The 57,258-nt window shown below is 41.2% G+C and carries 59 protein-coding genes and 1 riboswitch (2 of these 60 running past the window's edge); of the genes, 33 read left to right on the forward strand and 26 right to left on the reverse strand.

Going from position 1 to position 57,258, the window contains the following annotated elements; genetic code table 11:
* The 8 genes from DTW91_RS05255 to DTW91_RS05290 form a co-directional block, all read right to left on the reverse strand.
* Positions 1-207, reverse strand: partial view of a S8 family serine peptidase gene (locus DTW91_RS05255; protein ID WP_125202343.1) — the start only. The gene continues 1,473 nt to the left of window position 1, outside the view; the window shows 207 of its 1,680 coding nt (coding positions 1-207); its start codon is at positions 205-207; the stop codon falls past the left edge of the window.
* Positions 208-218: 11 nt separating this feature from the next.
* Positions 219-842 carry a WbqC family protein gene (locus DTW91_RS05260; protein ID WP_125202344.1) on the reverse strand — a complete coding sequence of 208 codons (624 nt, stop codon included), beginning with the start codon at positions 840-842 and terminating at the stop codon, positions 219-221.
* Between the two features lie 192 nt (positions 843-1,034).
* A complete protein-coding gene (lepB, locus tag DTW91_RS05265) occupies positions 1,035-2,669 on the reverse strand; it encodes a signal peptidase I (RefSeq protein ID WP_125202345.1) in 1,635 nt (544 codons plus the stop codon).
* Positions 2,670-2,753: 84 nt separating this feature from the next.
* The gene (gene dapB / locus DTW91_RS05270) at positions 2,754-3,452 is read right to left on the reverse strand and encodes a 4-hydroxy-tetrahydrodipicolinate reductase (protein WP_125202346.1); all 699 of its coding nucleotides are present in this window, start codon (positions 3,450-3,452) and stop codon (positions 2,754-2,756) included.
* An 18-nt stretch (positions 3,453-3,470) separates the two neighbouring features.
* Positions 3,471-4,100, reverse strand: a complete 630-nt coding sequence (locus DTW91_RS05275; protein ID WP_125202347.1) for a DUF5683 domain-containing protein — start codon at positions 4,098-4,100, stop codon at positions 3,471-3,473.
* Complete coding sequence (locus DTW91_RS05280) at positions 4,101-4,991, reverse strand: ParB/RepB/Spo0J family partition protein (protein ID WP_125202348.1); 891 nt, start codon at positions 4,989-4,991, stop codon at positions 4,101-4,103. It lies immediately after the preceding gene.
* A gap of 20 nt (positions 4,992-5,011) precedes the next feature.
* Positions 5,012-5,803, reverse strand: coding sequence for a ParA family protein (locus tag DTW91_RS05285; RefSeq protein ID WP_125202349.1), 792 nt, complete (start codon positions 5,801-5,803; stop codon positions 5,012-5,014).
* A 187-nt stretch (positions 5,804-5,990) separates the two neighbouring features.
* Positions 5,991-6,806 carry an energy transducer TonB gene (locus DTW91_RS05290; RefSeq protein ID WP_185144746.1) on the reverse strand — a complete coding sequence of 272 codons (816 nt, stop codon included), beginning with the start codon at positions 6,804-6,806 and terminating at the stop codon, positions 5,991-5,993.
* Positions 6,807-6,981: 175 nt separating this feature from the next.
* On the opposite strand from DTW91_RS05290, the gene DTW91_RS05295 reads away from it, so the two are divergent.
* The gene (locus DTW91_RS05295; RefSeq protein ID WP_125202351.1) at positions 6,982-8,319 is read left to right on the forward strand and encodes a PDZ domain-containing protein; all 1,338 of its coding nucleotides are present in this window, start codon (positions 6,982-6,984) and stop codon (positions 8,317-8,319) included.
* Between the two features lie 44 nt (positions 8,320-8,363).
* Positions 8,364-8,879 (forward strand): hypothetical protein, encoded by a 516-nt coding sequence (locus tag DTW91_RS05300; RefSeq protein WP_185144747.1) that lies wholly within the window; start codon positions 8,364-8,366, stop codon positions 8,877-8,879.
* On the opposite strand, the gene DTW91_RS05305 is transcribed toward DTW91_RS05300, so the two are convergent.
* From DTW91_RS05305 to DTW91_RS05315, 3 genes are read right to left on the reverse strand one after another with little or no spacing between them, the layout of a single operon-like run.
* Positions 8,876-9,709, reverse strand: a complete 834-nt coding sequence (locus DTW91_RS05305; RefSeq protein ID WP_125202353.1) for a glycosyltransferase family 2 protein — start codon at positions 9,707-9,709, stop codon at positions 8,876-8,878. The genes DTW91_RS05300 and DTW91_RS05305 overlap by 4 nt on opposite strands.
* Complete coding sequence (gene recR / locus DTW91_RS05310; RefSeq protein WP_125202354.1) at positions 9,709-10,320, reverse strand: recombination mediator RecR; 612 nt, start codon at positions 10,318-10,320, stop codon at positions 9,709-9,711. The genes DTW91_RS05305 and recR overlap by 1 nt, the downstream gene beginning before the upstream one ends.
* A 40-nt stretch (positions 10,321-10,360) precedes the next feature.
* Positions 10,361-10,855, reverse strand: a complete 495-nt coding sequence (locus DTW91_RS05315) for a dihydrofolate reductase (protein WP_125202355.1) — start codon at positions 10,853-10,855, stop codon at positions 10,361-10,363.
* A gap of 166 nt (positions 10,856-11,021) precedes the next feature.
* Here DTW91_RS05315 and DTW91_RS05320 point away from each other — a divergent pair, with 166 nt between their 5' ends.
* A complete protein-coding gene (locus DTW91_RS05320; protein ID WP_125202356.1) occupies positions 11,022-12,044 on the forward strand; it encodes a glutaminyl-peptide cyclotransferase in 1,023 nt (340 codons plus the stop codon).
* Between the two features lie 86 nt (positions 12,045-12,130).
* Here the strand turns inward: DTW91_RS05320 and trmB are convergent, their stop codons facing one another.
* The 4 genes from trmB to tsf all read right to left on the reverse strand — a co-directional run bounded on the left by trmB (position 12,131) and on the right by tsf (position 17,480).
* Complete coding sequence (gene trmB / locus DTW91_RS05325) at positions 12,131-12,811, reverse strand: tRNA (guanosine(46)-N7)-methyltransferase TrmB (protein WP_125202357.1); 681 nt, start codon at positions 12,809-12,811, stop codon at positions 12,131-12,133.
* A gap of 43 nt (positions 12,812-12,854) precedes the next feature.
* Positions 12,855-13,649, reverse strand: a complete 795-nt coding sequence (locus DTW91_RS05330) for a hypothetical protein (protein ID WP_125202358.1) — start codon at positions 13,647-13,649, stop codon at positions 12,855-12,857.
* Positions 13,650-13,795: 146 nt separating this feature from the next.
* Positions 13,796-16,477, reverse strand: coding sequence for a gliding motility-associated C-terminal domain-containing protein (locus tag DTW91_RS05335; protein ID WP_125202359.1), 2,682 nt, complete (start codon positions 16,475-16,477; stop codon positions 13,796-13,798).
* 178 nt (positions 16,478-16,655) lie between these two features.
* Positions 16,656-17,480 (reverse strand): translation elongation factor Ts, encoded by an 825-nt coding sequence (gene tsf, locus DTW91_RS05340; RefSeq protein WP_125202360.1) that lies wholly within the window; start codon positions 17,478-17,480, stop codon positions 16,656-16,658.
* A 243-nt stretch (positions 17,481-17,723) separates the two neighbouring features.
* On the opposite strand from tsf, the gene DTW91_RS05345 reads away from it, so the two are divergent.
* The 9 genes from DTW91_RS05345 to DTW91_RS05385 all read left to right on the forward strand — a co-directional run bounded on the left by DTW91_RS05345 (position 17,724) and on the right by DTW91_RS05385 (position 25,055).
* The gene (locus DTW91_RS05345; RefSeq protein ID WP_125202361.1) at positions 17,724-18,293 is read left to right on the forward strand and encodes a DUF6759 domain-containing protein; all 570 of its coding nucleotides are present in this window, start codon (positions 17,724-17,726) and stop codon (positions 18,291-18,293) included.
* A 127-nt stretch (positions 18,294-18,420) separates the two neighbouring features.
* The gene (locus tag DTW91_RS05350; protein ID WP_228412657.1) at positions 18,421-19,089 is read left to right on the forward strand and encodes a hypothetical protein; all 669 of its coding nucleotides are present in this window, start codon (positions 18,421-18,423) and stop codon (positions 19,087-19,089) included.
* A gap of 77 nt (positions 19,090-19,166) precedes the next feature.
* Positions 19,167-19,781: a deoxynucleoside kinase gene (locus DTW91_RS05355; RefSeq protein WP_125202363.1), complete on the forward strand. Its 615-nt coding sequence runs from the start codon at positions 19,167-19,169 to the stop codon at positions 19,779-19,781.
* A gap of 71 nt (positions 19,782-19,852) precedes the next feature.
* A complete protein-coding gene (locus tag DTW91_RS05360; RefSeq protein WP_125202364.1) occupies positions 19,853-20,203 on the forward strand; it encodes an ArsC/Spx/MgsR family protein in 351 nt (116 codons plus the stop codon).
* A 158-nt stretch (positions 20,204-20,361) separates the two neighbouring features.
* Positions 20,362-20,610 carry a 50S ribosomal protein L28 gene (gene rpmB, locus DTW91_RS05365; RefSeq protein WP_125202365.1) on the forward strand — a complete coding sequence of 83 codons (249 nt, stop codon included), beginning with the start codon at positions 20,362-20,364 and terminating at the stop codon, positions 20,608-20,610.
* A complete protein-coding gene (rpmG, locus tag DTW91_RS05370) occupies positions 20,610-20,792 on the forward strand; it encodes a 50S ribosomal protein L33 (protein WP_125202366.1) in 183 nt (60 codons plus the stop codon). The genes rpmB and rpmG overlap by 1 nt, the downstream gene beginning before the upstream one ends.
* Positions 20,793-20,811: 19 nt before the next feature.
* Positions 20,812-20,967 carry a DUF4295 family protein gene (locus tag DTW91_RS05375; protein WP_125202367.1) on the forward strand — a complete coding sequence of 52 codons (156 nt, stop codon included), beginning with the start codon at positions 20,812-20,814 and terminating at the stop codon, positions 20,965-20,967.
* Positions 20,968-21,081: 114 nt separating this feature from the next.
* Positions 21,082-22,035 (forward strand): signal recognition particle-docking protein FtsY, encoded by a 954-nt coding sequence (gene ftsY, locus DTW91_RS05380; RefSeq protein ID WP_125202368.1) that lies wholly within the window; start codon positions 21,082-21,084, stop codon positions 22,033-22,035.
* Positions 22,036-22,151: 116 nt separating this feature from the next.
* Positions 22,152-25,055, forward strand: coding sequence for a reprolysin-like metallopeptidase (locus tag DTW91_RS05385; protein WP_125202369.1), 2,904 nt, complete (start codon positions 22,152-22,154; stop codon positions 25,053-25,055).
* 84 nt (positions 25,056-25,139) lie between these two features.
* Here DTW91_RS05385 and coaE read toward each other — a convergent pair whose 3' ends face one another.
* From coaE to DTW91_RS05405, 4 genes are all read right to left on the reverse strand, one after another.
* Complete coding sequence (coaE, locus tag DTW91_RS05390) at positions 25,140-25,766, reverse strand: dephospho-CoA kinase (RefSeq protein ID WP_228412658.1); 627 nt, start codon at positions 25,764-25,766, stop codon at positions 25,140-25,142.
* The gene (locus DTW91_RS05395; protein WP_125202370.1) at positions 25,767-26,633 is read right to left on the reverse strand and encodes an MBL fold metallo-hydrolase; all 867 of its coding nucleotides are present in this window, start codon (positions 26,631-26,633) and stop codon (positions 25,767-25,769) included. It abuts the gene before it with no gap.
* Positions 26,634-26,845: 212 nt separating this feature from the next.
* Positions 26,846-27,859, reverse strand: coding sequence for an aldo/keto reductase (locus tag DTW91_RS05400; protein WP_125202371.1), 1,014 nt, complete (start codon positions 27,857-27,859; stop codon positions 26,846-26,848).
* Between the two features lie 98 nt (positions 27,860-27,957).
* Complete coding sequence (locus DTW91_RS05405; protein ID WP_125202372.1) at positions 27,958-29,298, reverse strand: dihydroorotase; 1,341 nt, start codon at positions 29,296-29,298, stop codon at positions 27,958-27,960.
* A gap of 168 nt (positions 29,299-29,466) precedes the next feature.
* Between DTW91_RS05405 and DTW91_RS05410 the strand changes: the two genes are divergently transcribed.
* The 8 genes from DTW91_RS05410 (at position 29,467) to ribA (ending at position 36,431) form a co-directional block, all read left to right on the forward strand.
* Positions 29,467-30,924 (forward strand): lipopolysaccharide biosynthesis protein, encoded by a 1,458-nt coding sequence (locus DTW91_RS05410; protein WP_228412659.1) that lies wholly within the window; start codon positions 29,467-29,469, stop codon positions 30,922-30,924.
* Positions 30,925-30,970: 46 nt separating this feature from the next.
* Complete coding sequence (locus tag DTW91_RS05415) at positions 30,971-31,990, forward strand: sugar phosphate nucleotidyltransferase (RefSeq protein WP_125202374.1); 1,020 nt, start codon at positions 30,971-30,973, stop codon at positions 31,988-31,990.
* Between the two features lie 153 nt (positions 31,991-32,143).
* A complete protein-coding gene (locus DTW91_RS05420) occupies positions 32,144-32,941 on the forward strand; it encodes a DUF4292 domain-containing protein (protein WP_125202375.1) in 798 nt (265 codons plus the stop codon).
* Positions 32,938-34,473: a murein hydrolase activator EnvC family protein gene (locus DTW91_RS05425; protein WP_125202376.1), complete on the forward strand. Its 1,536-nt coding sequence runs from the start codon at positions 32,938-32,940 to the stop codon at positions 34,471-34,473. Before DTW91_RS05420 ends, DTW91_RS05425 begins: the two co-directional genes overlap by 4 nt.
* A gap of 30 nt (positions 34,474-34,503) precedes the next feature.
* Positions 34,504-34,716 (forward strand): twin-arginine translocase TatA/TatE family subunit, encoded by a 213-nt coding sequence (locus DTW91_RS05430; protein ID WP_125202377.1) that lies wholly within the window; start codon positions 34,504-34,506, stop codon positions 34,714-34,716.
* Between the two features lie 9 nt (positions 34,717-34,725).
* Positions 34,726-35,340, forward strand: coding sequence for a DUF4254 domain-containing protein (locus DTW91_RS05435; protein WP_125202378.1), 615 nt, complete (start codon positions 34,726-34,728; stop codon positions 35,338-35,340).
* A complete protein-coding gene (locus tag DTW91_RS05440) occupies positions 35,337-35,795 on the forward strand; it encodes a hypothetical protein (RefSeq protein ID WP_125202379.1) in 459 nt (152 codons plus the stop codon). The genes DTW91_RS05435 and DTW91_RS05440 overlap by 4 nt, the downstream gene beginning before the upstream one ends.
* A 27-nt stretch (positions 35,796-35,822) precedes the next feature.
* Positions 35,823-36,431 (forward strand): GTP cyclohydrolase II, encoded by a 609-nt coding sequence (gene ribA / locus DTW91_RS05445; protein ID WP_125202380.1) that lies wholly within the window; start codon positions 35,823-35,825, stop codon positions 36,429-36,431.
* A gap of 46 nt (positions 36,432-36,477) precedes the next feature.
* On the opposite strand, the gene DTW91_RS05450 is transcribed toward ribA, so the two are convergent.
* The gene (locus DTW91_RS05450; protein WP_125202381.1) at positions 36,478-36,768 is read right to left on the reverse strand and encodes an HU family DNA-binding protein; all 291 of its coding nucleotides are present in this window, start codon (positions 36,766-36,768) and stop codon (positions 36,478-36,480) included.
* A gap of 363 nt (positions 36,769-37,131) precedes the next feature.
* Here DTW91_RS05450 and panD point away from each other — a divergent pair, with 363 nt between their 5' ends.
* Positions 37,132-37,482, forward strand: a complete 351-nt coding sequence (gene panD, locus DTW91_RS05455) for an aspartate 1-decarboxylase (protein WP_125202382.1) — start codon at positions 37,132-37,134, stop codon at positions 37,480-37,482.
* Between the two features lie 9 nt (positions 37,483-37,491).
* The gene (locus DTW91_RS05460) at positions 37,492-38,496 is read left to right on the forward strand and encodes a lysylphosphatidylglycerol synthase transmembrane domain-containing protein (protein ID WP_125202383.1); all 1,005 of its coding nucleotides are present in this window, start codon (positions 37,492-37,494) and stop codon (positions 38,494-38,496) included.
* Between the two features lie 43 nt (positions 38,497-38,539).
* Here the strand turns inward: DTW91_RS05460 and DTW91_RS05465 are convergent, their stop codons facing one another.
* Positions 38,540-39,826 carry a DUF2130 domain-containing protein gene (locus tag DTW91_RS05465; protein ID WP_125202384.1) on the reverse strand — a complete coding sequence of 429 codons (1,287 nt, stop codon included), beginning with the start codon at positions 39,824-39,826 and terminating at the stop codon, positions 38,540-38,542.
* Between the two features lie 140 nt (positions 39,827-39,966).
* Here DTW91_RS05465 and uvrC point away from each other — a divergent pair, with 140 nt between their 5' ends.
* Positions 39,967-41,757 (forward strand): excinuclease ABC subunit UvrC, encoded by a 1,791-nt coding sequence (gene uvrC / locus DTW91_RS05470; protein WP_125202385.1) that lies wholly within the window; start codon positions 39,967-39,969, stop codon positions 41,755-41,757.
* Positions 41,758-41,856: 99 nt separating this feature from the next.
* On the forward strand, positions 41,857-42,420 hold the full coding sequence (locus DTW91_RS05475; RefSeq protein ID WP_125202386.1) for a DUF2892 domain-containing protein: 564 nt from the start codon (positions 41,857-41,859) through the stop codon (positions 42,418-42,420).
* A 204-nt stretch (positions 42,421-42,624) separates the two neighbouring features.
* On the opposite strand, the gene DTW91_RS05480 is transcribed toward DTW91_RS05475, so the two are convergent.
* The 5 genes from DTW91_RS05480 to DTW91_RS05500 form a co-directional block, all read right to left on the reverse strand.
* A complete protein-coding gene (locus DTW91_RS05480) occupies positions 42,625-43,257 on the reverse strand; it encodes a trimeric intracellular cation channel family protein (RefSeq protein WP_125202387.1) in 633 nt (210 codons plus the stop codon).
* An 88-nt stretch (positions 43,258-43,345) separates the two neighbouring features.
* The gene (locus DTW91_RS05485; RefSeq protein WP_125202388.1) at positions 43,346-44,110 is read right to left on the reverse strand and encodes an exodeoxyribonuclease III; all 765 of its coding nucleotides are present in this window, start codon (positions 44,108-44,110) and stop codon (positions 43,346-43,348) included.
* A 403-nt stretch (positions 44,111-44,513) separates the two neighbouring features.
* Positions 44,514-46,058: a bifunctional response regulator/alkaline phosphatase family protein gene (locus DTW91_RS05490; protein ID WP_125202389.1), complete on the reverse strand. Its 1,545-nt coding sequence runs from the start codon at positions 46,056-46,058 to the stop codon at positions 44,514-44,516.
* Between the two features lie 138 nt (positions 46,059-46,196).
* On the reverse strand, positions 46,197-47,753 hold the full coding sequence (locus DTW91_RS05495; protein ID WP_125202390.1) for an Rne/Rng family ribonuclease: 1,557 nt from the start codon (positions 47,751-47,753) through the stop codon (positions 46,197-46,199).
* Between the two features lie 226 nt (positions 47,754-47,979).
* Positions 47,980-48,273 (reverse strand): HU family DNA-binding protein, encoded by a 294-nt coding sequence (locus DTW91_RS05500; protein ID WP_125202391.1) that lies wholly within the window; start codon positions 48,271-48,273, stop codon positions 47,980-47,982.
* 46 nt (positions 48,274-48,319) lie between these two features.
* Here DTW91_RS05500 and mutY point away from each other — a divergent pair, with 46 nt between their 5' ends.
* The 9 genes from mutY to asnS all read left to right on the forward strand — a co-directional run.
* Positions 48,320-49,378: an A/G-specific adenine glycosylase gene (gene mutY, locus DTW91_RS05505; protein WP_125202392.1), complete on the forward strand. Its 1,059-nt coding sequence runs from the start codon at positions 48,320-48,322 to the stop codon at positions 49,376-49,378.
* Between the two features lie 30 nt (positions 49,379-49,408).
* A riboswitch (cobalamin riboswitch) is annotated at positions 49,409-49,597 on the forward strand.
* 101 nt (positions 49,598-49,698) lie between these two features.
* The gene (locus tag DTW91_RS05510) at positions 49,699-51,615 is read left to right on the forward strand and encodes a TonB-dependent receptor plug domain-containing protein (protein ID WP_125202393.1); all 1,917 of its coding nucleotides are present in this window, start codon (positions 49,699-49,701) and stop codon (positions 51,613-51,615) included.
* Between the two features lie 144 nt (positions 51,616-51,759).
* Positions 51,760-53,019 carry an NAD(P)/FAD-dependent oxidoreductase gene (locus DTW91_RS05515; protein WP_125202394.1) on the forward strand — a complete coding sequence of 420 codons (1,260 nt, stop codon included), beginning with the start codon at positions 51,760-51,762 and terminating at the stop codon, positions 53,017-53,019.
* 73 nt (positions 53,020-53,092) lie between these two features.
* Positions 53,093-53,767, forward strand: coding sequence for a tRNA (guanosine(37)-N1)-methyltransferase TrmD (gene trmD, locus DTW91_RS05520; RefSeq protein WP_125202395.1), 675 nt, complete (start codon positions 53,093-53,095; stop codon positions 53,765-53,767).
* Positions 53,768-53,863: 96 nt separating this feature from the next.
* Positions 53,864-54,313: a hypothetical protein gene (locus DTW91_RS05525; protein ID WP_125202396.1), complete on the forward strand. Its 450-nt coding sequence runs from the start codon at positions 53,864-53,866 to the stop codon at positions 54,311-54,313.
* Positions 54,314-54,442: 129 nt separating this feature from the next.
* Positions 54,443-54,955: a nitroreductase family protein gene (locus DTW91_RS05530; protein ID WP_125202397.1), complete on the forward strand. Its 513-nt coding sequence runs from the start codon at positions 54,443-54,445 to the stop codon at positions 54,953-54,955.
* Positions 54,956-55,240: 285 nt separating this feature from the next.
* Complete coding sequence (locus DTW91_RS05535; protein ID WP_125202398.1) at positions 55,241-55,954, forward strand: 30S ribosomal protein S16; 714 nt, start codon at positions 55,241-55,243, stop codon at positions 55,952-55,954.
* Positions 55,955-56,047: 93 nt separating this feature from the next.
* Positions 56,048-56,590: a ribosome maturation factor RimM gene (rimM, locus tag DTW91_RS05540; RefSeq protein ID WP_125202399.1), complete on the forward strand. Its 543-nt coding sequence runs from the start codon at positions 56,048-56,050 to the stop codon at positions 56,588-56,590.
* 240 nt (positions 56,591-56,830) lie between these two features.
* On the forward strand, positions 56,831-57,258 hold the beginning of the coding sequence (gene asnS, locus DTW91_RS05545; RefSeq protein WP_125202400.1) for an asparagine--tRNA ligase. It continues 1,021 nt past the right edge of the window; only the first 428 of its 1,449 coding nucleotides appear in the window; its start codon is at positions 56,831-56,833; its stop codon lies off the right edge, out of view.

Below are 57,258 nucleotides of genomic sequence, written 5' to 3' on the forward strand. Positions count from 1 at the left end.
AACGCCTACGACAACTGTTTTTGGTTTAAGGCCTTTGGATTCCAGAAATTTGTAGGCATTTTCCGTATTGACGCCATAGACTTTGGTGGTTGCGTAATCCTTGTGATACCAGGTTTTGAGGTCTTTGTCATTTTCCGGAGCAACCGTTTGGGCAACTGCCATTGCGAAGCCGCTGTAGAAAGCAACGGCTATCAATAATTTTTTCATAGTATTGAATATTAATTGTAATTGATTTTGATATTTTTGATATAGGTCAGACTTTCGGGTCCGATGTTACAAATGAGGTCTAAAATGGAGAGATCTTGCAGAAATCCGTTTTTGCCGGAGAAACTTTGGTAATATTCTGGAAATTGGATTTTAGATTCCATTTTTGCCGAGAATTTATCTCTGAAATCCAAAGCTTCCGGGCTTTTGAAATATTCTTCTGTGAAAGTAAAATCTTTTTTGGTTTTAAGAATGTTTAGAATTACTTGCAATGCTTTGAGATTAAAGTCTGTTAATAATTGGGGCTTCTCTTCGAAAATCATTTTCAGTTTGTCTTCATAATATTCGAAGTAAGGCGTGCTTTGGTACGCGGTTTTGATGGACTTCCAATGGAGCTTTTGCCAGTCTTCTGCAAAGGAGATCTCGATGTCTTTCATTTCGCGTTTTCCGGTATGTTTGATTGGAATGATGAGTGGCAATTTTCCGTTCGCGCCGTAAATTACAGCCCGGTTTCTGTAGGTTTGTTTGGGAAAATTCTCAAATTGCTCGAATATAATCTCATTTTCCGAATCCAAAAAAACGGAGAACCAAGAAATTGGTGGCAAGTAAAATATCGGCAGCAGAACCTTGTTATTCATATTTGTTTAAACTAAAAAACTTTGTTGGGGCTATCAAACCTCAACAAAGTGCCTATTTCTAATGGATGTCCAATCCCATAGCCCCGATAGCAGCGGCATCCTTTTTTTGCTTTTTCTGAAAATTTCTGCCGATGACGAATCGTTCTGAAAGCAAAAAAAGATATAGCGGATAGCGGGATTAGCTCCTAATTATCAGTCTTCTTCTTTTTTCTTTTTGAACAGACCGGCGAAGAAATCCCAGCCGAAAAACAGCACCAAAATGGCTACCGCCACCCACCAATAGGAGGCTTTGTGGGTCTCGCCGGTGTTGGTAGATTTGAACATTCTGTCCCAACGGATTTTCTTTCCGGAGGCCTGATAGGTGGAATTGGCATCGGAAAACAACCCTTCCACACTCAGCCAAGTGAACATCGGGCGACCGACGATATTTTCTTCCGGTACCACGCCGAAATATCTTGCATCCAGCGACGCATCGCGGTTGTCGCCAATCATCATATAATAATTTTGTTTGATGGTATATTGCTTGGTTTCCTGACCGTTGATGTATATTTTTCCGTTTTTATTTTCAAGTTTGTTGTGCTCGTATTCCGAAATGATCCATTGGTACTGCGGAAGAGTTTCCTGATTCAATTTCACAACATCGCCTTTTTTCGGGACAGTCAGCGGGCCGTACCAATCCGGGTTCCAAGGTTTGTTGATCGGGTAAATTGAATTAACTGTATCTATATTTTTTGTGTACGCCGTTTTGTCTGCATTCAGTTTGTATCGCACGGCGGCCACGCCTTTTTCTTCGATGATTTCCTGCATATCGGTTACCTGCGGAAGGGCTTTGATTTCTTTTGCAGTCTCATCTGTTAAACCTTGAAAAGCGTAAACAAATCCTTCGTCAGTTTGATTTTCCTGAACCGGCAAGAAGCCAAAGGCCTTGTAAAGCTGAGGAATATCGAGCTGGGAACTGGTTTTTACCAAATAACCGTGCTGCTGCTGCTCATCGCCAAGGATTTTTTCCGGAGCGTTGTTTACAAATAATCTTCCGGCACGAAACTCAATCACATCGCCGGGAATCCCGACGCATCGTTTGACATAAGGATCTTTTCTATCGGTTGCAACGTGAACCGAATCTTGTGGATAATTGAAAACCACGATGTCGTATCTTTTGATCTCGTCGTAACCGGGAATTCTTAAATAAGGTAATTTGACAGCTTCGATGTAAGATTTTGGATCGTCTTTTGGGTTACCTTTTTGTCCGCTATCAAAGATCGTTCCTTGCAAAAATGGCAATGCCACTGGTCTCATCGGCATTCTAAAGCCATAAGCCCATTTGTTCACAAAAAGAAAATCTCCTACGAGAAGTGTTCTTTCCATAGACCCTGTTGGGATGCCGAAAGGCTGCGTCATAAATACGTGAATAATGGTCGCAAAAACCACCGCAAAAGTCACTGAACCCAAGAAGGTTTCCTTTTTTTTGGTCTCTTCGTCCTCTTGTTCGGTTTCGATCTGAGGATCTTTGCCGTAATTGACGGTTGCCATAAAAATAAACGGCAAAACAACCGTCAGCAAACCATTCAAAAAGCCTTTCTTTCCAAATTTCTTCATCAGTAAAATGTGGAAGACCGACATCATTATCGGACCCACGATGGGCAAATAGGATAAAATGGCCCACCATCTGGAATGTTGGGTCTCTTTCAGAATAATCCAATAATTGTAGAAAGGAATAAAGGCGTAGAGTGGACTGTAACCCATTTTCTTAAACAGTTTCCACGTGGTAAGTCCCATCAACAAGCTGATAATGAGAACATAAATGGTATAAGTAATAAGGTAATTCATCGTTCAAATTTTTAGCAATTTGCGCTTAGCTTTTTGCTTATTTTTTGTTAATTGGTTATGAAAATATCGTTTTTGTTACAGAATTTATAAACCCAAAACATCCTGCATAGAAAAAATGCCTTTTTTACCGGCGATCCATTCTGCGGCAATCACGGCACCCAAGGCAAATCCGTTTCTGCTGAAGGCGGTGTGCTTTATCTCGATTTCATCGACTTCCGATCTGTAGAAAACGCTGTGCGTTCCCGGCACATCATCTTCGCGAATGGCAAAAATCCCCAGTTCTTTGCCTTGTGTTTCATCCAGTTTCCAAGCTTCGTAATTTGAATTTTGAATAATAGTTTGTGCCAGAGAAATCGCCGTTCCGCTGGGCGCATCCAGTTTTTGGACGTGATGAATCTCTTCCAATTGGCAATTGTACTCCGGAAACTGGTTCATCATCTTGGCAAGAAACTCGTTGAGCGCAAAAAACAGATTGACGCCTAAGCTGAAATTGGAACCGTACAAAAATGCAGTGTCATTTTCCAGCGCAATTTTTTCAATTTCCTGTTTCTTCCCCAGCCAGCCGGTGGTTCCGCAAACGACTGGAATTTTGTTTTTCAGACAGCTTTTTACATTCTCGAAGGCGACTTCCGGATTCGAAAATTCTATGACCACATCGGGATTATTGAGGTTGTCTGGCGTAGGCGTTTCTCGGAGTCTTGCCACCACTTCGTGACCCCGATTTTGGGAAATTTCGTCGATGATTTTTCCCATTTTTCCGTAGCCCACTATCGCTATTTTCATTTTTTATTGGAGTTAAATTTAAAATCTAAAATTGAGGCTCAGTCCCGCTCTGGCATACGAGCTGGTGAATTGATCGTTAATAATGGTTGGTGTCACGGCGAGATCGGGATCGTGCCGGCCTTCGTAGAGATGCGCATCCACCACTGCATCTACAATGTTGAGAATGTAAATCAAGGCAGAGATCCCGATGGCATAGTCGCGCTGTCGTTTGGAACTGTCCTGAGCATTTCCGAGAACCGTTTTGTCGATCCCGTTGATTCCAGAAAACTCGTGCGGGAGACCATTGAGCTCTGCAATGAAGGCCTCTCTGTATCGCCTGTATTGTTTGTCATTCCAAAGCGCAATGCCAATTCCTGTACCGACGGCGCCCCAGACGATGGGGATTTTCCAATATTTTTTGTTGTAAAACTGGCCCAGTCCCGGCAAAACTGCCGAATACAATCCTGCTTTAGCGGGACTTAATTTGGTAACTTTGGCAGGGGCTTTCTTTTGATCGATCTCGCCCAAAATCTGCGCTTCGGATCTTGGTTTTGCAGCCGGGATGCTGTCTTTGGGAAGATTTTCCACACGGATGGTATCATTGGGATTGACCTGCGAAAAAGCAAAACAGAAAGAAAGAAACAAAAAAAAGGTGATTAATTTCTTCATTTACTTGATATGATCCAGAATGCTTTGCAGTTCTTCTTCATTTTTAAAATCGAGGACGATCTTTCCTTTTTTTCCGTTAGCTGCCGATTTGATTTCCACTTTCACATTCAAAATGTCGGACAGATTTTTCTGAGCTTTTTTGAAATGATTGGGGATTACGACCGGCTTTACGATCTTCTCGCTGCCATTATCGTTTTTCATCAAGCCTGCCAAACGTTCTGCTTGGCGCACGTTGAGCTGTTCTTTGATAATCCTGTCGAAAAGCATTTGGCGCTTCTCCTCAGAATCCAGCCCCATCATTGCGCGACCGTGACCGGCCGAGATTTGCCCACTGCGGATTCCTTTTTGAATGTCGGGAGATAATTTTAGAAGTCTGATGCTGTTTGTAATGGTACTTCGCTCTTTACCAACACGTTGGCTAAGGTTTTCCTGAGTCATTCCCACTTCATCCAGCAAGCGTTGATAAGTCAGCGCCACCTCGATTGGGTCCAGATCTTCTCTCTGGATATTCTCTACCAAAGCCATCTCCAGCAATTCCTGATCATTCACCAAGCGGATGTACGCCGGGATGGTTTCTTTGCCGGCAATTTTGGATGCGCGATAGCGTCTTTCTCCGGAAATAATCTCGAACTTTTGCCCATCTTTTCTGACCGTAATCGGCTGGATGATACCCAAACTCTTGATTGATGCGGCCAAGTCGTTCAGGGCTTTTTCGTCAAAAAAAGTTCGTGGCTGGTTGCCATTGGGATAGATGTCCTCAATGGCAATTTCTACGACATTGCCTACCAAAAATCTTGCGCCTTCGTCGGAAGCGGAGTTGATATTGGTTTTGCTTTCGGCATTTAGAATGGCGCCCAAGCCCCGCCCCATTGCTCTGGTTTTGTCTTTCATATTATGCTGATTGCTACTTGCTAACGCAAATCGCCTTTTAATTTTTTGATCAATTTTTCGTTTCGCAACAGTACTTCTTCTGCCAGCTGGATGTACTGGACGGCGCCTCTGCTTTCTGCATCGTAACTCAGGATGCTTTCGCCGAAACTTGGCGCTTCGCTCAATCGCACATTCCTGCTGATAATGGTTTCGAACACCATCTCCGGAAAATGCGAATTGACCTCCTCCACCACTTGATTGGACAATCGCAAACGGCTGTCGAACATCGTCAGCAACAATCCTTCTATGTCTAAGTCCGGATTGTGAATCTTCTGTACATTTTTGATGGTGTTGAGCAACTTCCCCAGACCTTCCAGCGCGAAATATTCGCATTGAATTGGGATGATCACAGAGTCTGCCGCCGTCAGCGCATTGATGGTGATCAAGCCCAAACTGGGTGCGCAATCGATGATGATGTAATCGTACTGATCTCTAATTGGTTTCAAGGCTTCGCGCATCATATACTCTCGGTTTTCGCGATCTACCAATTCTATTTCTGCAGCCACCAAATCGATATGGGAAGGAATGATATCCACGTTGGGTGACGTGGTAGGCAGGATGCACTTGGCAGCTGTTGCGCTATGCTCCAATAAATGATAGGTAGAAAAATTGATCTCCTCTACTCCCAAACCAGAGCTTGCATTGGCCTGCGGATCTGCGTCTATCAAAAGAATTCTTTTTTCCAGCACACCCAGAGCCGATGCCAAATTAACGGCAGTCGTGGTTTTGCCAACCCCGCCCTTCTGATTTGCAACCCCAATAATTTTTCCCATACCCATGAATTTAATCGTCAAAAATACGATTTTTTAATACTTCTAAATTCTATAAAGTGAAGCTGAGCGGTTAAAGTTCTGTTAATTAGTCATTTGTCAACAAAAAAAATTATCCACATTTCATTAAATAATGTGGATAATTATAAAAAACGGGATATTAATTATTTATATATGGTTGATTATCAAATCATTCTATTTTCATAGAAATTGGCATTCTGAAAGATGATCTCACAGCTTTTCCTTTCCACAGTGCGGGCTTCCATTTGGTTTTAATGGATTTTACCGTACGTTCTGCCTCTGCATTAAAGTCTGGATCTAAACCACTCACTTTCAGGTTAGAAATACTTCCGTCTTTTTCTACCACAAAAGTAATGATGCCGGACACGGTACCCGTTTTATCCACAGCTTCTGTATCGAAGTTCTGAGCCACCTTTTCACGAAATGCGTCGATGCCACCCTTGAAATCTGCTGCAACATCCACTTCCGATGTGCCTCGGATTTTATCCGGATCTTCCGCCAGTGTTGCCGGTGCGTAAACCTTTGCGGGTGGATCTGCAGTCACAATTGGTGGTACATAAGCGATGTCGGTCGGCTCGCCAGATTTCGTTTTCTGTCCTATGGCTGCCCCTTCGAAATCTTGCTTCGTTGGGAGCGGAATGTCTTTTTTGATATCGCGAACGGGATTATATTCAGGATTGATTACCGTTTTGATATTGGGCGGAATGTTAGCCGCCTTGCTTACTTTGGTGATTTCCGGCGCTATCTGCACAGGATCTAAAACAAAGGGGTCAGAATCCGGTACTTTTTCTATGACAATATCTGAACTAAATGCGGAAACAATTAGTGGAATAACCGCTACAAAAGCAAAAAAGGCAACGCCGATAAGCACGGCTCTTGTAAGATCTTTGGCATAGCCGTTTCTGAGCGCATAGGCGCCGTAGGCTTTGTTTCTGTTGGCAAAAACAATTTCGTCTAAATTATCTTTTGCGAAGAGATTTTTCATAATCATAAATTTTAAAATTAGATAATTGGTAATAATTCAGGATGATTAATAAAAACACATCAAACAACATTCCATTTTATAGCTCGATTATTAAGATTTCTGGGATAAGACTGTCTATATTTCAAATTTGAACTGTGAAAATTGTATCTGTCAAAAATTTATGTAATTTAATGTAATGAAAATCTGGATAATCATTGGTTTGATCTTCGGAGTTCTGATGAAGGCTCAGGACGGTTTTGTCTTGGAAAATGCGGAAAAAACGGTAATCAAATTTAAACTGATTAACAATATGATCTTCGTTCCGGTAACTGTAAATGAGGTGGAACTGACTTTCCTTTTGGACTCCGGGATCGCAGAAACTTTGCTTTTCAGTTTGGAAAATAAGACGGTTGATTTTAAAAATACCGAAAAAATTACTTTTAAGGGTTTGGGAGAAACCGTGAGTATCGAAGCTTTGAAATCGATTAAAAACAACGTTGTGATCGGCAAAAATTTCGTAGACAAATCGCATACCATTTTTCTGGTGTTGGATGAGGATTTTAACATTTCTCAGGATATTGGGATTCCTGTAAATGGCATAATTGGCTACTATTTCTTCAAAAATCATCCGGTGGAGATCAATTACATCAAAAAAACAATAACGGTTTACAAGGATCAGAGCCAATTTCCAAAGAAAATCAAGCGATTTTCCGGTTTTCCAATGAGCGTGGAATACAGCAAACCCTATATGATGGCCGATGTGGAACTGAAACACGAGAAGGAAAGCTCGAAACTGCTGTTGGATCTTGGCAACACCGATTCGGTTTGGCTTTTTCCAGCACTGATAAAAAACTTCATCTACAACCGTCCCAACATTGACGATTTTTTGGGGCGCGGTTTCAGTGGTGATATCTTTGGGAAACGCAGCCGCATCAATTCTTTGTCCATCGGAAATTTCAGATTTAATAAACCGGTTGCTTCGATGCCCGATGAATATTCGATCCAGCATCTCAAATTGGTGAACGACAGAAAAGGATCTATCGGTTCCGAAATTCTCCGTAGATTCACCGTGATTTTTGATTATCCCGATCGGAAAATCTATTTCAATGCCAACAAAGATGTAAACGATCCATTCTTGATCGACGGTAGCGGACTGGAGATCAAGCAGGATGGACTGCTGTGGGAAAAAGAAGAGGTGCGCGTAAAAACGGCGAAACTAAACCCTTCTTCCAACGCCATCAATGTGCTCGATAACGGAGCTGAAAGTTTCCAATACAAATTCACTTTGAAACCTTTGTTTTTGGTTTCCGGAACGCGGAAAGATTCGCCGGCGCAGAAAGCGGGAATTCTGAAAAATGATAAACTGATCGCCATCGACGGCAAGCAGACCAAAGAAATGAGCTTAAACAAAATCCAGCAAATCCTCAAAACCAATGTGAATAGAAATATAAATATCGAGATCAATCGAAATGGCATTCTTCTGAAATTTCAGCTAACCCTTTCAGATCCAATTCCTTATATAGAAGAGGATTGATAAAAGATTTTTAATTTATATTTTGTAAACCTAAAAATACGCTGATGAACGAAACACTCAACAACATCCGAAACCGGCCGAGATTCAAACTTTATACAGATCTTTCTCCCGAAGAGTATGAAGCCAATCTGCGGGATTATCTCGGCAAGCACCACACTCAATTTTTTGGAAATATCAATAGGGAAATGGCCACCATTTTTGTGAATAACGGCAAAGACAGCTATTGGAAACCCAACCTGTCATTAAGAATCGAAAAAGAAGATGAAAAAACCGTCGTCCGAGGGATTTTTGGACCCAGCTCGGCCGTCTGGACGTTTTTTATGTTTCTGTATTTTGTATTTACAGTTGCCTGGATGGTTTTTTTTACTTTATTCTACGTCGAGAAGACGCTGAAGACAAACAATTTTCCTTGGGCCTTGCCGGCTTCATTTGTAGTTTTGGGATTGATTGCGCTCACTTATGCTGCCGCCAGGTTCGGACAGTATAAAGCCAAAGATGAGATGCGCGAACTGAGAAGATTTGCAGAAGAATCGACCTACCACACCGAGAAAAAGAATTAATTCTTGATTTTACGAGCTTCTATCAAATGCTTTACTTTGAGGCCAATTTTCATTAATGCAAACTGAAAAGGCTTCTGTTTTCTGTAATATTTGTTGATAAAAATATCCATCGCACCGAAAAAGCGGTTGAGATAAACCCTATCTTTTACGGTGCTTTCGCCTTTGTAATGCAGGATCGCATATTTCCCATAATAGATATTTTTGTAGCCGTGTCGGAGCAAAGTGTAACAAAGATCAATGTCTTCGCCGTACATAAAATAGCGTTCGTCGAAACCCCCAATTTTTTCATAAACTGATTTTTTGACCAGCAAATTGGCGCCCGTCATCACTTCTACTTCGGCAATTTCGGATTCCCCAATGTCGTTCCGGTAATAGGTTTTGGAATCGTTCTTCAGCGTTGTGAACAATTTTTCGAAAGAATTCAAAAGGGCAGGAACAGATCGTTTGCTTTCCGGCAAAAAACGACCATCGGCATTGTGCATCCGCAGTCCCAAAGCGCCAAGATTCTCTTGCTGATCTGCAAAATCCAGAATTTCTCTGAAATAGTTGCCTTCGATTTCTGTGTCCGGATTCAGAATGTAGATATACTCGCCTTTGGCTTCCTTTACGCCCAGATTATTGGCTTTGGCAAAACCGAGATTGGCGTCCAGCGCCGCAAATTTCACAGTCGGAAATTCCGGAATAAGAGCTTTCCAAGCTTGATCGGGTGAATGATTATCCACAACGATGATCTCATACTCGAAGCCGTGAAAATACTTTTGGATCGATAGAATACAGTTTTTCAGCAGATCTTTTACCTGATAATGGACAATGACAACACTTACTTTCATCAGCCGGCTTCGTTGTAAACAGTTCTGTTGACGATGGAGCGCCCGAGCGATATTTCGTCGGCATATTCCAGTTCATCGCCCACGGAAATTCCTCTGGCAATGCTGGAAAACACGATCGGAAACGTTTTGAATTTTTTATAAATATAATAAGCTGTGGTGTCGCCTTCCATAGTAGCACTCAACGCAAAAATCAGTTCTTTTATTGTGCCGGACAGTAGTTTTTTCTCTAAGCTTCCGATTCGGAGTTGGCTGGGACCGATGCCTTCCATCGGAGAAATCTTGCCGCCGAGCACAAGATATTTGCCTCGGAATTTGCCCGTATTTTCGATGGCCATTACATCCCGAACATCTTCTACCACGCAAAGCAAATCATCTGTCCGCTTGTGGTCTCTACAAATATCGCATACATCCGAATCCGAAAAATTATGGCATTCTTTGCAATATTTGATTTCCGTAACCAAGGCTTGGATAGATGATCCCAAAGAAATCCCTTGAGAAACAGGCTGCCGGAGCAGATGCAAGGCCAACCGAAGCGCGGATTTTTTCCCGATGCCCGGCAGACCGGCAATTTCTTCTACAGCTTTTGATAAAACTTTGCTTGGATAGTCCATAATTTAAGATAAAAGAATTGAGGAAAGATGCGGAATTTTTTTAATCTTTGTTAATTCTTTCGTAGGTTTGGAAATAGAAATTATACTTGTTTTTCTCGTCTTTTTCGTGGAATTCTTCGTTGGTTTTCTGCCAGATTTTCAGATCGATGTTTGGGAAAAAAGTATCGGCCTCGAAATCTTCGTCCACAAAGGTGATTTCTAAACGATCGGCCAGCTCCATCGTTTGTTTATAGATTTCGCCGCCGCCAATGATGAAGACATCCTCATCTATTTTCTTTGCAAATTTCAGCGCTTCTTTCAGTTTGGAAACGATCAGAATATCCTCCTGGAACCAGTTTTCTCGCCGGCTCACCACGATATTGGTTCGGTTGGGCAAAGGCTTTCCGATGCTCTCGTAGGTCTTTCTGCCCATCACCACGGGATGGTTTTCTGTAAGCGATTTGAAATGCTTCAGATCCTCGGGCAGGCGCCAAAGCAATCGATTGTCTTTCCCCAAAGCATTGTTTCTGCCGATGGCAGCGATTATCGTAATCATAATAACTACAAAACTACATTTTTATGTTTAATTAAGAAAAAATTATGAGCGGTTAGTTTTCATATTTTGTATTTTTGGCGAAGTTTCGAGCGTATGTATTTGCGTTTTGAGCAAATCAATTAATTTAAATCAAATCCGGAAACATCCGGCGAATAAAATATTCTAAATGAAAAAGATTTTTTTAGCATCTGCCTTCGCACTTCTGATTTTGGTTGCTTGTAATAAGGATAAAGAGATTTTGAATTCTTTAAATGATTACAACCTCAGCCGGCAAGACAAGGGCTATCATTTTGGCGACAAAATCCAAATCCCCCAAGATGTTTTGGAATATGCAGATGCCATCACGATAAGCCTGGCCGACCAAGAAAGCAGCAGCCTCATCATCGATCCAAAATTCTTCACTTTGGGCGAAAATGATATCACATTTAACATCAAAATAAAAAACGGCGAAGTTTTGCAACAGGATGCAACCATCAATGTTTTTGCTAAAACCAAGGCCAGAGCGATGAGTTACGAGATAGTCAACCAATATCCGCACGATCCCAAGAACTTCGTTCAGGGTTTCCAGTTAGACGGCAATATTGTTTATGAATCTGATGGCCAAACCGGGCAATCGCGAATTCTGAAATATAATCTTGGAACTACAACGCCACTGGCAAGTACTTCGCAGCCGCAAGATGTTTTTTCCGAAGGGAGCGCCATCGTGGGAGATAAAATCTATCAATTGACTTGGCAGAACAAAAAAGGTTTTATCTATGACAAAAACTCTTTGAAACTGATAAAAGAATTCCCGTATGACGGGATGATTGGCGAAGGCTGGGGGCTGACTTATGATGGTAAAGAACTTATACTTTCCGACGGAACGAAAAATCTGTATTTCCTGAATCCGGAAAATCCATCGAAAGTCGTGCGATATATTTCGGTGGCCAGCGACAAGGAAGCTTACGATCAATTAAATGAATTGGAATACCACAATGGCTCTATCTACGCCAACGTTTGGCAAAAACCCATTATCCTGCAAATTAATCCCGCTAACGGCGAAGTAACGGGCATTCTTGATCTATCTAATATCACAAAACAGAACACTACCGGAAATGACGACGTTCTCAACGGCATAGCCTTCAAAGGCGACAATATGCTGATTACCGGGAAAAACTGGAGCAGAATCTACGAAATTGCCGTGAAATAAAGTATCGAAAATTTCGCTGAAAAACCAAAAGAGCTTCCCAAAGGAAGCTTTTTTTTGTTGGGTGTTTTGTCGCAGTGGATAGACGTCTATTCATCTTTCAATTTGAATTTGATGTAAGTGATTGTTTTTCCTTTGCTCGAGAACAGTTCCTCATAATACGTCCGGATATCCTTCAGCAATGGGGTATCGGGCTGATATTCTGCTGCGCCGTAGATATCGTGGTGTGCGGTGAGGATCTCGTGACCCAAGCCTTGCAGCAAGCCCAGCGTGTAGCCGTGCAGATATTCGGAGTCGGTTTTGAGATGGATGACGCCGTCTTTTTTAAGGATTCTTCTGTATTTTGCCAGAAACTCGGGGTTTGTAAGCCTGTGTTTCGTTCGTCGATATTTAATCTGCGGATCCGGAAATGTGATCCAAATCTCCGACACTTCATTCTCCGCAAAAAGATGATCGATTAATTCTATCTGAGTTCGGAGGAAAGCCACATTATCGAGATGATTTTCGATCGCTTCTTTGGCTCCGAACCAAAATCTGGCACCTTTGATATCGATCCCAATAAAATTTTTCTCTGGAAAAGCCTTTGCCAAACCCACGGAATACTCGCCTTTGCCACAACCAAGTTCCAAAACAATCGGATGAGTGTTCCCGAAAAATGCGTTCCACTTTCCTCTGTGTTCGAAACCGTGAATGGCCTCGTCGCGCGTTGGCTGGATCACATTTGGTAAAATTGTATTCTCCTTGAATCTTGCAGCTTTTTTCTTGCCCATTTTTTTTGAAGTTTTTCAGCTCTTGAAAATAGATTGAGATTAATTAAATTTCGGAAGTGGCCTGCATCAGATGAGAATTCTGCAATCTTCGGAGATAAATTGGAAGATACTTTTCGATATACGTTTTTGCGGCTTCGTAATTATTGGTTTCCAGATAGTCGGTAATATTGTCGGAACTATAGACAAATTGCAGAAAATTGGGGATCAATTCTTTCGGAATTTTCATTTTAATAAAATAATCGTCGCCCAGATAATCCTGCAGGTTTTTGATATTCCTGCTCATCCGCTCGTATTGGTAATAGCGTTCTTTTTTCTTCTTCTCGCCGGAGATCAAATCAAAAATACTCTCGATACTTAAGCTAAGACCTTGGTTGAAGCCCAAAACCGGGATATCGGGCGGATTTCCGTCGCCTTCTGGTTCGGGTAGTCCAATCATCTTGCGGAGTTCGAAGCTTTTGTCGGACGTCTTCAGCATCGCCACATCTCTGCGAAGGTTGCCCGTCGGTTTGAAGGAACTCAAGATCACTTCCTGAATCTCGTAGTAGGCAATCTGCAACTCGATGAAATTTTTTCGCATTTCCAGCATTTGAGCCGTGACTTTCACATCTTTTCTTTCTGTGGCAATGGAAGTAAACCGCAGAATATCGCCTTCTTTCACTGCAATTTTGAACTCGCCGTTGTAGTTTGCCAAAACGCTTTTGTGCGCGTTAAGATTGGTGACATAGACTTGGTTGAGATAAAGACTGGATTTATCTCTGATGAAAATCTCGCCTTCCAACTCCTGTCCGTAGATCGGTATCAAACATAGCAATAGAAAAACCGTGAATATCTTCTTCATAATGATCCGGCAAATTTATAGAGAATAAAACTGAGAAGCATTAAAATAAGAGTGCGAAAATGGTTAAAATTTTACTAAAACTTCAAGATTTTATTGCTCTTAAGAGCCTCTACTTCGAGAAAAATACTTGTCGAATTGGAATTTTTCTAATTTCTGTTTTTCAGGAGAATCCATCCGGTCATGATGTCGGGTTCTGTATCCGCAGAATCCTGCCACTGGAGCAGATACCAATAAGTGCCGGTCGGCAGTGGCGCTCCGTTTTCCTTCCCGCTCCAAATAAAATGGTTGGCATCATTGCCATCAAAAACTCGCCTGCCGTTGCGATCAAAAATCTGGAATTTGGGATTGATTTTATATTGCAAACTCGACATATCGATGTAATCATTTTTCCCGTCACCATTGGGTGTGATGACATTGGAAATCCCGATGACCGAGAAGGTCTGCGTTACGGGATTGCAATCGTCTGCAGATTTCACATAGACGGTATAAACTCCCTTGCCCTCGGTAATTGGAAGCGTGTTGGACGAGCTGTACAAAGCCAGCGGTGGAAGATAGTCCAATGCACCATCTTTTTTGATATAATATAAATACGGCGCTCGGCCTTTGGTGACAGTGATGGTGACAGACGTATTGTTTTTCACATCGATCGTATTGATCACCGGCAGTTCAAAAGTTTCTAAAGAAATCTCTCCGGTTTTGAAACAGTTGTAGGTATTATAAATTTTTACATAAACCGTAGTTCCCGGTTTTGAAGTATAATACGGTGCAGAAAGCAACTCAGAATCTGGTATTCTTTGGGTGAAATTGGCATCCTCATAATATTCGAATCGGGAAATGCTGGGATCGGTGTTCGGGATTTCGTAATTATTTTTGAGGTTATAAGAACCCATTTCGTTTTGCAGACAAGAGCTGATGGCGATCTTTGGCGTTTTTAAATTGATCTGCGCTATCGTAACCGTCACGGTCACCTCCTCGGAATCTGGGAAATCTCCGTTTCCCTCAAAGTAATATTTGAAAACCACTTGCGGCAGATCTGTATTTTCTGCATCGAAGTGAATCTGACCGGTTGCCGGATCCACATAGGCTCTTCCGCCGGCAGGCTGCATCGAAATAAAGGTTTTGGAAATATTGACCGGGATAGAAGCGTCTTTTGTGAACACAGGCGTGATGACAGGGATGCTGCTGCAATTCCCAATAGGACCGATTGTTTTTGTCGTTAAATCTGTGCATTTCAGATATTTAAACTCTACGGTTTCTTGAAAAGGAAGACAAGAAAATTTGGTTACTCTGCATTTGTAATATCCAAATTGTGCGCCCGGCGTTATAAAATAGGTGGCAGGATTAGACGGATCCGGACTCGCGGGATAGGGCTGGTAAGAACCGGGGCTATTATCCGGGCTGAAAGTCCACTCGTACAGATCATAAATATTATCGACTTCCAGCCGTTGACCTGTGGCGCAGTCGCCGACTTTCGAAATAGCAGGAACCGAGCTGAAGCCGGCGAAATAACCGCCGTACCCCACATTGGTAGAACCTCCGGCAATGCCCACGGTAATGGCCCGGCCATTTCTGGCTTCGATGGTAACGTTCCCGGTTGCATTGAACAAAGAATAAAGTTCCCAATCGGTTCCCACAACAGGATATGGACCATACAAGCCCAGTTTGGAATCATTTACATACACGTCTGACCCGTTCTGCGCTATAATATTCAGTTTTATGTTGTGGGTGGCATAGAAACCGCTGTTGGTCTGCACTTCGTTTTCATTAACTGCACTGAGCTCATCAATTTTGCTGGGCAGGAAGCAGGAAAGCGCCGGAATCAGATTCATTCCGCCGGAAGCGTCCTCAAAGTCTGAACTGCCGGCAAGCAACTGGTAAACATAAACATTTTTTGATGTTTTGATATGTAGACCAAAGATATTATCGGTGGCAGAAACTGCAAAATACAGCTGGGATGGCACAAAAACAAAGTCGCCGGCATTTGCAAGTGTGTAGTCGGGAACAGATGTGGTATTATTATTAAGACGAACTTCGGTATTGGCTTCCGTTGCGATAATCAGAGTTTGCTCCATAATGGAAGGCGATTGCGAATTAAGATTTCCATTTCCGTTCATCACAATAAATTCGGCGCCTGTTTTGTCCAACGGAATAGACTGATCCATAAAAATATCGATACCAGTGTCCGCAATTCTACCAGAAAAACTGCCGTTGGAAACGCTGATCGGCTTATCGCTCACGATTTTGGCGCCGATGAGGCCTTTGCCTAAAGTTTGCACGTCATTATTGACTTCAAAAATATAAGATTCTCCCTTGTTCAGGATGACTGTTTTGGTGGAATTGGCGGCAGGATCATTGGTGAAAATCAAACCGGGATCGAATCCTGACAAGGTGACCGTCGTAGAATTTTCTGTGGCAATGACGCTCGCCGTGTGGTTGGAAATTGCCGGGTAGCTCCCCCTTTGTACCGGCGGCATTCCCAAATAGAAAGCTTTGCCGAGACCTGCCAGACCTTTGGACGTTACGATCTCTGCGTGATTGCGAACAGAAAAACGCATATTGGCAAAATATTTTTTCGTACCGATCAGGTGCAATCCCATCGTCAGCACCTTCATTCTGTCTGCAGAATTATCTGTGATGATATATTCTCTTGGAATGGTGAAGGTTTCGGGCTTTCCTTTGCTGATTGTTTTGGTAGCCAGCAGTGTACTTCCGCTGTAGATTTCTACGTTGAAAGGCGTTGTTTCTTTGGTTGAAAGGTAAACGGCCTGATAGTTTTCCGGAGATTGGTAATTATTTCCCAGCGGAGCAAACCAATGCTCGACATCCATCTGTGCATAAAATATGGACGAAAGAAAAAACAATAAGAATAGAAAGCTCTTTTTCAAAATATGGAATATATGGATGACAAAATTAGTCTATTTTGTTTTTTTAAATCGATCGCAGCGCATAAAAAAATCCTGCCATAGAAAATACGGCAGGACGATATTATTAGTTTCGGAATTTTAATCAACCCAGAGCAACTCTCACGAACCCTGTAATTTTAAGATCCGGGTTGACGGATTTTACATAGTCTGCAACACTCATTCCCGGATCTTTGATGAAAGACTGATGGACTAAAGTGTTGTCTTTGTAGAATCGTTGCATCTTGCCTTTCAGGATATTATCGATGATGTTGGCAGGCTTTCCTTCTTTGATCAGCAGTTCTCTTTCGATTTCCAATTCCTTGTCGATGGTTTCCTGAGAAACCTGAGTCTCGTCCAGCGCCAGTGGGTTCATCGCTGCCACCTGCATAGAAACCGCTTTCGCCACTTCCTCTGCGCCATCTACTTTTGCAGAAAGTGCGGTGATCGCAGCAATCTTGTTCCCCGCGTGGATGTAAGCACCCAAGTAGGCGCCCTGAATACTTTCGAACGCACCGATTTCGATCTTCTCGCCGATCACGCCGGTCTGCTCGATCAATTTTTCGGCCACCGTCTGTCCGTGGAAGTCAGAAGCTAAAAATTCTTCTTTGTCGGCATAGGCCAATGCCTGCTCTGCCAATTCGTACGCCAATTCTATGAAGGCTTCATTTTTTGCAACGAAGTCGGTTTCGCAATTCAGGGAGATGATGGCGCCCAGGGTATTATCCTCGTTCACTCTTGCGATGACGGCACCTTCGGAAGAATCTCTGTCTGCTCTGTTGGCGGCTACTTTTTGACCTTTTTTTCTAAGGATGTCGATTGCTTTTTCAAAATCTCCTTCAGCTTCTGCAAGAGCTTTTTTGCAATCCATCATTCCTGCGCCGGTGGTGTTTCTTAATTTTGCTACGTCTGCAGCTACTGGTGTATACATAATGACATTTTTTTATTTTTAATTAATTATTTTTGTTTTCCGCTTTCACGTTTTTCGGCGTGCAAATATAGTGATTTTTATAAAAAATAAATACTCATAAAATACCATCGTGTATTCGTATTTTCATCTTTATTCTAAAAAATAATTGCGTTAGATGGTTGTTTTGTCTCATAAATTTTCGCACGATTTACAAGATTTAAATTATTTTTACGTTTATATTTCACAGTGTATTTTAAATAACGAATGAAGAAGATATTTTTATTTTTGATTTTCCTGATTTCCATCGCTACTTATTCGCAAGTGAGTGTTTTTGAAGCCAGAAGGACGACGGACAGGGCGGTTGTAGAACAATTTATTCGGGATAATCCCAAACATCCGGCCGTTCCGGAATTGCAGAAAAGACTGGTCTCACTTTCCTACGGCAAGGCATCATCTGCGATGGCCAAGCCAACCATCACGCCGATGACCGAAAAGAAAATCGAGAAAACATCCATCGTGGGAACTTCCGCCACAAAAGGAGAACCCTCGCAGCAAGCCAAAAGTACCGCCACAATGCTTACCAATATTTTGAACGGCACCTCCAATTCGAAGGAAGCGGTGATCCAGTTTGTCAACAAATCCAAATGCAATCTCATCATTAAAATAAACGGAAAGAAATTCTATAACTTGACTGTTCCCGCAAATGGTCAAAATTCTATTATGGTGGAAAAAGGCAGTTACGATATTTCGACTTCCATTTGCGACGCGATTTACAAGCAGAACAAAGCCCTGAACGGCAATCTTATCATTACCCTAAACTCGGCAAAGAAATAAAAAATTAAAAATCAATTTCCGGAAAAATAGATCTTCATTGAAGTCATTATCTCTTATATCCCTATTCATCTTCTGCTCGTTTTTTTCACAGAAAAAAATTGCCCTGGATTCTTTGCAGACTCGGGATGTGCAAGAGCTTCTGGGAGACGACTATGGGAATATCTATCTGTATAAAAACAAGGATCTCAGTTTTACCAAATATGACTCTCTCGGAACGCAACTGGGGAAAGTGATGCTGACCTTTCCGTACAAAATCCAGAGCGTTACCAACCCGCTGAACATCGTGATGTTTTCGGAAAACGCGCAGGAAATCAAATTTCTGGATCAGAATCTGAATGAAATCCAAAAAATAAATCTGAGCGGTATTTTTGGCTTTATCAAAGCGGTGTATGCCGAAGATCTTCAATACGCGTGGCTGATAGACGAGAGCAATAAGACACTCATCCAGTACAACTTCCGGAGTAGCAGCGTCATCAGCTCATTCCCTTTTAGCATCAATCTGCAGTCTCTTCGGGATTTTTTGGTTTATGACAATCGGATTTACATCCTTAGAGATAACGCTTTCGAAGTTTACAATGCTACGGCTACGCTACTCTTTGCGAAGAAGCTAATGGATGCTAAAAAACTTCGGCGGATAAATAATGACATTTTGGTATTTGAAAGCCAAGCGGTGCAAAAATTTGATGGTAAAAACATTTCTGAAATCTTCCGAAACGAAAGCGCAAAAATTGTGGATAAAAATAATGCGGGATTTTTGGCGCTCATAAAGGACAAACTTTATCTTTACCAAAAATAATTTGAACACTTATAAAGCAAGGTCAACGTGATTATTGGTCTTTATCTTTATATAAAATTTCAACCATAATTTAAAGAATGCATATCGCAGTTACAGGAAACATTGGTGCGGGGAAAACTACGCTGACCACCATGCTGTCTAAACATTACAATTGGGAAGCACAGTTCGAAGACGTAGATCAAAATCCTTATTTGGATGATTTCTATGGTGATATGTCTAAGTGGAGTTTTGCACTGCAAATTTATTTTCTGGGAAGCAGATTTCGGCAAGTAAAAGAAATCCGGGAGAGCGGGAAAAATGTGATCCAAGACCGCACGATCTATGAAGACGCACATATTTTCGCGGAAAATCTGGCGGAGATGAAGCTCCTTTCGGAACGGGATTTTCAAAATTACCTCTCCGTTTTCAACCTGATGAAAAACTTTGTTTCGGCACCGGATTTGCTGATCTATCTGCGCGCCGATGTGCCTACTTTGGTACGGCAGATCACCAAGCGGGGAAGAGAATATGAAGCCGGGATCAGCATCGATTATCTCTCAAAACTGAATAACAAATATCAAAGCTGGATTGCGAATTACAAAGAGGGCAAACTCTTGATTATCGATGTAGATGACCTTGATTTTGTAGAAAAACCCGAAGATTTCGGATACATATTAGAAAGAATTGATGCAGAGTTGAACGGTTTGTTTTAAATTGTTTTTGGCGAAATAATTTGTGCAAATCTCAAAAAATAAAATCGCCAAATTTTTAATGCAAAAAAACTATGATAAAAGTCATCCACAACAACAGCTGCCCCGAGTCTAGAGCAATTCTGGAATATCTGGATGAGAACAACATCAAATTTCAAATTATTGATGTCGAAAAAGAGCCGCTGAGCCTCTTTGAACTGCGAACTCTTTTCAAAAAACTCAACAAAAATCCGAGCCGAATCCTGAGACATTCTCCGGAACTCTACAAAAAACATTTCTCGGACACAGAAACGATAGACGACGAGCAAGCGCTGAAAGTCATCGCCCAGAACCCGGAATTGATCGAATGCCCCATCTTGATCAAGGGCAAGGTCGCTATGGCGGGACATCCTCTGGAAAACGTGAAATTTTTCATAGAAGATTAATTGCATCTTTATATTCTGTTTCCAAGCTTGGCAATAGCAATTTCGAGTAATCACATTCGGTATTTTGTGAAATATTTTTTAATAATAATTTGCCTATCCGGAAAATATTCCTTTATTTTGCACACTCAAATATTCATTAGTCCAAAGAACATCGAGATATGTCAAAAATTTGCCAAATAACAGGTAAGCGTGCTATGGTAGGAAACAACGTTTCCCACGCTAATAACAAAACGAAAAGACGTTTTGAAATTAATTTATTAGAGAAGAAATTTTTTCTGCCTGAGCAAGATAAATCAGTAACCCTGAAAGTATCTGCGCACGGATTGAGAATCATCAACAAGATTGGTATCGAAGAAGCACTTGAAAGAGCGGCTAGAAATGGATTTATTAAAAACACAACGAAGTAATGGCTAAAAAAGGTAACAGGGTGCAGGTGATACTGGAATGTACCGAGCACAGAGAAAGTGGCATACCGGGAATGTCGAGATACATTACCACCAAAAATAAAAAGAACACAACGGAAAGATTGGAACTAAAAAAATTCAATCCGGTTCTGAAGAAATATACGGTTCACAAAGAAATCAAGTAATCTATAAAAATATTTTACAATGGCAAAGAAAGTAGTGGCAACGCTCCAAGGCGGTGCAGGATCAAAAAAAATGACCAAAGTGATCAAAATGGTAAAGTCTTCGAAATCTGATGCTTACGTTTTTGAAGAAAAAGTGATGAGCGCAGACGAAGTGGACGCTTATCTTAAAAAATAATTTCGCAAACAACTTTACAATATAGAAAACTACTCTTTTCAAGGGTAGTTTTTTCGTTATATTTGTTTCCGACAAATATCAATCGATTATCATCAATCATTTATTACAGATCCAATGAGCTGGTTTAAAAAAATATTCAAAAAAGAAGACAAAGAAACGCTTGACAAGGGATTGGAAAAATCCAGCCAAGGTTTTTTTGACAAAATATCCCGCGCGGTCGTCGGAAAAAGTACGGTGGACGAGGAAGTCTTGGATAATCTGGAAGAAGTTCTCATCGCGTCGGATGTGGGTGCAGAAACCACGATCAAAATCATCAAAAGAATCGAAGACCGCGTGGCAAAAGACAAATATGTCAATGTCAGCGAGTTGGATCATATTCTGCGCGAGGAGATCTCCGGACTGCTATTGGAAAATCCGCACCTTGGTACCGACAACATCGATGCAAGTAAAAAGCCATACGTCATAATGGTCGTTGGTGTAAATGGCGTGGGAAAGACGACAACCATTGGAAAACTGGCGTACCAATTCAAATCCCAAGGACTGAAGGTGGTGCTTGGCGCTGCAGATACTTTTCGCGCCGCAGCAGTGGATCAACTTGTCATCTGGAGCGAGAGAGTCGGCGTTCCCATCGTAAAGCAGGAAATGGGATCAGATCCCGCTTCGGTGGCTTTTGATACCGTCCAATCCGCCGTTGCGCAGAACGCTGATGTTGCCATCATCGACACAGCAGGGCGATTGCACAACAAAATCAATCTGATGAATGAACTTGCCAAGATAAAAAGGGTGATGCAAAAGGTCATTCCGGATGCGCCGCATGAGGTTTTATTAGTGCTGGACGGCTCCACCGGTCAGAATGCTTTTGAACAAGCGAAGCAATTTACTGCGGCTACAGACGTTACTGCGCTGGCGGTCACAAAACTGGATGGCACGGCAAAAGGAGGCGTCGTGATCGGTATTTCCGACCAGTTTCAAATTCCTGTAAAATATATCGGCGTTGGCGAAAAAATGGAAGATCTCCAGATTTTTGATGGGTTGGAGTTTGTAGATTCGTTCTTTAGGACGCGGTAGCGGTTTATTAAATATGAACCACAAAACAATTTTTTTAAACAATGCATCATATTTTTTGATGCATTGTTGTTTTATTTGAACAAAAATTCTATATTTGGCTCAAAATTAAATATAGTATGAAGAAAATCTTTACTACTCTACTTTCTTTTGGAATGCTGACCGGCGCTTTCGCGCAATGGTCGAAGACATCCATGAAAGGAGAAAACCTACGTGAAACCGGAGCTACAACTTTCTACTCCGTGAATTTGAATGAAATCCGTGCGCAGCTGGCCGACGCTCAGCCAACCGGAAAGAACAGCAAGCCTGTGATTATTAATGTACCAACGCTGGAAGGCAAAGTAGAAAAATTTGCTGTTTACAGTCTACCCGTTGTCGCCAAATCTTTGGCAGACCAGTACCAGTTGGGGTCTTATGTGGGAATGGGTGTGGACGATCCTGAAAAATACATCAGATTTTCGGTAGCGCCCAATGATTTCCAATCGATGATCATCAAGAATGGAGTGTATGAATTTGTGGAACCGCAGAACAAAGAAAGAACAGTGTATGGCGTTCATTCAAAAACAAAAAAAACCAGCGGTCCCAATGGTTTTTGGCTTTGCAACAGCACAGAACCGCCACTCACCAAACAGCAGATTGATAAACTTAACAACGGAGCTGCTTTTGCCAACGATCCTACAGATTTTTCCAAATCATCTGACAAAAAGTATAGAACCTTGCGATTGGCAATGACAGTGAATGGGGAATATACCATCTACCACGGGGGAACAGTGGCTGGCGCTCTAACAGCTATCAATGCTACATTGACCCGTTGCAACGGCGTCTTTGAGAATGATTTTGCGCTCCATCTGATATTGCAGGATTTTCCTACTTTGATCTATACGAATCCGGCAACAGATCCTTATTCAACTTCTTTGAGTAGTTGGAACCTCGCAGCTCAGAAAGCAATTACTGCAGAAGCTGGCGAGGCCAATTATGACATTGGGCATATGTTTGGCGCGACCGGCGGCGGAGGTAATGCCGGCTGCATCGGGTGTGTATGTGTGAGTCCTCCTCTTAATGCCAGTGGGATACCTACGGGAAATGGAAAGGGCTCGGGAATCACTTCTCCTGCAGATGGAATTCCTGAAGGGGATAATTTCGATATAGATTATGTGGCGCACGAAATGGGACATCAATTAGGCGCCAATCACACTTTTTCCATGAGTCTTGAAGGAACTGGTCAAAATGTTGAACCCGGTTCCGGTTCTACTATTATGGGATATGCCGGTATTACAGGTGCAACAGATTTGCAACCACATTCGGATCCTTATTTCCATATCAACAGTATTATTCAGGTTCAAAATAATCTTATCTCAAAAACTTGTGATATTGAAACCCCTATTGACAATTTGCCGCCGGTAGTCGTGGCAATGCCCGATCTTACGATTCCAAAAAGTACCGCTTTCGTCTTGACGGCGCAAGCCACCGATCCTGAGGGCGATCCGATTAACTTTTGCTGGGAACAAACTGATAGCGCAACATCGACAACATCGACTTCTAACTTAGGAAATAATACCAATGGTCCAATTTTCAGATCATGGAACCCTACTACCAGTCCTACACGATATTTTCCTAAGCTCAGCACAGTGTTAGCCGGAAATCTCAAAAGTACAACAGATTGGGAAGCGGTTTCCACGGTAGCCCGTACGACCAACTTCAAAGTAACTGTCAGAGATAACAATGCGGACAAAACAAAACAGCAAACCCAATACGGAACCCAAAAAGTAACAGTGGGAGCTGCCGGACCATTTAAAGTAACTTCTATCAAAGTTTACAACAATGCACCGGCCGCCTTCACTTGGGATGCTGCCGGTACAACTGCCGCTCCTTACAATGTAGCGAACGTGAAGATAGATTATACGACAGATAATGGGGCTAACTGGACAGTTTTAGCCGCATCCACTCCTAATGACGGATCGGAGGAATTTAACTTCCCAACGCTTGCAACCAATTCTCAAATCATCGTACGAGTTTCTGCTATCGGAAACGTCTTCTACGCTGTGGGTAAGGTGACTGTGTCTGCAATGGTAAATTGCGACGGAAGCGCCCCGATAGGATTAGCAGTGTCTAATATCACCCAAACCACGGCTAAAGTAGATTGGGATGCTATTGCTGACGCAACCTATAATGTGAGATATAAAAAAGCGACCGATACCGAATGGACGGAAGTTCTTGGTCTGACAAGCAATACCTATACCATCACGGGATTAACACTCGAAACTGCTTATAATGTAACAGTTGCAGCTGTATGCAGCGGTACCGTTGGAACTTATGCACCGACGGTCAACTTTACCACAACCGGTATTACTTACTGTAGTGCAGGCGCTACCTCTACAGGTTTTGAGAAAATATCCAATGTGACTTTTGCAGATATTAACAAAAACTCTACATCTACCGCAGGATATGAAGATTTCACCACAGTTACCGGCAATGTAACCGCAGGACAAACCTATCCGTTCAGCGCCAGCTTTACAGGAACTTCTTATTCTGACGATCAGGTCTTAGTATGGATTGACTTCAACAAAGACGGCGATTTTGATGATGCGGGCGAGCAAGTATTGGTGACACCAAAGAAAAAATCCCCATGGACTGGCAACATTACCATCTCAGCCTCAGCAACAGTTGGTAAAACAAGAATGAGAGTTCGCCTTCACGATTCTTCTTTGACACCTAATTCTACACCTTGCGGAAACTCACAGTATGGACAAGTTGAAGACTACTCACTTAATATTGGAGCTTTAGCAGTTCAGGACGTTAAGCAAAATAGTATCCAGGTGTATCCAAATCCTGCATCGGATTTTATTACTATCTCTAACGTCTCTTCCAAAACCAAGTTTGAAATCTTCAACGTTGCCGGTCAACTGGTAAACCAAGGAACAACAGACGGAAAAGTAAATGTTTCTAAACTGGCCAAAGGTGTTTACATCTTGACAGTAGAATCTAACGGAGAAAAATCCCAAACTAAATTCATCAAGAATTAAGCGCAAGATTTTACTTAAATTTTAAATAATAAAATCCCCGAAATCGATTTTCGGGGATTTTGCTTTTTTAGTTATGAGAAGAAATTACTTCAAATTGTTCAGAAACAATTTTGCTTCTTTATGAAGATCTTCCAGATCGGAATTGTTATAAATGATATAATCTGCCAGTTTGATTTTTTCTTTTTCCGGCATTTGTTTTTGCATCACTGCTTCCACATCCCGGTAGGTCTTGCCGTCTCTATCCATCGTCCTTTTTATTCGCAGATTATCGTCGGCAGTTACCAAGAGAGATTTGTAACAATGTTCATTCAGCTTCAGTTCAAACAGCAAGGCCGTTTCTTTAAAAACATATTCCGCAGTTTGCGAAGCAAGCCACTTTTCAAAATCCTGCTTCACGGCCGGATGTATCAAACTATTCAGCCGGTTCAGTAGTTCGGCATCGTCGAAAACTTTCCCTGCCACGAACTTCCTATTGTATTTTCCTTCCAAATAGGCTTCCTTTCCGAGAAGCGAAATGATTTTTTCCTTCAATTCAGAATCGATATCGGCAATATCCTTTGCCCGATCATCGGAATAATAAACGGGGAAGCCTTTATTTTCTAATATTTTCGCAACGGAAGTCTTCCCCGAACCAATTCCGCCAGTCAATCCGATGATCTTGGGAGGAGGAATGTCTTCCTGATTTTGATTAATATCCTGTAAGTCCATCATTTAATACCCGAAAACTTCATTAAAACTAAAGGTTTGATCCAACCTCACGCCCCTTTCGGTCATTTTGAGACTTGCCAGTTCATTGTGTGCATCGTGTTGAAAAAATAAAAGGTAATCATTGTCCACACATTGTTTCAGAAATTTTCCTTTTTCTTCCATCGTAAGCAGCGGTCTCGTGTCGTATCCCATCACGTACACCAGCGGGATATGCCCGACGGTTGGGATAAGATCTGCTATGAAAACTATTGTTCTATCTTGATATTGAAGCACAGGCAGCATTTGCTTTTCTGTATGACCATCGACGAAGATGATATCCATTTTCAGATCCGAAGCAAAACCGTAGTTTCCAATCGTTGGCAACGGCAAGAAATTTAATTGACCGCTTTCTTCCAAGGGGAGAATGTTTTCTTTCAAAAAACTTGCTTTTTCTCGCGGGTTTGGCTCGGTGGCCCATTTCCAATGGTTCTCGTTGCTCCAGAAGTGTGCATTTTTGAATGCCGATCGGTAGCCGGATTTTTCATCATTCCACTCGATGGCTCCGCCGCAATGGTCGAAATGAAGATGTGTGAGAAATACATCGGTAATATCGTCTCTTACAAATCCATATTTTTTCAAATTTTTGTCCAGCGAATCATCGCCCCAAAGCGAATAATGGGCAAAGAATTTCTCGTCCTGCTTGTCACCAAGTCCGCAATCGATAAGGATTAATTGCTTGCCATCCTCCACGAGGAGAGAGCGAGTTCCCAATTCGATAAGATTTTTTTCGTCGGCAGGATTGGTACGTTCCCATATTGTTTTGGGCACCACGCCGAACATTGCACCACCGTCTAACTTAAATTTTCCGCATTGTATAGGATACAGTTTCATATTGTAAGTGATTTTATGCTAATTTACTTAAAAATTTTAAGAATTAAAACGTTGATAGAAATGTCCCTTGTTGTCTTTATGAAATATTGGCTCACCATACGCGCCTGCCAAGACCAAAAGATAACTGATTTTTACATTTTTCGGTTTTTATAAAAAATAAAGTTACATCTTGCAATGTAACTTTAAATACTTATTTACCGGAATTTTTAGAATTAATTCACCGTTCTATCTTCTTGCATAAAATCTACCATCCATCCCGGATATTCTGGAGCAAGTTGACTTACTTCATTCAATTTTTTCAATTCGTCTTCAGTGAACTGAATTTCGGTGGATTTCAAATTGTCGCGCAATTGGTCTTCGTTTTTAACTCCGATGATTACACTGGTTACCACTTTTTGGTGAAGCAACCACGCCAAGGCAACTTGTGCCACAGAGGCTTGATGCGCTTTGCTGATTTCGTCCATCACATCAATAATGTCGAAAGCTTTTTCTTTATTGACAGGTGGGAAATCAAATGATTTTCTTCTGGATTCTTCTTCCGGCATTTGATTTCTTCTGTATTTACCGGATAAGAAACCACCCGCAAGCGGACTCCACACCATCAATCCCAGGTTTTGATCTTCCAAGATAGGTACAATTTCTCTCTCCAAATCTCTGCCCGCAATTGAATAATAAGCCTGAAGCGATTTGAATTTATTGAAACCGTTTTTATCTGAAATCCATTGGCTTTTCATCAATTGTCCCGCTTTCAGATTGGAGCAACCTATGTACCTCACTTTTCCGCTGTGAACCAAATCATCTAAAGCCCGCAAGGTCTCTTCTAAAGGGGTAAGAGCATCGAAGCCGTGAATCTGGTAGAGGTCAATATAATCGGTACCCAATCTCTTCAAACTCTCGTCCACTTGTTGCATTATGTGTACTCGAGAGAGACCTACTTGGTTTACACCCTCGCCCATTTTGCCTCTTACTTTGGTTGCCAAAATAACATCTTTTCTTTTAGAACCTAAGGCTTTCCCCAAGATCTGCTCCGAAATGCCGGTAGAATAGATATTGGCAGTATCAAAAAAATTGATTCCTGAATCCAGCGCCAAACCTACCTGCCTGTCGGCTTCTTCTTGCTGCGTTTTACCAACCGGGATCCAAGTGCCGGTTCCCCCAAAAGTCATCGCTCCAAAACATAACTCTGACACCAAAACTCCTGTGTCACCTAATACTCTGTATTTCATATTTTATCTTTTCTTTTTGGCACCTCCAAAAATGTAATATTCAGTGCCTGATTTATTATGGTAAATATACGAAATCATCTTCGAAAAATAAGCAGTTCTCAGTCATTCTTTTCAAAGAGGAGACGCTCTGCAAATCTTTGTTCACTAATTTTCCCGTTATCATAAACCAAATTTCCGTTTACAAAAGTATGGGTGACTTGCGAATGAAACGTGCTTCCTTCCAGAGGGCTCCAGCCACATTTGTAAAGGATATTGTCTTTGGCAACAGTCCATTTTTTATTCAGATTCACCAAAACCAAATCCGCTTTGTAACCTTCTTTCACAAAACCTCTTTTCTCGATTCTAAACAAAATTGCGGGATTATGACACATCTTTTCCACGACTTTTTCCAAAGTAATTTTTCCGTTTCGGAAGTGCTCGAGCATCACAACCAAGGCATGCTGAACCAAAGGCGCTCCGGAAGGGCATTTGGTGTAAACATTCTGTTTTTCTGCCCAAGTGTGCGGCGCGTGGTCGGTTGCGATGATATCAATTCTGTCATCCAAAAGTGCTTCCCAAAGCCCGTTTTTATCTTCCACAGTTTTGATGGCAGGGTTCCATTTGATGAGCTTCCCTTTCGTTTCATAATCCTCGTTGGTAAAAGTCAAATGATGAATACAAACTTCTGCGGTTATTTTTTTTTCCTTTAGAGGAATATCATTTCGGAAAAGCGCGGTTTCTGGGGCTGTGGACAAATGAAAAACGTGAAGCCGCGCACCAGTCTTTTTGGCGAGTTCTATGGCTTTGGAGGAAGATTTGTAGCAGGCCTCTTGGCTTCTAATCAAATGATGAAATTTTATGGGAATGTCATCGCCATATTTGGCTTTATATTGTTTTGTATTTTCCCGGATGATCGTTTCATCTTCGCAGTGTACGGCGATGAGCATCTGGGTATTGCTGAAAATTTGTTCCAGAGTTTGCGTATTATCCACCAGCATATTTCCAGTGGAGGAGCCTAAAAAAAGCTTAATTCCCGGGACATTCCTTGGGTCTGTTTTCAGAATTTCTTCGAGATTATCGTTGGTTCCGCCCATCATAAACCCATAGTTGGCGTATGCTTTTTGAGAAGCTATTTCGTATTTGTCAGCTAATAATTTCTGGGTGACTGCGTTGGGAACCGTGTTGGGTTGATCGATGAAACTTGTGATTCCGCCGGCGAGCGCTGCTTTGGATTCCGATTCGATGTCGCCTTTTTGTGTCAAGCCGGGTTCGCGGAAATGGACCTGGTCATCGATGATGCCGGGCAGCAAATATTTCCCTGAAGCATCGATTATTAGATCAGTGTCAGCTTCCGAAATATTGTTTGAAATCTTTGCAATCAAGTCGTTTTCTATCAGAAGATCACTTACAAAAATCTGATTTTCATTGACGATTTGGGCATTTTTTATTAGGATTTTCATTTTACTAAAATTAGAATTTCATTTTCTAAGCAGCCTGATTTCCGGTTGCAAAAATTAAGTTTAAGCAAAATTAAGTTTTTGGCACAGAATGATCACCGCTTTCAAGTCCTTAAATAAAATTTTCAAATTTTAATTAAAAGAATACCTTTGCAGAAATAATTCAAAATTTTGAAGAAGCTTCTGGGACAAACCGCTCTTTATGGATTAACAACCGTGATTATCAGGCTGTTCCCGTTCGTTATCAATCCAATTATCACCAGAAGCTTTGGCCCCACTGCTTATTCTCCATTTGCAGATTTTTATTCCGTTGCCGGTGTGATTGCTGTGATTTTGACGCACGGTATGGAAACCACATTTTTCCGCTTCTCCTTGGATGAGAAAGATGACCGAAAATTGATTTCTACTTCGTTTTTCAGTGTTTTGGTGGTGACCTTGGTTTATTTATTTTTCACATTGCTATATCGGCAACCTTTGGCGACTGCTTTCAGGACGCCCGACCAGGTAGATCTACTCACGATTCTTGCAGTGACTTTGGCTTTGGATGCCTTTTGTGCGATGCCTTTCGTAATGCTCAGAAAAAACGAAAGACCTTTGAAATATGCCGCCATCCGGATTACCAACGGTGTTATTAACTTTTTACTGGTGGTATTTTTTATTGCCTTGCTTCCGCGATACCCCGAGGGAATTTTTGGGTTGAAGTACAATCCGGAGTTTGGGATCGGTTATGTTTTTGTGGCGAATTTGGTGGCGAGTACTGCAACGTTTTTGATGCTTTTCAAAGAAATATTGATTACGAGAATAAAGTATTTTTCCTACGAACTCTGGAAAAAAATGATCAAATATTCTTGGCCGATTACGATTGCAGGCTTAGCCGGAATCATTAACGAAACCTTCGACAGGCAGTTTCTGAAGTTCCTCCTGCCCGAGGAAATCGGGCGGCACCAATTAGGCGTTTACGGCGGTGTTGCCAAGGTGGTGACATTTGTAATCCTATTCCGGCAGGCTTATTCTTTGGGGATCGAGCCCTTCTTTTTCAGCAATTCCAAAAATGCGAACGCCAAACTGATGTATGTAAGGTTGATGGATATCTTCGTGGCGGTCAACTGTTTGATTGTCTTATTTTTATCGGTTAATCTAGATTGGATAGCCAAAGGCTACATCCAGAATCCGGAATATTATGAAGGGATTCCGATTCTTCCGATTTTATTTTTCGCGAGCTTATTTTTGGGCATCTACCTCAATCTTTCGATTTGGTACAAATTGACCGATAAGACCATTATTGGCGCCTACATCTCTACCATCGGAGTACTCATCACCATTGGTATTAATTTTTACTTTATTCCAAAATACGGATATTGGGCTTCCACTTGGGCCACGATTGCAAGCTATTTTGCTATGATGGTAATATCATATGTTTGGGGGCAATACCGGTATCCGATTCCTTACAACGTTTATAAAAATTCTGTTATCATTCTCATCACGATGCTCGTTTCATTGGCATCGTACCAATATTTAAGAGAAAAGATTTGGCTGGGAAATCTTATATTTCTAATTTTGGCAACCATTTTATTAAAGACAGAAAATCTCATTCCTCAGAAAATTTTAAATAAACTTGGTGGCAAATAATTATATTATTTAACTTAATAGCCAATTTCTTAACGATAAAAAATTTATGAAAATAATTGTTCCGATGGCTGGACGAGGATCCAGACTCCGACCTCATACCTTGACGGTTCCGAAACCATTGATCCCGATTGCCGGGAAACCCATTGTCCAGAGATTGGTGGAAGATATTGCAAAAGTTGCCAATGAACCGATAGAAGAGATAGCCTTCATCATTGGAGACTTCGGACCGGTGGTGGAATGCTCTCTTATAAATGTGGCCGAGAATCTGGGTGCCAAAGCAAGCATATACACTCAGACGGAGCCCTTGGGAACCGCTCACGCCATCAATTGTGCCAGAAACAGCATGTCGGGACCGGTAATTATCGCTTTTGCCGATACGCTCTTCCGCGCAGATTTTCATCTTGATACGAGTGCCGACGGGGTCATCTGGGTGAAAAAAGTAGAAGATCCATCCGCCTTCGGCGTCGTGAAGTTGGATGACTATGGCTTCATCACCGATTTTGTAGAAAAACCAAAAGAATTCGTCTCAGACCTGGCTATTATCGGTATCTATTATTTCAAATCTGCAGAGAAACTGATGACCGAAATCGATTATATTATGGAAAATCATATAACCGAGGGCGGAGAATACCAGCTAACGACTGCGTTGGAAAACCTTAGAGCCAAAGGTGCCAAATTCTCTTTAGGAAAAGTAGATGATTGGATGGATTGCGGCAACAAAAACGCAACTGTGGAAACCAACAGCAAGATTTTGCAGTACGAAAAGGACAATATGTCGATATTCCCTGCCTCTGCTATGATAGAAAACTGCATGATCATTCCGCCCTGTTTTATCGGTGAAAATGTGAAAATTTCGAACTCCAAAATCGGCCCGAATGTGTCTCTTGGGAATAACACAATTGTGATTAATTCCAACATCGATAACTCTCTGATTCAGGAAAATACGATTATTGATCACGGCAATCTGAGTAATTCTATGATTGGGAACTCGGCAAAATACTTTGGAGTGGCGCGGGAGATCTCTTTGGGAGACTATTCGGTTTTGGATTTCCTTTCTAAAAATTAATATCCAATTGTTTGTTCAAAAAAAAACATCGAAATTCTTTCATAAAGAAATATTGTCGTAGCCCAGACCTACGGCAATGTTTTTTTGGTTTGGATGATGAAAATATAAGTTGAATTTTGGCGTTAATATTGTAAGGTTTATCCAAAAAAAAATATGAAAAAATATATTCTAATCATAGTTACGGCATTGGTGGTTGCATCTTGTAAAGTTCAGAACAAAGAGACTTCCACCCCCGTCAGCACCACAAAACCAATATCCAATAATGCCACTTTCTTCTCTGCAATAGAGAAAAAATCTACCTTCGATGCAGTAAAGATCAGCAGTAAAATCGATGCCAAAACGGGTTCCTTCATCCCCACTTTGGACGCTGTGATCTACATTGAAAACGGACAAAAAATTTGGATGAACCTGACAGCCGTAATCCTACAAGCCGCAAGGGGCGTTGCCACACCGGAGGGCATCAAAGGCTACTACAAATTCGATAGAACATATATCGACTCCGACTTCGGCTATCTAAACAAACTTTTGAATGTGAATTTTATAGATTACAATGCCCTGCAAAATCTCTTGTTGGGGAAAACTTTTATTCCTATTTCCGAGAAAGATTTCAATCTCACACCAACCCCTTCGGGATACCAATTGACCTCCAAAGAAAATCTAAAAATTACACAAAACGGAAAGACTGTGGAATATAAAGTCACCTTGGACTACGATGCAGAATTCAATCTGAGTCACGTTCTATTGTCGAATCCCCAAAGTAAAGAGCAGCTGGAAATTGTCTATTCCAACAGAGTCTTGCTGAACAAAGAAAGCTTTCCAAAAAGTGTTAAAATAATTATAAAAGGCAACAAAACCGACGAAATCTTATTAGAAAACACGAAATTTGATTTTTCCCGAATGGAAACTACTTATTCCGTTCCTGCCAATTACAAAAAGACAGAAATTAAATGATCAAGAAATTAAGTTTTTTAATAAGTATCATCATTTTCGGAATTGCATTTGGACAAAAAGACAAGGAAGCTCTGCAAAAGCAGAACGCCGATTTGAAGAAACAGATTTCTGCTCTCAATGCCAGTTTGAACCAGACAAAAAAAGAATCGAAACTTTCTATTGCTTACCTAAATGCCGTCAATCAAAAACTTAATCTTAGAGAAAAGGTCTATAACAACACCCAGAAAGAAAAAAGATTCATAGAAGACGACATCTACAAAAGTCAGTTGGAAATCAACAAGAATAACCGCGAGTTGGAAGTACTCCGGAAAGATTATGCCGCGATCCTCGTAAAAGCTTATAAGACCAAAGGCATCCAAAACAAAGTAACCTTCATCCTCTCCTCCAAAAATTTGGGACAGGCACTCAACAGAATCGAATATTTGAAGCGATATTCTGAATACCAAAACAAGAAAGCGGCGGAAATTACCGACAAAGCCAACGAAATAAAGAAAAACATCGCTCTCAAGAAAAAATACGTCGCAGAAAAAGATAAGTTGCTTCTCAACCAGAAAAAAGATCTTGCTACCATAGAAGCCGAAAGAATAGAAAAACAAAAACTGATAGATGAGTTCAAAAAAAATGAAGTAAAGCTGACAGCAGAACTGAGACAAAAACAGAAGCAATCCAAAGAGCTGGAACGCCAGATCCGAAATATCATTGCGGAGGAGATAAGAATTGCCAAGGAAAAGGAGGAAGCCGAACGCAAAGCTGAAGCAGAACGGAAAAGACTGGCAGAAATAGCTGCCAAAAAAGAAAAAGATAGAATAGAAGCGGAAAACAGAGCAAAGATTGCTGCTGCAGAAGCAGAGCGGAAAAGAGCCGAGCTGGAAGCAAAAAGAGCAACCGAACTAGCCAATAAAAAAGCGGAGGACGAAAGAAGATTGGCAGAGTCCAACAAAACAGCCGAGAAAAAAGAAGCGGCCGAGAGAGCAACCAGAGAAGCAGCAGAAAAAGCCCGAATCGCCAACGAAAAAGTACTGGCGGCAAAAGCCAATGAAGCTGCAGTGAACAAGAAAAACGACGACGCTAAAGATGCTGCCGAGAAAAAAGTAATGAAAAGCTACGGCGTGGGTTCTACGGTAGGCAGTAATTTTGCGGATAATAAGGGAAGAATTGGTTTCCCAGTTGAAAAAGGAAGCGTCACGCATCGCTTCGGAAAATGGCCGCATCCCGTTTTCAAAAATATTATGGAAGAAAATATCGGAATCAAAATCGCCGTGGCACCGGGAACCCGCGCAAGATGTGTGTTTCCGGGCGTGGTATCGTCCATCCAAGTCATAAATGGAAGCCGAACGGTTGTCGTAAAGCACGGCACCTATTTTACCGTTTACTCCAATCTTGCCAGCACCTTGGTGAAGGCCAATCAACAGGTTTCTGCGGGAACACTCATAGGAGAAGTCGGCAGTGATTTTGATGAATCTATAACATTAGATTTCCAGATCTGGAACGGTACCAATCCGGTGGATCCGTTGGGATGGGTTTCGTATTAAAAAATACTTTAACTTTGTAAAAAAATCGAGATGATATTATCAACTGTAATTTTAAGTATTTCGTGGCAACACATTCTGATTGTGGCCTTGATACTGCTTCTTTTATTCGGTGGCAGAAAAATACCCGAATTGATGAGAGGCTTGGGCTCTGGCATTAAAGAGTTTAAAGATGCTGTGAAAGAAGAAGATAAGAAAAAGGATCCCTCTTCTTCTACAACCAATGATCCGGGCTCAAATTTATAACATAGAGCCATGAGTTTGACAGACAAAGCATGGGAAATCTTCAACAAATCGGTTGAGGATTATCACATTAAAGACAATGTAAACGCAGAAGAAAACAATCCATTCCAGACCGGCAGTCTGGAATGGATTTTGTATTCAAAGAATTGGATCGATACCGTTCAATGGCATTTGGAAGATATTATTCGGGAAGAGGATATCGATCCGGCAGAAGCTCTGAAAATAAAAAGAAGAATAGATAAACTCAACCAACAGAGGACAGATTTGGTAGAACAGCTGGATTTTTGGTTCTACAAACGATTTGAAAATATCACTCCCGCTCCCGACGCAAGATTAAACACCGAAACACCGGCTTGGAGCATAGATCGTTTTTCTATACTTTCTTTGAAAATATATCACATGACGGTAGAAGCTTCTCGCAAAGATGCTTCGGAAGAACACCAATTACAATGCTCCGAAAAGCTAAACGTCCTTTTGGAACAGAAAAAAGACTTATCAACAGCCATAGAACAATTGCTTTCTGATATTGAGAACGGCAAAGTTAAGATGAAACTTTATAAGCAGATGAAGATGTACAACGACGAAAGTCTTAACCCAATCCTGTATCAAAAAATGCAGAAAAAATGAAAAGTTTTTATAAACTTTTAACGATTATTACCATTACAGCTTTTTTATCAGAATCCTGCTCCACAAACGCCGCTGCATCCGAGCAACTGCATGTCGAGATGCTACCGGAGACCTACGACTATCTCTCTCCTGACGCGATAGTGTACGCCTCCTCAATTTCTAATCTCGTCGCCACATTCCCCATTTTCAAGAATGATGCCGTCAACAAAGAAACATCCGACCTCAAAAATGCCCTCACCGAATACCTATTGGCCGTACGGACTTTTAATCAGGTTTCCAAGCACAAATCTCTGGAAGACGTGGAAAAATATTACAAAAACATTCAGAAACTAAGAAAGTCTATGCAACCGGATGATGATGAACTTCTTAACAGATATATGGTCAAAATCAAAACCAATATTAATCTATTAGAAGCTGCTCAGTCCAAAGTGGAGCAAGCAACCGTTACTTATTAACCAAAATTCCCCTTAAGCCCTATTTCAATGTTAAAACTGCAAGCAGAATCTAATGTGCCAACAGATTTCGGCATTTTCCGGATAATGGCTTTTTCAGAAGACGAAAAAGACTGGATGCCGCATATTGCATTGATAGCGGAGGGAACCGATCTGACCAAGCCGGTAAACGTCAGAATCCACTCCGAATGCATTACAGGGGAAGTCTTTCATTCGCAGAAATGCGAATGCGGGCAGCAACTCGATTCGGCTATGCAATATATGCAGGAGCACGGCGGAATCATCATTTATCTGCGGCAGGAAGGCAGGAATATTGGTATTATCAACAAATTGAGAGCTTATGCCCTGCAAGAAACAGGATTGGATACCGTCCAAGCTAATTTGGAATTAGGTTTGCCCGCAGATGACCGAAATTTCGCCTTTGCCATAGAAATTTTGGAAAAATTGAACGTAAAAGCGGTGAATCTGATGACAAATAATCCCGAAAAAATCAAAATTATTAAGGATAGCCCGATCCATCTGAACTCGAGGATACCATTGCAAATCAAGTCAAATGATGCCACTGCCAAATATCTCAAAACAAAAAAAGATTTTTTTGGACATCTGCTGGATGACGAAATCCCTGAAAACAGTAAATAAAAAAAACCGCCAGTAGACGGTTTTTTATTCGAATAATCAAATAAAATTACTTCTTCTTACTTCCGGAAACCGCATTGGCCAAATCCGCACCGGCTTTGAACTTCGCTACCGTTTTAGCCTCAATTTTAATTGGTTTCTTTGTCGCAGGGTTGATGCCTTGTCTTGCAGCTCTTTGAGACACTGAGAAAGTCCCGAAACCTACCAGAGATACTTTACCGTCTTTTTTCTTAAGCGTTTCTGTAACATTTGAAACAAATGATTCTAATGCTTTTTTTGCAGCAGCTTTTGTGATTTCTGCATCCTTCGCGATTGCGTCGATTAATTCAGACTTGTTCATAATATTTATTTAATTAAAGTTATGTTGTTAAAGCAAATATAAGACATTTTTGATATCGTGCAAATATTTTTGTTAAATTTAGTGAAGTGTGTGGCTTTTTTTTAAAAAAAATGAGTTTTCGGTAATGTAAAAATTAACGAAAACACACCACTTTGCCGTTTTCTCCTTTAATAATTTTCCCTTTGTCTATCCAATAAGATCGGGCAATTAATCGAAAATAAAAACAATTGAGAAATTCATAATCAGAAATATAGTTTTTGTGAGTATTTATAATCGTAATGGAAAAAGCGCATTTACAGCTCATCCTTTTATAAAGTAAAATCTTCTTTTCCAATTTTATTAATTTAATGTAAATTTGCAGCTATGTTTATCGAAGTTTTTAAGTCGAAAATCCACCGAGTCCGTGTCACCGCATCGGACTTGGACTATATTGGAAGCATCACCATTGACGAAGACCTCATCGAAGCGGCCGGCTTGATCGTCGGAGAGCGCGTTTACATCGTCAATGTCAACAACGGCGAACGGTTCGACACCTACGTCATCAAAGGAAAGCGGAAATCCGGCGAAATCTGTCTCAACGGTCCGGCAGCCCGGAGAGTCCAAAAAGGCGACATCATCATCATCATTGCGTATGCCCAGATGACGCCCGAAGAAGCCAAAAATTTCCAGCCAAAAATTGTTTTCCCCGACGAAGCTACCAATCTGCTCACCTAATTTCCTGAAATTTTGGAAGAAAAAAAATCCGCCGCATTCAAAAATGCAGTCACTGTTCTGGTTTCGCTCCTCATTGCGGGACTTTTCCTTTGGCTTGCGTTGCGCGGATTGGATTATGAAAAAATCAAAAGCTCGCTCAAAAAGGCCAATTACTTTTGGGTCGCAGCGGCCGCCGTTTTTGGCATTTCCGCCTATTGGTTTCGGGCAATCCGCTGGAATCTTCTGCTGGAGCCGATGGGTCACAAGATTTCCAATAGCAACTCGCTTTGGTCTATTTCTTTCGGCTATTTGATGAATCTCACCATTCCGAGAAGTGGCGAAGTAGCCCGCTCGACGGCGCTTTATGGGGTAGAAAAAGTGCCTGTCGACAAATCTTTTGGAACCATTATTCTCGAACGCGTCATCGATCTGATTTGTATGATGATCTTTCTGGGACTTACTTTGGTTTTCAAATTTGAAGCCATAAAAAGCTTCTATATCAACTCCGGCTTCCAGCCCAATCCTTTGCTTTTCAGCGCTTTATTCATTGCCGGAATTCTTGGCATCGCCCTATTTTTCAAATTCAAAGAAAACTTCAGGCGATTTTCCTTCATCTCAAAAATCATCGATTTCATCGATGGCATCTTCGAAGGATTGAAATCTGTTTTTAAATTAAAGCAAAAATCCAAATTCATCCTTTACACAGCTTGCATCTGGATCTGTTATTTTTTCGCTTCGTATTTGGTTTGTTTTGCATTGCCGGAAACCTCCAATTTCACTTTGGCAGATGGCTGTTTTATCCTGGTTGTCGGCACTTTGGGAATGATCATCCCGGCCAGCGGCGGTATTGGCGCCTTCAATTTAGCAATGAAATTCGGGTTTATGGCCTTGTTCATTTCGATGGGAAAAGATGCGACCGCGGGTGCCGAATTGGGTCTCGCTTACTCTTTCATCACATTGCCATTGCAGATCCTCATTATGCTTGTAATGGGTTTGATTTCGATCCCGATGTTGGCGAGAAACCGAAAAATTTAGGAAATCCCGAAACAGGTGTCGGTAAATTCGACGATTTTAATCCTTATTTTAATTCATCAAATTTTGCCTTCATTGTGGGATTGTCATAAGTCAGTTTTTTGATGGTCAAATCTTCGGCTTTGATGTTGGCCAGTCGCAAATTATTAACAGAAGACATCAATGCATCTTTGGTTTTTTGAAGATGGGTAATGGTTTTGTCAATTTCATCAACCGCGGTTTTAAACTGCCTGCTGGCCAACTCATAATTCTTTGCAAACCCCTGTTTGAAAGTCTCAATTTTTTCTTCAAAATTGGTAATATCAATATTCTGATTCCTCACCAAAGCCAGTTCTTTTTTGTATTTCAATGAGTTCATAGCGGCATTTCTCAGAAGCGTGATGACGGTTATAAAAAACTGCGGCCGCACCACATACATCTTCGGAAACCGGTGCGAAACATCCACAATTCCTGTATTGTAAAACTCATTTTCCGCTTCTAACAAAGACACCATAATGGCATATTCGCATTTTTTCTCGTTCCGGTCTTTGTCCAGTTCTCGGAAGAAATCTTCATTCCGTTTTTTCGAGGCCGTTTGATCCGACTCGTTTTTCATTTCAAACATGATCGAGATGATTTCGTTGCCCTCATCGTCAAATTCCCGATACACAAAATCGCCCTTGCTGCCCGAGCTCGCATCGTTATCTTTTTCAAAATACACATTCTGAAATGCCGTTGCACGCAGTTTATTGAACTCGATTTCGCAATGCTGCTCCAGGGTCTCGCCAATCATTTTGGTCGATAGTTTGGCTTTCATATCCTTTACCCGGTCGATTTCCTCATCTTTAAACTTAATGATTTCATCTTTGGATCTTAGTTTTTCGCCAAACTGTTCTTTCAGAGATTTCTCGGAAAGCTCTTTTTCCAATTCTTTATTTTTCAAAAGATTATTGAGCTTATTTTTTTCAGCTTCGATGCTGTTTTTTTCTTTTTCTACTTTTTGAACGGCTTCGGAAATGGCCAATTTTTTCTCGGTTTCGGCTTTTTCGATTTTCGCTTTCAATTCCAGAATTTCTTTATCTTTCTGCGAAATTTTTCCCGTAATCTCCAGTTGGCTGTCCGATTTTAATTTATTGATCTCCGCATCTTTTTTGGAAAGCTGCTCTTGCAAGTAGTTTTTGAATTTCGCTCTGTTGATTTCAATTTCACTATTTTTTTCTTTCTCGGCAATTCTCAATCGCTCTTGCAGTTCTTCTTCAAATTGATGATTGCGAACTTGTTTCAGAATCTCGGCATATCCTGCTTCGTCCACTTTAAAGGCCTTTTTACAATTTGGACAGATTATTTCGTTCATACTGTTCGGTTTTTCGATAAGGAAAGGTACAAATTAATCGATTATTTTGAAAATTAAAATTGAATATTGACTTGCACTCGATCGCCACAATTTCTTGGACATTATTAGATTTAAACTTCCGATTTCGCTAAATTTGTATTGTGAATCCCAACTTAGAACTTCAGCTGAAAACCCTTCCTTCGGAGCCTGGCGTGTACCGCTATTACGACAAAAATGATCAACTCTTGTACGTCGGAAAAGCGAAGCAGCTCAACAAACGGGTACTTTCCTACTTCAACAAAAACTTGTCCGGCTACCGAACCAGAATAATGGTTTCGAAGATTCACAGGCTGGAAACAACCGTTGTCAACAGCGAATACGACGCACTTTTGCTGGAAAACAATCTGATAAAGGAGCACCAGCCATTTTATAATGTGATGCTGAAGGACGACAAAACCTATCCGTGGATTTGCATCAAAAATGAAGATTTTCCAAGAATATTTCTGACCCGATCAAAAATAAAGGACGGCTCCGAATATTATGGCCCGTATGCCAAAGTGAAACCGGCGCGAATACTTCTGGACACGATCAAAAATCTGTACAAAATCCGGACGTGCAATCTAAATCTGGCTCCCGAAAAAATCGCAGAAGGGAAATACCGCGTTTGCCTGGAATATCACATTAAAAATTGCAACGGACCTTGCGAAGCCTTGGAATCTAAAGAAGATTATGATGAAAAAGTGGATGCCATCCGAGGCATTATCAAAGGAGATTTCCGATTGGCGAGAAAATATTTGGAAGAAAGAATGCACCGGTTTGCTGCCAATTTGGAGTTTGAAAAGGCGCAATTAATCAAGCAAAATATAGAATCTCTGGAAAATTATCAGGAGAAGCATACCGTGGTTCATCCAAGCATCGATGACGTGGACGTTTTTGGGATGACGAGCGACGAGACGGCGGCGTACGTCAATTATTTCAAAATCAGAAATGGATCCATCGTTCAAAGTTTTACGACCGAGATCAAAAAAGTGTTGGAAGAAGCGGACGAAGACATTCTGGAAGAAGCTTTGGTGGAGATTCGTCAGAAATTTGATTCCACTTCCAAAGAGATTCTGCTTCCATTCCATCTCGGTCTGGAAATCCCGAATGTAAAATTGATCGTTCCAAAAGTGGGCGACAAGAAAAGAATCGTAGAACTTTCTGAGAAAAATGCGAAAGAATACAGACTTGAAAAACTAAAACAAGTCCAAATCATAGACCCCGAAAGACACACCAACCGCATCATGGCAGAGATGCAAAAACTCCTGCGGATGCCGGTGGAACCTAGGCATATCGAAGGTTTTGACAACTCGAACATCCAGGGAACCAACCCTGTTTCGGCGTGTGTGGTCTTCAAAGATGGGAAACCCAGCAAAGCAGATTACCGAATTTTTCATCCTAAAACCGTCGAGGGTCCGGATGATTTCAAAACGATGGAAGAAGTGATCTACAGGCGTTACCGACGCTTGATTGACGAAGGCGAGCCGCTGCCTCAACTCATTTTGATTGATGGCGGAAAAGGACAATTGTCTTCGGCGGTCAAAAGCCTGAAACTGCTGGGACTTTACGGAAAAATCACGATTATCGGGATTGCAAAAAGGCTGGAAGAAATCTATTTTCCGGAAGATTCTGTCCCTTTGTACATCGATAAAAAATCGGAAACTTTGAAAATCCTTCAACGCGTGAGAGACGAAGCGCACCGATTTGGCGTGAAACATCACCGAACGCGGCGAAGCAACTCGACCATCCAATCTGAACTGGAACAAATCCCGGGCGTGGGTCCGAAAACCATAGAACTGCTTCTGACAAAGCTGAAATCTGTGAAAAGAATCAAAGAAGCAGACCTAGTCACCTTGGAAGAAATCCTCGGGAAAGCGAAAGCCAGAGTAGTTTGGGAATTTTTTAATTCTTAAATAAAAGAAGAAAGATTTTTGAAAATCGCAATCAACAAATTTTCTGTCGATTCGGAAATTCATCGCCGAATGATTATCTTTGCTCTGTAAATTTTGAACATGAACAAGTATATAAAATTTGTAATCGCGGCCGTCATCATTGCTTTGGGCGTTTATTTGATGTTCAACCGAAACATCGGCTGGGGCGTGGTTTTGGTGATTCTTTCCGGGATTCCGATTGCGCTTTTTTTCAAAAATGAAAATATTCTTTTGGCATTCTGGCAGCTCAGAAAGCAAAATTTGGCGAAGGCCTCCAAATATCTCGCCAATATCAAAGATTTTCGATCACAACTTCACAAAAGCCAGTACGGCTATTTCCACTACCTTCAGGCTTTGACGATGGCTCAGGATCATCCCCAAAAAACGGAAGGATTGATGAAAAAAGCACTGGAATACGGTCTGAATATGAAACACGACAGAGCAATGGCAAAACTAAATCTTGCAGCATCGGCACTGGCCAAAGGACGAAAATCCGAGGCTCAGAAACTTCTGGAAGAAGCCAAACGCTTAGATTCTGCCGGCCTGATGACCGACCAGATCAAGATGATCAAGGATCAAATGAAAATGCCAACAATGCAAAAACATATGCACAATCCGAATATGAGACAAAGAGGCAAATTCTAAGTTTAGATGTTAGAAATTAGATGTTAGAAAGTAGAATCGAATTCTAATTTTAAAATTATAAAAGAGCGAAAAACAATTCCGCTCTTTTTTATTTTTTTGAGGAGCCGGGAACCTGCTTTCCGTTGCAATTCCTCGCAAGTCAGCCCGTCCCTGAGCCGGTGGAGAGACTTGCTGCGGGATTTCCACTGCAATCAGGGCTATAAGTTACATTTCCTGGTTGCTTTCGTAACCGTAGAATTTCGGGATTTGCCAATGGTATTTTACGGCCAAAGTTCGGATGGCGACGATTAAAATAATCGTGAAAATCTGTACGAACGTATAGGAAAGATCGCTGTAATTTATAAGCAACAAAAATATGCCGCCACCAACGATACAAGCCGTCGCATAGATTTCTTTTCTAAAAATCAATGGAATCCGATTGAGCAAAATATCTCTCATAATCCCGCCAAAACACCCCGTGATCGTCCCCAATGTTAAACAAATCAGCGGATGAAAGCCCGCAGTAAGACCTTTCTGAATCCCGATAATCGTGAATAATCCCAATCCAAAACTGTCAAATATAAACAGCGTTACCCGAAAATTTCTTTCAATGGATTTGAAGATCATAGAAAATACGCTGGTGGTGAGAATCAAAACAAACGTCAGAAGATCGCTCATCCAAAATACGGGAACATCTAGCAGCAAATCCCGGACTGTTCCGCCGCCCACCGAAGTAACGAACGCGATTATCAAGACGCCAAAAGGATCCAAACGCTTCTGCATCGCGGCAAAACTGCCCGACATCGAGAAGGAAATGGTTCCCAAGATTTCTATGATAAGATTAAAATGCTCGTGCACGGTTTTTATAAATAATGATTAATAAATGATAACTGATGGCTTGGATGAAACAGTAATCGCAGATTAGAAATAGATTATCATTTATCATCTATAGCTCCAGTTCTACCATTACCGGACAATGGTCGGAATGCTTCACTTCCGGGAGGATTACGGCTCTTGTCATTTTATCTTTCAAAGGTTCAGAGACGAAGTTGTAATCTAAACGCCAACCTTTGTTTCTTGCTCTGGATCCCGCTCGGTAACTCCACCAGGAATATTGATCTGGTTGGCTATTGAAATATCGGAAACTGTCTGTTAAGCGATTTTCTTTTATAAAATTTGTCATCCACTGTCTTTCTATTGGGAGAAATCCGGAAGTATTTGCCAAACCAATGGGATTGTGAATATCGATCGCTTTGTGACAAATATTGAAATCGCCGCTGACGATGAGATTCGGAATGCTTTTTCTTAGCTCTTTGATATACTCGGAAAAGTCAAAACAAAACTGCATTTTGAACTCTAATCTATCCATATTGGAAGCGGACGGAACGTAAACAGAAATCACGGAAAAGCCGTCAAAATCTGCGCGGATAATCCGGCCTTCGTTGTCGTAGCTTTCGATTCCGCAGCCCGATTCTACGTGATTGGGCTTTACTTTAGAAGCAATCCCAACGCCGCTGTATCCCTTCTTCACGGCCGAATGCCAATAACTGTGATAGCCTGCTTTTTCCAAACTTTCTATATCAATTTGGTCATTTCCGGCTTTGCTTTCCTGAATGCAAATCACGTCGGGGCTTGCAACATTGAGCCAGCCGAGGAAGTCTTTTGTGAATGCAGCGCGGATTCCGTTGACGTTGTAGGAAATGACTTTCATAAATTAATGTTAGACGCCGGATGTTTTGAAATTAGGTTTCAAAGTTCGGGATTTTGGATTGAATGGAAAAAAGAAATGCGGAAATAAGATTTTCCTCACCCCAGCCCTCTCCAAAGGAGAGGGAGGTTGGATGGAGTTTTTTTCCTCACCCCGGCTCTCTTTGAGTTTTTTTTCCTCACCCCAGCCCTCTCCAAAGGAGAGGGAGGCTGGATGGAGTTTTTTTCCTCACCCCGGCCCTCTTTGAGTTTTTTATCCTCACCCCAGCCCTCTCCAAAGGAGAGGGAGGTTGGATTGAAAGGTAGTTCTCTTCCACAGGAGAGTGAGTTTTTAAAATTAAAAAAGGCGGAAAAAGCATGCGCTTCTTCCGCCCCAATAAACCCAAATCAAATAAACTATGAAAAAACTATTTGGGCTCTAATATGCTTATCGGAATGATGATTTCCTCTAGGGAAATCCCTCCGTGCTGATAAGTTTCTTTGTAATAATTCACAAAGTGGTTATAGTTTTTTGGATAAGCCAAGAATATATTGTTCTTGGCAAAAATATATTTGGAACTCAAGTTTCCTTTCGGTAGAAAGAGTTTGTCGGGATTGTTGATAGCCCAGACATCTCTGTCTTCGTAGGTTAAGCTGCGTCCGGTTTTGTATCGGATGTTGGTCGACGTTTCTCTGTCGCCCACCACCTTACTAGGTTTTTTAACATAAATTGTGCCGTGATCTGTGGTGATGACTAATTTGAATCCACTTTCTGCGGCAGCTTTGATAATTTTCAGCAAGGACGAGTTTTCGAACCAGTTGTAAGTTAATGAGCGAAACGTTTTGTCGTCTCTAATCAATTGATTTACAATACTGTTGTCGGTTTTTGCGTGAGATAGAATATCGATAAAATTGTAAACGATGACCAATAGATCGTTACTTTTATGCTGATTGAAATCTTCTAAAACCTTTCTTTCGAAGTCGGAGTTCAGGATTTTCAGGTATTTCATTGATTTTCCCGATAGTCCTAAGCGTTTCAACTGATCTTCCAAAAAGTCTCTTTCGAACTCGTTTTTGTTGCCTTCTTCGTTGTCATTGAACCAATTGTTGGGGAATCTTTTTTCGATTTCGGACGGCATCAATCCGGCGAAAAATGAGTTACGTGCATACTGCGTTGCCGTTGGCAAAATGCTGAAGTAGTAATCTTCCGAAGTTTTGTTGTAGAACTTTGTGAACAGCGGTTCGATAACTTTCCATTGGTCATAGCGCATGTTATCTACCATCAAGAGCAGCACTTTGTCTTTTTCAAGTTCCGGTTTCACTTTGTCTTTGAAGAGCGTGTGACTCATCATCGGTTTATCGTTGCTGTGGAGCCAATCTTCGTAATTGTTTTCTATAAATTTTGAAAACTGAATGTTGGCTTCCTCTTTTTGATTCTGCAGCAGATCTGCAAACTCATTATCCGAAACTTTGTCGAATTTCACTTCCCAATTCAGGATTTTCTTGTAATATTCTGCCCAATCCTGATAGGTTCTGAGGTACGACAATTCCATACTCAGATTCCGGAATTCCTGCTGATAATCAACGATTGTTTTTTGCTCAACTAGAGATTCGCTTTGCAGGATTTTCTTAAGAGACAAAAGAACTTGGTTGGGATTTACAGGTTTCAGGATATAATCTTCAATTTGAGAACCGATGGCCTGTTCCATAATGTGCTCTTCCTCACTTTTGGTCACCATCACGATTTTGATGGCGTTATCTCTCTCTTTGATCATCGGGATGGCTTCCAGGCCTGAGATTCCCGGCATATTTTCGTCGAGAAATGTCAATGCAAAATTTTCTTTTTCTATCATCTCCAAAGCCTCATTCACGTTGTTTACTGGAGTTACGTTGTAACCTTTGTTTTCCAAAAAGACAATATGCGGTTTGAGAAGATCCACTTCATCATCGATCCATAAAATTTTTCCTGACATATATTTTTATTTAAGTTTAAGCATCAAAAGTATAACCAAAATATCACAATTAAAATCTAAATAACATAAGATGCGCGTTAAATATTAGTTAAAGGAAAAATAAAAAAACTTTGCCGTCACCAGCAAAGTTTAAATTTTCTAATTGGAAAAGCTCATCAGCTCTTTTTTCTGAGCGTTGTAGAGGTGGAACTCCAGCATTTTGAAGGAATCTCTCGGGATGATCGTCACCCATTTTTTGTATTTCACAAACCATTTGTTCTGGATGCTTGCCAAGCCTTTCGTGAGATAGGCTTCTACAAAGGGATGCACGTGCAGGAAAAGTTTTCCTTTTTCCTTTTGCATTATCGCTCGGATGGAATCTTCCATTTTTTCGATGATGACGATTGGAGCAATGATTTCCCCATCTTTATTCGGATTTTCTTCGTTGGTTTCGATATGTTTTTCGGGGCGCACGCGCTGCCTTGTTATCTGGATCAGTCCAAACTTGGAAGGCGGCAGGATTTTGTGTCTCGCCTTGTCCCGTTTCATTTCGTCCCGCAGATGTTCGTACAGTTCTTTTCGGTGTTCCGCATCTATCATATCTATAAAATCTACCACGATGATGCCGCCCATATCGCGCAGCCGAAGTTGTCTGGCAATTTCTGTCGCCGCCATTTTATTGACGGTTAAAGCGTGCATTTTATTGGTCGATGAAGACGAAATGTTGTTGCCGGAATTCACATCGATGACGTGTAGCGCTTCTGTATGTTCGATGACGAGGTACGCGCCTTTGGACGCCGGAATATTCACGTGTTTTCCGAAACTTTGTTTCAGCTGTTTTTCAACATTGTAATATTCCAAAAGCGGAATATGAGAATCGTAAAACTGAACGATATTTTTTCTTTCGGGAGCAATGACTTCGATATAAGCTCTCATATCCTCCACCATCTTTTCGTCGTCACAAATGATGCTGACGAAGTCTTGGTTGAAGTTGTCTCTAAGGATAGCAGACGCTTTATCCTCCTCACTCAAGACTTTGCTCGGTACTTTATTTTTCTGAATATTCTTGAAGGTCGTTTCCCATTTTTTCACAAGCTGATTCATATCATTGTGGAGCTCGGCCACTTTCTTTCCTTCGGCCACGGTTCTGATGATGACGCCAAAGCCTTCGGGACGTATGCTCTCTATCAAGGTTTTGAGCCGTTCTTTTTCGGCGCCGTCGCTCACTTTTTTGGATATGGAAACTTTATTATCAAAAGGAATCAAGACCAAAAACCGCCCCGTGAGAGAGATTTGCGTAGAAATGCGCGGTCCTTTGGTAGAAATGGGTTCTTTGGTGATCTGAAGCAGAACCACGTCGCCAACATTCAAAACTTTGTCCACCGTTCCCATCTTGTCGATGTCTTTGGCATGTTCGGCATTTTTCAAACTTGGCGTTTGTTGTTTTTTGGCAAAGGTATTTTTAAGGAATTTCTGATAAGAAAGAAACTGCGGACCCAGATCCTGATAATGCAGGAAAGCATCTTTGTCTGTGCCGATGTTTACGAAAGCCGCATTGAGGTTGGGAGCCAGTTTTCTGATCTTTCCTAAAAAAAGATCTCCAACTACAAAGTCGGATTTGGTTTGCTGCTCGTGAAGTTCAAAAAGACGTCCGTCTTCCAACAATGCGATCTTTGTAGCGTCTTCCTCATTGGAAATTATCAGTTCTTTCTTCATAACTTCATAAAGTGATTTTTTACAGTATTAGTTTGTAAATATAAAACAAAAATATAGTTGGCAAAAAGACCAACTATATTTATATGTATAAGACGTTACAACAACAAAATTATTTCTTTTTGTGTCGGTTTGCTCTTCTTCTTTTTTTTCTTTTGTGAGTTGCAACTTTGTGTCTTTTTCTTTTCTTTCCGCTTGGCATACTTTAATATTTTTATACGTTATTGTTCTAATTCTTTACTTCAACCTTGCTCTTTACTTTTTCTACGAAAGTTTTTGAAGGTTTGAAAGCAGGAATATTGTGAGCCGGTATTTCTATTGCCGTATTCTTAGAAATATTTCTTCCTGTTTTTGCTGCTCTAGTTTTGATGATGAATGATCCAAAACCTCTTAAATAAACGTTATCTCCGTTATACATAGATGTTCTGATTTCCTGCATGAAAGCTTCTATCACTTTTTGCGTCTCATTTTTCTCTACTCCCAGCTTGTTCGAGATGGTATTTACCAGTTCTGCCTTTGTCATTTTCTAATTTCTTTATATTTTTGGTGTGCAAATATAAGACATATTTTTGAAAACTAACAAACAAAATGCTGATTTTCTTCACATTGGCAACAAACTGATAAACTGGTACGAAACCAATTGCCGGCCACTCCCTTGGCGAGAAAATCAGCAAGCCTACCAGATCTGGATCAGCGAAATTATTTTGCAGCAAACTCAGGTGAAGCAAGGCCTCGGCCATTTCCTCAGATTCATAGAAAGATTCCCGAATATGGCTGAACTTCACAAGGCATCGGAAGACCACGTTTTGCTCTACTGGAAAGGCTTGGGCTACTATTCCCGCGCCATTAATCTGCACAAAGCCGCGCACCAAATCATCGAAGATTTTGGTGGCGAATTTCCAAACTGTTACCACGAAATCCTGAAACTCAAAGGCATCGGAAAATATACCGCCGCAGCCATTGCCAGCATTTGTTTTGATGAAAAAATCCCGGCCATAGACGGCAATTTCTACCGCGTTTTATCAAGAATCTTCGCAGACGATTTTGATATCTCGAATTCCAAAGCATTTCATTATTTTACCAATTTGGCTCTGCTAATGATGCCTGAAGAAAAACCGGGCGATTTTAACCAGGCCATTATGGACATCGGTTCCGAGATTTGCAAACCGAAAAATCCCCTTTGCCCGGAATGTCCTGTGAACAGCGATTGTCTTGCTTATCAAACCGCAAGGATTTCGGAATTTCCTGTTAAAACCAAGAAAGCCAAAGTCACAGATTTGAACTTAAAATATTATTTTGTCCAATTCGAAAACAAGTTTCTCATCAAACAAAGAGGCGATGATTTTATCTGGAAAAAATTATTTGAATTTCCAACTTCCGTACCCGAAATTTGGGAAAAACGAATCATACATAGCAAAACCATCCATCATAAACTGACGCATAAAAATATGACCATCGAAATCCACACTATCGAATTGGAATCCAAAAAACTATTGGAAAAATGGGCCTCCGATAATGGCTATTTGATTGCAGATGAAGAACTTGCCGACTCAAAATCTTTTCCAAAACCTTTGGAGACTTTCTACAAAAAAAGAAAATCATCTGCCGTTGGCACGCTTCTTTTTTAACAATTTTTCAGTTTATTACCCAAACTTCATTATATTTGCCACAGATTTGGTTCCCGATCATTCGGGATTAAAAGGGAATGAAGTGCAATTCTTCAACTGTCCCCGCAACTGTAAATCGCCAAAAAGTATTTTGCAATCTTGCCATTGTCCGCCATTCGCGGATGAGAAGGCGCAAAATCAGCGAAAGTCAGGAGACCTGCCAGAACTACATTTGAATAAATGCTTTCGGAGGAAAAGCCTGATTCTATACGCACTTTCTGTGTTTATATTTTCGCGTTTTCAGTTCTGGAAGTTATTTTATAATCTAAAATTATAATTTAATGAACAGAAAATTATTTTTGGCTGGCGCAATGCTGACCGCCGGTGCCTCGCTTCTTGCCCAACGAACCGACACGATTGCAATCGAGGAAGTTACGGTGGCTTCGAAGATTCCTCAACAACTCTACAAAACAGGAAAAAACATCCAGCTTTTCGCAGCCCAAGATCTGGAAAACTTCAAAGGGCAAAGTCTTAATGATGTTCTCAATCAAGTTGCGGGTTTTCAAATCACAGGAAACTTCAACAACCAATCGGAACCCAAATCTCTGAAAATAAGAGGCGGAAAAAGCGCCAATGTTTTGATTTTGCTGGATGGCATCCCTCTGAAAGATGTTACAGGAAACGATTACACGGTTGCCGATCTTCGTCTGATGGCCTTGGAAAGCGTAGAAAGCATCGAAGTTCTGAATGGCGCTTCCTCGGTTTTGTACGGCTCCAATGCGACGGTTTCTGTCATTAACATCAAAACAAAAAAATCTTCCCAAAAAGACATCGAAGGTCTGATCTCCGCAAGAGGCGGTTCCTACAGCACATTTGCGCAAAATTTTGCGATAAAGGGAAAACTGCGCAAATTCAATTACCAACTCAATGGTTTTAATGAAAAATCCGAAGGTTTTTCTTCAGCAAAAGGCGATAATAGCTTTGACAAAGACGGCTGGGAAAAGCAAAACATCTCGGCCAACGCGGGATATTCTGATGAAAAATGGAATGTCAATCTTTCCGGAGGCTGGAATCACAATTTATATCGATACGACGAAGGCGCTTTCGCAGACGGACTTTACCGCGGAGACGACAAGCAGTTCTTCGCAGGCGCAAATGCCGGTTTCAAATACAAAAATGGCGAAGTGATCTTCAATTCCCGATATTCCGAAACCGATCGGCTGGGCCAAAATTATTACGCCGAACAATACAATGACCAGTTTTCGTACAAGGGGAAAAACCTTTTCTCGGAATTGTACAATTACTATAAACTGAATGATTTCTCCAGCTTCATCGTTGGCGTGCAGTACGAAAATCAGAAAATGGGTTCTGCTTCTTTGCCTTGGGAAGGAACCGAACTGGAAGATGGACTTCTGGAAAAAGACACCCACATTTCCAACTTCGATGTCTTTGCCAAAATTAATCTGAATTACAAGGGATGGAACTTGGATGCCGGTGCGAGAATGACGGACAATGCCAAATTTGGCAATCATTGGGTTTATTCTGTGAATCCATTTTATATCGGAGAAACGGAAAATTTGTTTTTCAAAATTGGATATTCTTATGCGACTGCTTTTATCGCTCCCACGCTGTATCAGAGTTTTGGATCGCTGCCGTACATTCTCCCGAATCCGGATTTGAAACCGGAAACCAACCAAAGTCACGAGATCGACCTCAGCATTGGAAACAAGTCCAAATCACTTGTGGTCAACGCGAGCCTTTTCGAGCGGCAGGAGAAAGATGTATTTGCTTACCAAACCGTCGATTTTGTGACATTTGCAGGTCAATATCTCAACGTGGACCACAACAAAACAAAGGGTTTTGAAATTGGTTTTGATTATGATTTGAATCCATATATTGGTTTTGGAGGCAATTTCAGCTATGTAGAAAAGGATGAAGAGGCGACGATGCTGCGCCAGCCCAAACAGAGAATCAATTCGTATGTGGAACTCAAACCTTTCCAATCGACGCATCTGTATCTCAGCCATCAATACGTTGGTTCGAGAACGGATGCTTATTACGATTCTTCCACTTTTTCTACGGTGCAAGTTACCGATCAGCATTTTCATCTTTTCAATTTGAACATCACCCAAAACATCACAAAAAAAATAGAAGCATTTGCAAATGTTGGTAATCTTTTCAACACTTCCTATGTGGATATCATCGGCTATAAAACAAAACCAAGAAATTATACCGTGGGCGTGAATTATCAGTTTTAGTTTCTCATAAAATTATTTTAGAGCCTTGGAGATATTGATCATCAGGGCTTTTTTTATTATTGTGTCTTGGCCGTCATTCAATTAAGCACACTTTTTGCAGAATTCAATCAAATTATGTAATCTAATATCAAAAAATAAATCGCAATGAGGGAAAAGATTGTCATCATCGGAGGTGGTTTCGCGGGCTTACAATTAGCAAGAAATCTAAATAATCAAGGAAAATACAAGGTAATGGTCATAGACAAGATGAACCATCATATGTTCCAGCCCTTATTTTATCAGGTTGCAACAGGGCGAATCGAGCCTTCCAACATTTCATTCCCTTTTAGAAAAATCTTTCAGAGATCAAAAAATATTCAGTTCAGAATGACCGAAATTAAAAAAATTGTTCCTTCCGAAAATAAAGTCATTGGCGAATATGGCGTTTTCACTTACGACAAACTTGTGATTGCCACTGGTTGCAAAACCAATTTTTTCGGTAATCAAAAGATCGAACAATTGACGATGGGAATGAAGAATACGCAAGAAGCCATTACCATCCGGAATCACATTCTGATGACTTTTGAAAAAATGATCATCGAAAGAAAAGCCAGCGACGACGGCAACTGGAATCTCGTGATTGTCGGAAGCGGACCTACCGGCGTGGAACTGGCAGGCGCATTTGCCGAAATGAAAACCCACATCCTCCCCAGAGATTATCCCAGAATGAACTTTTCGGATCTTAACATTATTCTGATAAGTGCAGATAATGCGCCGCTGGAAACCATGAGCAAAGATTCTCAACAAGCCGCAGATAAATACCTTGCTGAACTGGGTGTTAAATTTTTGAAAAAGGAGCGCGTTACAGATTACGACGGCGAGACTATCTCGATGGCAAGTGGCAAGTCGATTCCGACGAACAATGTCATCTGGGCGGCAGGAGTTACCGGAAACATTGTGGATGATTTCAACAAAGAAAATCTCATAAGAAACCGATATGTAGTAGATCGGTACAACCGCGTAAAGGGTTACGAAAACATCTTTGCCATCGGCGATATCGCCTATATGGAAACGCCAAAATATCCGCACGCTCATCCTCAGGTCGCAAACGTCGCCATCAACCAAGGTAAAAATCTGGCTCGCAATCTCAAAAAAAATTCCGAGAAAGATTGGGAAGAATATGAATATATCGACCGCGGATCTATGGCTACCATTGGGAAACACCGCGCGGTGGTCGACCTGCCGAAATTCAAATTTCAAGGATTTCTTGCGTGGTATCTATGGATGTTCTTACATTTGATGCTGATTTTGAGTGTGCGAAACAAGCTGGCTATCTTCTTCAACTGGATGTGGAGCTATCTCAACAAGGATTCTTCGCTGCGGCTGATCATCGTACCAACCAAGAAAAATCCTACGGAACAGTAATATAGTCGATAGTTGATAAATGATAATTGATTGCAATTCATCACTTATCATAGATCATTCATCATTTACAAATATGCGCATAGACATCATAAGTGTACTTCCCGAACTGATGGAAAGCCCATTCCAGACCTCGATCCTGAAAAGAGCAATGGAAAAAGGTCTGGCAGAAGTTCATTTTCATAATATCCGTGACTGGAGCACCAATAAGCATCGGCAGATTGATGACGAACCTTACGGCGGCGGTGCAGGAATGATCATGATGGTAGAACCGCTGGACAAATGCATCTCCGAACTGAAAGCGCAAAGAAACTACGACGAAATCATCTATCTCACTCCGGATGGCGAAACTCTGAACCAAAAAATCGCCAACACCTTGTCCATCAAGAAAAATCTGATTTTCCTTTGTGGGCATTACAAGGGCATTGACCAACGCGTTCGTGACCTTCATATCACCAAAGAAATTTCCATCGGCGATTATGTTTTGACAGGCGGCGAACTGGCCGCGTGTGTTTTGGCAGATTCGGTAATTCGACTTTTGCCAGGCGTTTTGAATGATGAGCAAAGCGCGCTGACGGACAGTTTTCAGGATAATTTACTTTCGCCACCAATCTACACAAGACCAGAAACATACAAAGGCTTATCTGTCCCGAAAATTTTATTGAGTGGCAACACCGCTGCCATCGAAGATTGGTTGCACGATGAAGCTGTGCGAGTTACGAAGGAAAGACGTCCGGATCTTTTGGAGTAATTTTGAGAGTTTCAAATTTGACCTATTCCTTTCTAAATATTTAGAGAGGTTTTTTATTTATTTTTATAATTATTATCTTTATTCAAAATTGGATTTATGCAGAAGACGATTTATAACAAAAGCGAGTTGCGCAATTTTGTGACAGACACGATATCCGGCAAGGTAAAAACATTGGAATTTTACCTCAATTTCTCTCTGGAAGCCAGCCGAGAAATAAAGAAAACATCAAAATACGATTCTATACGGGAGGAGATTCAGGAAGAAATTTATCATTTGGACAAACAGATGGTAGCTTTGAAAACAATGCAAACGCAGATGCGAAAAGTCCTGAACTCGGTTTCCGACACCGTAAAAATAGGATCATTGGTCATTACAAACAAAGCGCGTTTCTACATTTCGGTTTCTTTGGGCGAGTTTTTTTTCGAGGGCGACCGCTTCTACGCCATCTCGCCGGAAAGTCCGATGGCGCAGACGATGATGGGAATGAAACCCGGCGACTCGTTTGTGCTCAATAAAATAGGGCAGGAAATAGTCGAAATTTTCTAAAAAATTCCCCTCCTCCGGAGGGGTGGCGAAAATTTGCAAAAATTTTTGACGGGGTGGTTATTACTTGACTCTTTTTTTCTTTCACTCTTTGCTCTTTTATCTTTTGCCTTGATTCCCGTATCTTTGAATATGGAAAACGCTAAAATCTTAAAAAAAATCATAGAAGCGCGCAGAAGCATCTTCCCCAAAGATTATTCCGGCAAAGAAATCCCTGAAAATATCATAGATGAAATCCTGAAAAGCGCGGCCTTTGCTCCGAATCACAAACGCACGAAGCCTTGGCGTCTCAAAACTTTCAAAGGCGAGGAAAAACAAAAGCTGGGATTAGAACTTCAAAGCATTTACAAAAATTCGACAGCGGAAGTTCAGTTTCTTCAGAAGAAATATGATGATATTGGATTTAAGATTTCTAAAGCCAATGTTGTTGTCTCAATAGTTGTCCACTTCAGTAGATTGCTTCCGGAATGGGAGGAGATCGCCGCCGTTTCTATGGCCGTTCAGAATATGTATTTGACTTGTACGGCCAATAATATCGGTTGCTACTGGAGTTCGGCAAAAATTGCTGAACAGCTGAAAGACTCTTTGACCATTGAAGACAATCAGAAATGTTTGGGTTTGTTTTATATGGGAATGATAGACTAAATCACTATTTCCCTCGCCACCCATAGCCCTGATTGCAGTGGAAATCCTTTTTTGCGGGGGCTTCCGAAACTTCTAAATGACAAAACGTGAAGCAAAAAAGATTGCAACGGAAAGCAGGTTCCCGGCTCCTAAAAAATCCAATGTAACAATATATCAATTTAACGAAGTAACAATATATTCTCAAATTGGTAAATTATTAGATTTTCAAATTGTTACATTAAAATATTTTTCTATCTTTGCGCACTTAATATTTAACCGGGACGTGTTCCCCAAATTTTAAAATTTATGTCAGTAAAAATCAGATTACAAAGACACGGATCCAAAGGGAAACCTTTTTTCCACATCGTGGTTGCAGATTCCAGAGCCAGAAGAGATGGTAAATTCATCGAGAAATTAGGCATTTACAACCCTATTACCAACCCAGCAACCATAGAACTAAACGTAAATTCTGCCGTGAAATGGTTGAACAACGGGGCTCAGCCAACCGACACCGCAAGAGCAATCCTTTCTTACAAAGGCGCGTTGTACAAAAAGCACCTTCAAGGTGGCGTTGCAAAAGGCGCTTTCGACGAAGCTGAAGCCGAGAAGAGATTCGCTGCTTGGTTAGAAAACAAAGAAGCCAGAGTACAAGACAAAGTGCAAGGATTGACAAAAGCCCAATCCGACGCTAAGAAAGCGGCCTTGGAAGCTGAAGCCAAAGTAAACCAAGCTAGACTTGACGCTGCTCAAAAAGTTTTGGACGATGCAAAAGCGGAAGAAGAAGCCAAACTTGCTGAAGCGAAAGCGGCTGAGGAAGCTGCAAATGCACCTGCCGAAGTAGAAGCCACTGAAGAACCAGTAGCCGAAGCCACCGTTGAAACTCCCGTTGCGGAAACTGCAACTGAAGAACAAACTGCTGAAACAACTGCAGAAGCTCCTGCTGCTGAACCTACACCAGAAGAAACTGCAACTGAAGAACCAACTGCTGAAGCAGAAGGAACGGAAGAAACTAAGGCGTAAATCTCCAAAAAAATACAATCAAGCTCAAAGACACGATACTCTCGTGTCTTTGTTGTTCAATTCCAAACCTCAAGGTTTTATTATATTTGCAGAATGAGAAAAGAAGACTGCTATTTTTTAGGAACCATTACCAGAACGCACGGACTGCAAGGCAACGTAATCCTGAAACTGGACACAGATCAGCCTGAAATGTACGATAAACTAACCTCTATTTTTTTGGAAATCAATGGATTGCTGGTTCCGTTTTTTGTGGACAAACAGCAATGGCAGAAAGGGGACACTAAGATTATTTCGTTCAAAAATTCTTCGGAAGCTCTTGTTAATCAATCGATTGGAAAAGGGGTTTATCTTCCGCTTTCAACGCTTCCGCCGCTGACGGGAAAAAAATTTTATTACCACGAAGTTATTGGTTTCGAAATCCGCGAAGACGATGGAAAATCTTGTGGAAGCATCGTGGCCATCAATGATATGACGGCGCAGAATTACTTCATTCTCGATCTTGGCGGCAAAGAAATCATCATTCCGATTATCAGAGACTGGATTTTGGAGGTCAATCGCGAAGAAAAATTTATCAAGATGGAGTTGCCCGAAGGTCTGATGGATGTTTTCCTGATTCCTTCGAAGAAAGATGAATAATTGACCAATCCATTCAACTGAGTATAAATTGAAATATAAGAAACTTATAATCAGCCTTTTAATCATCAAACGCTGGTATCGAAAACTAAAGAATAAATATCTCCTACCTATTACAACGCTTTTCGTAAATTTGCGCACGATAATTTGAAAGATGAAACCCGGCCGACAACACTTCCCTCTTTAGGAAAGATGATTGTTAGAAGTGGGGCATCAGACCTTTGAAAAATATAAAAAATACAGATGAAACGACAGACCATCAAAGATCTATTAGTGGATTACAAAAAAATATTACATCACGACATTACCGTGCAAGGCTGGGTGCGGGCTTTCCGGTCCAACCGTTTTATCGCGCTATATGATGGTTCTACGATTCATAATTTGCAAATCGTGGTTGATTTTGAAAATTTTGATGAAAAACTTCTCAAAAAAATCAATACGGCTTCGTCTTTGAAAATTGAAGGTGAAGTGGTGGAAAGCCAAGGCGCCGGACAAACCGTGGAAATCATTGCGAAGAAAATCACGATTCTGGGCGACAATTTCTTCGAGGAATTGCAATCAACGATTCTTCAGCCAAAAAAACACAGCTTGGAGAAACTCCGTGAGCAGGCACATTTGAGATTCCGAACCAATGTTTTTGGCGCGGTTTTCAGAATCCGCCACGCGCTGAG

Source organism: Chryseobacterium sp. SC28, from assembly GCF_003932955.1.
In the GTDB taxonomy this organism is placed as follows: domain Bacteria; phylum Bacteroidota; class Bacteroidia; order Flavobacteriales; family Weeksellaceae; genus Epilithonimonas.

What these genes read in the sequence shown, in the direction of transcription:
- DTW91_RS05260 (WP_125202344.1), bottom strand. Translation starts at nt 842, where the DNA reads ATGAATAACAAGGTTCTGCTGCCGATATTTTACTTGCCACCAATTTCT.
- lepB (WP_125202345.1), bottom strand. Translation starts at nt 2,669, where the DNA reads ATGAATTACCTTATTACTTATACCATTTATGTTCTCATTATCAGCTTG.
- dapB (WP_125202346.1), bottom strand. Translation starts at nt 3,452, where the DNA reads ATGAAAATAGCGATAGTGGGCTACGGAAAAATGGGAAAAATCATCGAC.
- DTW91_RS05275 (WP_125202347.1), bottom strand. Translation starts at nt 4,100, where the DNA reads ATGAAGAAATTAATCACCTTTTTTTTGTTTCTTTCTTTCTGTTTTGCT.
- DTW91_RS05280 (WP_125202348.1), bottom strand. Translation starts at nt 4,991, where the DNA reads ATGAAAGACAAAACCAGAGCAATGGGGCGGGGCTTGGGCGCCATTCTA.
- DTW91_RS05285 (WP_125202349.1), bottom strand. Translation starts at nt 5,803, where the DNA reads ATGGGAAAAATTATTGGGGTTGCAAATCAGAAGGGCGGGGTTGGCAAA.
- DTW91_RS05290 (WP_185144746.1), bottom strand. Translation starts at nt 6,806, where the DNA reads ATGAAAAATCTCTTCGCAAAAGATAATTTAGACGAAATTGTTTTTGCC.
- DTW91_RS05295 (WP_125202351.1), top strand. Translation starts at nt 6,982, where the DNA reads ATGAAAATCTGGATAATCATTGGTTTGATCTTCGGAGTTCTGATGAAG.
- DTW91_RS05300 (WP_185144747.1), top strand. Translation starts at nt 8,364, where the DNA reads ATGAACGAAACACTCAACAACATCCGAAACCGGCCGAGATTCAAACTT.
- DTW91_RS05305 (WP_125202353.1), bottom strand. Translation starts at nt 9,709, where the DNA reads ATGAAAGTAAGTGTTGTCATTGTCCATTATCAGGTAAAAGATCTGCTG.
- recR (WP_125202354.1), bottom strand. Translation starts at nt 10,320, where the DNA reads ATGGACTATCCAAGCAAAGTTTTATCAAAAGCTGTAGAAGAAATTGCC.
- DTW91_RS05315 (WP_125202355.1), bottom strand. Translation starts at nt 10,855, where the DNA reads ATGATTACGATAATCGCTGCCATCGGCAGAAACAATGCTTTGGGGAAA.
- DTW91_RS05320 (WP_125202356.1), top strand. Translation starts at nt 11,022, where the DNA reads ATGAAAAAGATTTTTTTAGCATCTGCCTTCGCACTTCTGATTTTGGTT.
- trmB (WP_125202357.1), bottom strand. Translation starts at nt 12,811, where the DNA reads ATGGGCAAGAAAAAAGCTGCAAGATTCAAGGAGAATACAATTTTACCA.
- DTW91_RS05330 (WP_125202358.1), bottom strand. Translation starts at nt 13,649, where the DNA reads ATGAAGAAGATATTCACGGTTTTTCTATTGCTATGTTTGATACCGATC.
- DTW91_RS05335 (WP_125202359.1), bottom strand. Translation starts at nt 16,477, where the DNA reads ATGGATGTCGAGCATTGGTTTGCTCCGCTGGGAAATAATTACCAATCT.
- tsf (WP_125202360.1), bottom strand. Translation starts at nt 17,480, where the DNA reads ATGTATACACCAGTAGCTGCAGACGTAGCAAAATTAAGAAACACCACC.
- DTW91_RS05345 (WP_125202361.1), top strand. Translation starts at nt 17,724, where the DNA reads ATGAAGAAGATATTTTTATTTTTGATTTTCCTGATTTCCATCGCTACT.
- DTW91_RS05355 (WP_125202363.1), top strand. Translation starts at nt 19,167, where the DNA reads ATGCATATCGCAGTTACAGGAAACATTGGTGCGGGGAAAACTACGCTG.
- DTW91_RS05360 (WP_125202364.1), top strand. Translation starts at nt 19,853, where the DNA reads ATGATAAAAGTCATCCACAACAACAGCTGCCCCGAGTCTAGAGCAATT.
- rpmB (WP_125202365.1), top strand. Translation starts at nt 20,362, where the DNA reads ATGTCAAAAATTTGCCAAATAACAGGTAAGCGTGCTATGGTAGGAAAC.
- rpmG (WP_125202366.1), top strand. Translation starts at nt 20,610, where the DNA reads ATGGCTAAAAAAGGTAACAGGGTGCAGGTGATACTGGAATGTACCGAG.
- DTW91_RS05375 (WP_125202367.1), top strand. Translation starts at nt 20,812, where the DNA reads ATGGCAAAGAAAGTAGTGGCAACGCTCCAAGGCGGTGCAGGATCAAAA.
- ftsY (WP_125202368.1), top strand. Translation starts at nt 21,082, where the DNA reads ATGAGCTGGTTTAAAAAAATATTCAAAAAAGAAGACAAAGAAACGCTT.
- DTW91_RS05385 (WP_125202369.1), top strand. Translation starts at nt 22,152, where the DNA reads ATGAAGAAAATCTTTACTACTCTACTTTCTTTTGGAATGCTGACCGGC.
- coaE (WP_228412658.1), bottom strand. Translation starts at nt 25,766, where the DNA reads ATGATGGACTTACAGGATATTAATCAAAATCAGGAAGACATTCCTCCT.
- DTW91_RS05395 (WP_125202370.1), bottom strand. Translation starts at nt 26,633, where the DNA reads ATGAAACTGTATCCTATACAATGCGGAAAATTTAAGTTAGACGGTGGT.
- DTW91_RS05400 (WP_125202371.1), bottom strand. Translation starts at nt 27,859, where the DNA reads ATGAAATACAGAGTATTAGGTGACACAGGAGTTTTGGTGTCAGAGTTA.
- DTW91_RS05405 (WP_125202372.1), bottom strand. Translation starts at nt 29,298, where the DNA reads ATGAAAATCCTAATAAAAAATGCCCAAATCGTCAATGAAAATCAGATT.
- DTW91_RS05415 (WP_125202374.1), top strand. Translation starts at nt 30,971, where the DNA reads ATGAAAATAATTGTTCCGATGGCTGGACGAGGATCCAGACTCCGACCT.
- DTW91_RS05420 (WP_125202375.1), top strand. Translation starts at nt 32,144, where the DNA reads ATGAAAAAATATATTCTAATCATAGTTACGGCATTGGTGGTTGCATCT.
- DTW91_RS05425 (WP_125202376.1), top strand. Translation starts at nt 32,938, where the DNA reads ATGATCAAGAAATTAAGTTTTTTAATAAGTATCATCATTTTCGGAATT.
- DTW91_RS05430 (WP_125202377.1), top strand. Translation starts at nt 34,504, where the DNA reads ATGATATTATCAACTGTAATTTTAAGTATTTCGTGGCAACACATTCTG.
- DTW91_RS05435 (WP_125202378.1), top strand. Translation starts at nt 34,726, where the DNA reads ATGAGTTTGACAGACAAAGCATGGGAAATCTTCAACAAATCGGTTGAG.
- DTW91_RS05440 (WP_125202379.1), top strand. Translation starts at nt 35,337, where the DNA reads ATGAAAAGTTTTTATAAACTTTTAACGATTATTACCATTACAGCTTTT.
- ribA (WP_125202380.1), top strand. Translation starts at nt 35,823, where the DNA reads ATGTTAAAACTGCAAGCAGAATCTAATGTGCCAACAGATTTCGGCATT.
- DTW91_RS05450 (WP_125202381.1), bottom strand. Translation starts at nt 36,768, where the DNA reads ATGAACAAGTCTGAATTAATCGACGCAATCGCGAAGGATGCAGAAATC.
- panD (WP_125202382.1), top strand. Translation starts at nt 37,132, where the DNA reads ATGTTTATCGAAGTTTTTAAGTCGAAAATCCACCGAGTCCGTGTCACC.
- DTW91_RS05465 (WP_125202384.1), bottom strand. Translation starts at nt 39,826, where the DNA reads ATGAACGAAATAATCTGTCCAAATTGTAAAAAGGCCTTTAAAGTGGAC.
- DTW91_RS05475 (WP_125202386.1), top strand. Translation starts at nt 41,857, where the DNA reads ATGAACAAGTATATAAAATTTGTAATCGCGGCCGTCATCATTGCTTTG.
- DTW91_RS05485 (WP_125202388.1), bottom strand. Translation starts at nt 44,110, where the DNA reads ATGAAAGTCATTTCCTACAACGTCAACGGAATCCGCGCTGCATTCACA.
- DTW91_RS05490 (WP_125202389.1), bottom strand. Translation starts at nt 46,058, where the DNA reads ATGTCAGGAAAAATTTTATGGATCGATGATGAAGTGGATCTTCTCAAA.
- DTW91_RS05495 (WP_125202390.1), bottom strand. Translation starts at nt 47,753, where the DNA reads ATGAAGAAAGAACTGATAATTTCCAATGAGGAAGACGCTACAAAGATC.
- DTW91_RS05500 (WP_125202391.1), bottom strand. Translation starts at nt 48,273, where the DNA reads ATGACAAAGGCAGAACTGGTAAATACCATCTCGAACAAGCTGGGAGTA.
- DTW91_RS05510 (WP_125202393.1), top strand. Translation starts at nt 49,699, where the DNA reads ATGAACAGAAAATTATTTTTGGCTGGCGCAATGCTGACCGCCGGTGCC.
- DTW91_RS05515 (WP_125202394.1), top strand. Translation starts at nt 51,760, where the DNA reads ATGAGGGAAAAGATTGTCATCATCGGAGGTGGTTTCGCGGGCTTACAA.
- trmD (WP_125202395.1), top strand. Translation starts at nt 53,093, where the DNA reads ATGCGCATAGACATCATAAGTGTACTTCCCGAACTGATGGAAAGCCCA.
- DTW91_RS05525 (WP_125202396.1), top strand. Translation starts at nt 53,864, where the DNA reads ATGCAGAAGACGATTTATAACAAAAGCGAGTTGCGCAATTTTGTGACA.
- DTW91_RS05530 (WP_125202397.1), top strand. Translation starts at nt 54,443, where the DNA reads ATGGAAAACGCTAAAATCTTAAAAAAAATCATAGAAGCGCGCAGAAGC.
- DTW91_RS05535 (WP_125202398.1), top strand. Translation starts at nt 55,241, where the DNA reads ATGTCAGTAAAAATCAGATTACAAAGACACGGATCCAAAGGGAAACCT.
- rimM (WP_125202399.1), top strand. Translation starts at nt 56,048, where the DNA reads ATGAGAAAAGAAGACTGCTATTTTTTAGGAACCATTACCAGAACGCAC.